The 54,485-nt window shown below is 72.3% G+C and carries 47 protein-coding genes and 1 pseudogene (1 of these 48 only partly in view); 30 read left to right on the forward strand and 18 right to left on the reverse strand.

Annotation, left to right across the window (positions count from 1 at the left end; genetic code table 11):
• A protein-coding gene (gene folP / locus ACFYY6_RS30205) for a dihydropteroate synthase (protein ID WP_351518825.1) crosses the window boundary here: on the reverse strand, positions 1 to 552 show its 5' portion. Its footprint begins 306 nt before the window's first position; only the first 552 of its 858 coding nucleotides appear in the window; its start codon is at positions 550 to 552; its stop codon lies off the left edge, out of view.
• A 32-nt stretch (positions 553 to 584) separates the two neighbouring features.
• The gene (locus ACFYY6_RS30210; protein ID WP_351518827.1) at positions 585 to 2,426 is read right to left on the reverse strand and encodes a phosphatidylglycerol lysyltransferase domain-containing protein; all 1,842 of its coding nucleotides are present in this window, start codon (positions 2,424 to 2,426) and stop codon (positions 585 to 587) included.
• 147 nt (positions 2,427 to 2,573) lie between these two features.
• On the opposite strand from ACFYY6_RS30210, the gene ACFYY6_RS30215 reads away from it, so the two are divergent.
• Positions 2,574 to 3,695: an alpha/beta hydrolase gene (locus ACFYY6_RS30215; protein ID WP_388651401.1), complete on the forward strand. Its 1,122-nt coding sequence runs from the start codon at positions 2,574 to 2,576 to the stop codon at positions 3,693 to 3,695.
• 43 nt (positions 3,696 to 3,738) lie between these two features.
• On the opposite strand, the gene ACFYY6_RS30220 is transcribed toward ACFYY6_RS30215, so the two are convergent.
• The gene (locus ACFYY6_RS30220; protein ID WP_389196584.1) at positions 3,739 to 5,088 is read right to left on the reverse strand and encodes an ABC transporter ATP-binding protein; all 1,350 of its coding nucleotides are present in this window, start codon (positions 5,086 to 5,088) and stop codon (positions 3,739 to 3,741) included.
• Between the two features lie 241 nt (positions 5,089 to 5,329).
• Between ACFYY6_RS30220 and ACFYY6_RS30225 the strand changes: the two genes are divergently transcribed.
• The 4 genes from ACFYY6_RS30225 (at position 5,330) to ACFYY6_RS30240 (ending at position 9,030) form a co-directional block, all read left to right on the forward strand.
• Entirely contained in the window at positions 5,330 to 6,034 is a 705-nt protein-coding gene (locus ACFYY6_RS30225) for an ABC transporter permease (protein ID WP_073789616.1), read from the forward strand.
• Between the two features lie 2 nt (positions 6,035 to 6,036).
• The gene (locus tag ACFYY6_RS30230) at positions 6,037 to 6,714 is read left to right on the forward strand and encodes an ABC transporter permease (RefSeq protein ID WP_351518832.1); all 678 of its coding nucleotides are present in this window, start codon (positions 6,037 to 6,039) and stop codon (positions 6,712 to 6,714) included.
• Between the two features lie 187 nt (positions 6,715 to 6,901).
• On the forward strand, positions 6,902 to 7,885 hold the full coding sequence (locus ACFYY6_RS30235; protein WP_389196586.1) for an ABC transporter substrate-binding protein: 984 nt from the start codon (positions 6,902 to 6,904) through the stop codon (positions 7,883 to 7,885).
• A 131-nt stretch (positions 7,886 to 8,016) separates the two neighbouring features.
• Positions 8,017 to 9,030 (forward strand): hypothetical protein, encoded by a 1,014-nt coding sequence (locus ACFYY6_RS30240; RefSeq protein ID WP_351518835.1) that lies wholly within the window; start codon positions 8,017 to 8,019, stop codon positions 9,028 to 9,030.
• A gap of 192 nt (positions 9,031 to 9,222) precedes the next feature.
• On the opposite strand, the gene ACFYY6_RS30245 is transcribed toward ACFYY6_RS30240, so the two are convergent.
• Together ACFYY6_RS30245 and ACFYY6_RS30250 are read right to left on the reverse strand one after the other, a co-directional pair.
• Entirely contained in the window at positions 9,223 to 10,365 is a 1,143-nt protein-coding gene (locus ACFYY6_RS30245; RefSeq protein WP_351518837.1) for an NADH-quinone oxidoreductase subunit D, read from the reverse strand.
• A 334-nt stretch (positions 10,366 to 10,699) separates the two neighbouring features.
• Positions 10,700 to 11,767, reverse strand: a complete 1,068-nt coding sequence (locus ACFYY6_RS30250) for an SAM-dependent methyltransferase (RefSeq protein ID WP_389196602.1) — start codon at positions 11,765 to 11,767, stop codon at positions 10,700 to 10,702.
• Positions 11,768 to 11,990: 223 nt separating this feature from the next.
• Between ACFYY6_RS30250 and ACFYY6_RS30255 the strand changes: the two genes are divergently transcribed.
• Together ACFYY6_RS30255 and ACFYY6_RS30260 are read left to right on the forward strand one after the other, a co-directional pair.
• Positions 11,991 to 13,190 (forward strand): sensor histidine kinase, encoded by a 1,200-nt coding sequence (locus ACFYY6_RS30255; RefSeq protein ID WP_351518839.1) that lies wholly within the window; start codon positions 11,991 to 11,993, stop codon positions 13,188 to 13,190.
• A 318-nt stretch (positions 13,191 to 13,508) separates the two neighbouring features.
• Positions 13,509 to 14,189: a response regulator transcription factor gene (locus ACFYY6_RS30260; protein WP_351518841.1), complete on the forward strand. Its 681-nt coding sequence runs from the start codon at positions 13,509 to 13,511 to the stop codon at positions 14,187 to 14,189.
• 47 nt (positions 14,190 to 14,236) lie between these two features.
• Here the strand turns inward: ACFYY6_RS30260 and ACFYY6_RS30265 are convergent, their stop codons facing one another.
• On the reverse strand, positions 14,237 to 15,337 hold the full coding sequence (locus ACFYY6_RS30265; protein WP_351518879.1) for a DUF5937 family protein: 1,101 nt from the start codon (positions 15,335 to 15,337) through the stop codon (positions 14,237 to 14,239).
• A 104-nt stretch (positions 15,338 to 15,441) separates the two neighbouring features.
• Between ACFYY6_RS30265 and ACFYY6_RS30270 the strand changes: the two genes are divergently transcribed.
• Positions 15,442 to 15,666 carry a hypothetical protein gene (locus tag ACFYY6_RS30270; RefSeq protein WP_386608412.1) on the forward strand — a complete coding sequence of 75 codons (225 nt, stop codon included), beginning with the start codon at positions 15,442 to 15,444 and terminating at the stop codon, positions 15,664 to 15,666.
• Between the two features lie 248 nt (positions 15,667 to 15,914).
• Here the strand turns inward: ACFYY6_RS30270 and ACFYY6_RS30275 are convergent, their stop codons facing one another.
• On the reverse strand, positions 15,915 to 17,141 hold the full coding sequence (locus tag ACFYY6_RS30275; RefSeq protein WP_351518880.1) for a beta-eliminating lyase-related protein: 1,227 nt from the start codon (positions 17,139 to 17,141) through the stop codon (positions 15,915 to 15,917).
• A gap of 374 nt (positions 17,142 to 17,515) precedes the next feature.
• Here ACFYY6_RS30275 and ACFYY6_RS30280 point away from each other — a divergent pair, with 374 nt between their 5' ends.
• The 10 genes from ACFYY6_RS30280 to ACFYY6_RS30325 all read left to right on the forward strand — a co-directional run bounded on the left by ACFYY6_RS30280 (position 17,516) and on the right by ACFYY6_RS30325 (position 26,320).
• A complete protein-coding gene (locus ACFYY6_RS30280; protein WP_351518844.1) occupies positions 17,516 to 18,463 on the forward strand; it encodes a DUF2520 domain-containing protein in 948 nt (315 codons plus the stop codon).
• 89 nt (positions 18,464 to 18,552) lie between these two features.
• On the forward strand, positions 18,553 to 19,587 hold the full coding sequence (panC, locus tag ACFYY6_RS30285; protein ID WP_389196604.1) for a pantoate--beta-alanine ligase: 1,035 nt from the start codon (positions 18,553 to 18,555) through the stop codon (positions 19,585 to 19,587).
• Complete coding sequence (locus ACFYY6_RS30290) at positions 19,584 to 21,596, forward strand: L-aspartate oxidase (RefSeq protein ID WP_389196588.1); 2,013 nt, start codon at positions 19,584 to 19,586, stop codon at positions 21,594 to 21,596. Before panC ends, ACFYY6_RS30290 begins: the two co-directional genes overlap by 4 nt.
• Entirely contained in the window at positions 21,593 to 22,660 is a 1,068-nt protein-coding gene (gene nadC, locus ACFYY6_RS30295) for a carboxylating nicotinate-nucleotide diphosphorylase (protein WP_386608409.1), read from the forward strand. Before ACFYY6_RS30290 ends, nadC begins: the two co-directional genes overlap by 4 nt.
• On the forward strand, positions 22,660 to 23,457 hold the full coding sequence (locus tag ACFYY6_RS30300; RefSeq protein WP_351518848.1) for a type III pantothenate kinase: 798 nt from the start codon (positions 22,660 to 22,662) through the stop codon (positions 23,455 to 23,457). The genes nadC and ACFYY6_RS30300 overlap by 1 nt, the downstream gene beginning before the upstream one ends.
• Positions 23,458 to 23,595: 138 nt before the next feature.
• Positions 23,596 to 24,186: a hypothetical protein gene (locus ACFYY6_RS30305; RefSeq protein ID WP_360110764.1), complete on the forward strand. Its 591-nt coding sequence runs from the start codon at positions 23,596 to 23,598 to the stop codon at positions 24,184 to 24,186.
• 84 nt (positions 24,187 to 24,270) lie between these two features.
• Complete coding sequence (locus tag ACFYY6_RS30310) at positions 24,271 to 24,447, forward strand: hypothetical protein (RefSeq protein ID WP_386608408.1); 177 nt, start codon at positions 24,271 to 24,273, stop codon at positions 24,445 to 24,447.
• A 193-nt stretch (positions 24,448 to 24,640) separates the two neighbouring features.
• On the forward strand, positions 24,641 to 25,273 hold the full coding sequence (locus tag ACFYY6_RS30315; protein WP_389196606.1) for a BlaI/MecI/CopY family transcriptional regulator: 633 nt from the start codon (positions 24,641 to 24,643) through the stop codon (positions 25,271 to 25,273).
• Between the two features lie 9 nt (positions 25,274 to 25,282).
• Complete coding sequence (locus ACFYY6_RS30320) at positions 25,283 to 25,840, forward strand: amino-acid N-acetyltransferase (RefSeq protein ID WP_073789637.1); 558 nt, start codon at positions 25,283 to 25,285, stop codon at positions 25,838 to 25,840.
• Between the two features lie 144 nt (positions 25,841 to 25,984).
• Positions 25,985 to 26,320 (forward strand): Lsr2 family protein, encoded by a 336-nt coding sequence (locus ACFYY6_RS30325; RefSeq protein WP_073789639.1) that lies wholly within the window; start codon positions 25,985 to 25,987, stop codon positions 26,318 to 26,320.
• Here ACFYY6_RS30325 and ACFYY6_RS30330 read toward each other — a convergent pair.
• Complete coding sequence (locus tag ACFYY6_RS30330; RefSeq protein WP_351518852.1) at positions 26,299 to 26,907, reverse strand: SCO3374 family protein; 609 nt, start codon at positions 26,905 to 26,907, stop codon at positions 26,299 to 26,301. The genes ACFYY6_RS30325 and ACFYY6_RS30330 overlap by 22 nt on opposite strands.
• Positions 26,908 to 27,368: 461 nt before the next feature.
• Here ACFYY6_RS30330 and ACFYY6_RS30335 point away from each other — a divergent pair, with 461 nt between their 5' ends.
• Positions 27,369 to 29,897 (forward strand): ATP-dependent Clp protease ATP-binding subunit, encoded by a 2,529-nt coding sequence (locus ACFYY6_RS30335; RefSeq protein ID WP_351518854.1) that lies wholly within the window; start codon positions 27,369 to 27,371, stop codon positions 29,895 to 29,897.
• Between the two features lie 586 nt (positions 29,898 to 30,483).
• Positions 30,484 to 31,173 carry a M23 family metallopeptidase gene (locus tag ACFYY6_RS30340; RefSeq protein WP_351632560.1) on the forward strand — a complete coding sequence of 230 codons (690 nt, stop codon included), beginning with the start codon at positions 30,484 to 30,486 and terminating at the stop codon, positions 31,171 to 31,173.
• Between the two features lie 164 nt (positions 31,174 to 31,337).
• Here the strand turns inward: ACFYY6_RS30340 and cseC are convergent, their stop codons facing one another.
• The 6 genes from cseC to ACFYY6_RS30370 all read right to left on the reverse strand — a co-directional run bounded on the left by cseC (position 31,338) and on the right by ACFYY6_RS30370 (position 36,789).
• A complete protein-coding gene (gene cseC / locus ACFYY6_RS30345; protein WP_386608462.1) occupies positions 31,338 to 32,828 on the reverse strand; it encodes a two-component system sensor histidine kinase CseC in 1,491 nt (496 codons plus the stop codon).
• Positions 32,717 to 33,421 carry a two-component system response regulator CseB gene (cseB, locus tag ACFYY6_RS30350; RefSeq protein WP_389196592.1) on the reverse strand — a complete coding sequence of 235 codons (705 nt, stop codon included), beginning with the start codon at positions 33,419 to 33,421 and terminating at the stop codon, positions 32,717 to 32,719. Before cseB ends, cseC begins: the two co-directional genes overlap by 112 nt.
• 11 nt (positions 33,422 to 33,432) lie before the next feature.
• Positions 33,433 to 34,176, reverse strand: a complete 744-nt coding sequence (locus ACFYY6_RS30355) for a hypothetical protein (protein ID WP_388651392.1) — start codon at positions 34,174 to 34,176, stop codon at positions 33,433 to 33,435.
• Entirely contained in the window at positions 34,164 to 34,802 is a 639-nt protein-coding gene (locus ACFYY6_RS30360) for a SigE family RNA polymerase sigma factor (RefSeq protein WP_351518858.1), read from the reverse strand. The genes ACFYY6_RS30355 and ACFYY6_RS30360 overlap by 13 nt, the downstream gene beginning before the upstream one ends.
• A 178-nt stretch (positions 34,803 to 34,980) precedes the next feature.
• The gene (locus tag ACFYY6_RS30365) at positions 34,981 to 35,883 is read right to left on the reverse strand and encodes an A/G-specific adenine glycosylase (protein WP_073789652.1); all 903 of its coding nucleotides are present in this window, start codon (positions 35,881 to 35,883) and stop codon (positions 34,981 to 34,983) included.
• Between the two features lie 249 nt (positions 35,884 to 36,132).
• Positions 36,133 to 36,789: a phosphatase PAP2 family protein gene (locus tag ACFYY6_RS30370; protein ID WP_351518859.1), complete on the reverse strand. Its 657-nt coding sequence runs from the start codon at positions 36,787 to 36,789 to the stop codon at positions 36,133 to 36,135.
• Positions 36,790 to 37,030: 241 nt separating this feature from the next.
• On the opposite strand from ACFYY6_RS30370, the gene ACFYY6_RS30375 reads away from it, so the two are divergent.
• The gene (locus ACFYY6_RS30375) at positions 37,031 to 37,834 is read left to right on the forward strand and encodes a hypothetical protein (protein ID WP_351518887.1); all 804 of its coding nucleotides are present in this window, start codon (positions 37,031 to 37,033) and stop codon (positions 37,832 to 37,834) included.
• Between the two features lie 175 nt (positions 37,835 to 38,009).
• Here ACFYY6_RS30375 and disA read toward each other — a convergent pair whose 3' ends face one another.
• Both disA and radA read right to left on the reverse strand, forming a co-directional pair.
• On the reverse strand, positions 38,010 to 39,134 hold the full coding sequence (disA, locus tag ACFYY6_RS30380) for a DNA integrity scanning diadenylate cyclase DisA (protein ID WP_389196594.1): 1,125 nt from the start codon (positions 39,132 to 39,134) through the stop codon (positions 38,010 to 38,012).
• Positions 39,135 to 39,214: 80 nt separating this feature from the next.
• Positions 39,215 to 40,627 (reverse strand): DNA repair protein RadA, encoded by a 1,413-nt coding sequence (radA, locus tag ACFYY6_RS30385; protein WP_351518861.1) that lies wholly within the window; start codon positions 40,625 to 40,627, stop codon positions 39,215 to 39,217.
• Positions 40,628 to 40,931: 304 nt separating this feature from the next.
• Here radA and ACFYY6_RS30390 point away from each other — a divergent pair, with 304 nt between their 5' ends.
• Positions 40,932 to 42,869, forward strand: a complete 1,938-nt coding sequence (locus ACFYY6_RS30390; RefSeq protein ID WP_389196596.1) for a hypothetical protein — start codon at positions 40,932 to 40,934, stop codon at positions 42,867 to 42,869.
• Between the two features lie 150 nt (positions 42,870 to 43,019).
• Here ACFYY6_RS30390 and ACFYY6_RS30395 read toward each other — a convergent pair whose 3' ends face one another.
• Positions 43,020 to 43,913, reverse strand: a complete 894-nt coding sequence (locus tag ACFYY6_RS30395) for a hypothetical protein (protein WP_389196598.1) — start codon at positions 43,911 to 43,913, stop codon at positions 43,020 to 43,022.
• A 40-nt stretch (positions 43,914 to 43,953) separates the two neighbouring features.
• Here ACFYY6_RS30395 and ACFYY6_RS30400 point away from each other — a divergent pair, with 40 nt between their 5' ends.
• From ACFYY6_RS30400 to ilvD, 3 genes are all read left to right on the forward strand, one after another.
• Positions 43,954 to 45,003, forward strand: a complete 1,050-nt coding sequence (locus tag ACFYY6_RS30400; protein WP_351518865.1) for a Ppx/GppA phosphatase family protein — start codon at positions 43,954 to 43,956, stop codon at positions 45,001 to 45,003.
• A gap of 248 nt (positions 45,004 to 45,251) precedes the next feature.
• The gene (locus ACFYY6_RS30405) at positions 45,252 to 46,085 is read left to right on the forward strand and encodes a sugar phosphate isomerase/epimerase (protein WP_073789661.1); all 834 of its coding nucleotides are present in this window, start codon (positions 45,252 to 45,254) and stop codon (positions 46,083 to 46,085) included.
• Positions 46,086 to 46,197: 112 nt separating this feature from the next.
• Positions 46,198 to 48,048 carry a dihydroxy-acid dehydratase gene (gene ilvD / locus ACFYY6_RS30410; RefSeq protein ID WP_389196608.1) on the forward strand — a complete coding sequence of 617 codons (1,851 nt, stop codon included), beginning with the start codon at positions 46,198 to 46,200 and terminating at the stop codon, positions 48,046 to 48,048.
• Positions 48,049 to 48,117: 69 nt separating this feature from the next.
• Here the strand turns inward: ilvD and ACFYY6_RS30415 are convergent, their stop codons facing one another.
• Positions 48,118 to 50,442 carry a PQQ-binding-like beta-propeller repeat protein gene (locus ACFYY6_RS30415; RefSeq protein ID WP_389196600.1) on the reverse strand — a complete coding sequence of 775 codons (2,325 nt, stop codon included), beginning with the start codon at positions 50,440 to 50,442 and terminating at the stop codon, positions 48,118 to 48,120.
• Between the two features lie 151 nt (positions 50,443 to 50,593).
• Here ACFYY6_RS30415 and ACFYY6_RS30420 point away from each other — a divergent pair, with 151 nt between their 5' ends.
• From ACFYY6_RS30420 to ACFYY6_RS30440, 5 genes and pseudogenes are all read left to right on the forward strand, one after another.
• A complete protein-coding gene (locus tag ACFYY6_RS30420) occupies positions 50,594 to 50,923 on the forward strand; it encodes an SH3 domain-containing protein (protein WP_351518871.1) in 330 nt (109 codons plus the stop codon).
• Between the two features lie 120 nt (positions 50,924 to 51,043).
• Complete coding sequence (locus tag ACFYY6_RS30425) at positions 51,044 to 51,616, forward strand: hypothetical protein (protein ID WP_351518873.1); 573 nt, start codon at positions 51,044 to 51,046, stop codon at positions 51,614 to 51,616.
• A 213-nt stretch (positions 51,617 to 51,829) separates the two neighbouring features.
• Positions 51,830 to 52,660 (forward strand): class I SAM-dependent methyltransferase, encoded by an 831-nt coding sequence (locus tag ACFYY6_RS30430; protein WP_351518874.1) that lies wholly within the window; start codon positions 51,830 to 51,832, stop codon positions 52,658 to 52,660.
• A gap of 112 nt (positions 52,661 to 52,772) precedes the next feature.
• On the forward strand, positions 52,773 to 53,582 hold the full coding sequence (gene proC / locus ACFYY6_RS30435; protein WP_073789669.1) for a pyrroline-5-carboxylate reductase: 810 nt from the start codon (positions 52,773 to 52,775) through the stop codon (positions 53,580 to 53,582).
• A 43-nt stretch (positions 53,583 to 53,625) separates the two neighbouring features.
• Positions 53,626 to 54,020 (forward strand): annotated as a pseudogene (locus ACFYY6_RS30440) (helix-turn-helix domain-containing protein); the annotation flags it as partial.
• Positions 54,021 to 54,485 lie beyond the last annotated feature (465 nt).

Raw genomic sequence — 54,485 nt, forward strand, 5'->3', positions numbered from 1 at the left:
TTCCGGGGCGACGCCGCCGGCGACCACGGCGTCCATCCGTTCCCGCAGCTCCCGGACGACCTCGGCGACGATGTCCTGGTACACCGCGCGGCTGTTCATCGACTCGCTGAAACCGCGCCAGTGCATGACGACGAACGGCACTCCGGCATCGGCGACGACCCCGACCATGGCCGGGTCGGCGAGGCCGCCGCTCACGTCGTTGACCAGGGCGGCCCCGGCCGCGACGGCCTCCTCGGCGACCCCGGCCCGCATGGTGTCCACGGAGACCGTGACGCCCTCGGCGGCCAGGCCCCGGACCACCGGGACCACGCGCCGCAGCTCCTCCGACGCGTCCACCCGGCTGGCACCGGGCCGGGTCGACTCGCCGCCGACGTCGATCAGATCGGCGCCCTGCGCGACCAGGTCGAGACCGTGTTTGATCGCGGCCGTGGTGTCGAACCAGCGGCCCCCGTCGGAGAAGGAGTCCGGGGTCACATTGACGACACCCATGACCGCACAGCGGTCCCACTCCGGCAGGCCCTGGACCGTGCCTCGTCCACGCAACGTACTCATGCGACCAGCGTAGGCCCCGTACGGTGTGCCGGTTACGCGGCGCGGGCGTGCTGCTCGCGGTCCGTGGCCGGAGTGTGGGCGCAGGGGCGGGGCTGGGAGCTGGGGAACCGGCGGGCGAACGGGCGGGGCAGGGCGAGGTTCACGAAGCCCTCCGCCCGCATGGCGGCCAGGGAGATCCGGGGCAGGTCCCGGGCGGTGCGGTAGACCACGAAGCGGGGCTCCCAGCGGGGCCGGAACTTGGCGTTGAACTTGTACAGCGACTCGATCTGGAACCAGCGCGAGAGGAAGATCAGCAGCCCGCGCCAGAGCCGCAGCACCGGTCCCGCGCCCAGCTTCTCGCCGCGGGCGAGAGCGGAGCGGAACATGGCGAAGTTCAGCGAGACCCGTCCGACGGACAGCCGGGGAGCGGCCTGGAGGGCGGCGACGATCAGCAGCTCGTTCATGCCGGGATCGGCGGAGCGGTCGCGGCGCATGAGATCGAGGGACATGCCGTCGTGGCCCCACGGGACGAAGTGGAGCACGGCCTTCAGGTCGCCGTAGGGGGACTCGGCACCCGGTTCGTCGGCCTTGTGGGCGGTGGCGATGACGCAGTCCCCGTCGGCCGGGTCGCCGATCCGGCCGAGCGCCATGGAGAAGCCGCGCTCGGTGTCGGTGCCCCGCCAGTCGTCGGCCGCCCGGCGGATGCGGGCCAGTTCGTCCTCGCCGATGTCGCGTGCGCGCCGGACCCGGGTCTCGTAGCCGAGGCGTTCAATGCGCTTCACCATCTGGCGCACGTTGCGCATCGGGCGCCCGGCGAGCGAGAAATCCGCGACGTCCACCACCGCCTCGTCGCCGAGTTCCAGCGCGTCGAGCCCGGTCTCGCGGGTCCAGACCTCGCCGCCGGTCTCGCTGCAGCCCATCACGGCGGGGGTCCAGGAGTGGGCCCTGGCCTCGTCCATGAAGCGTTCGATGGCGCCGGGCCATGCCTCCACGTCGCCGATCGGGTCGCCGCTCGCCAGCATCACCCCGGACACGACCCGATAGCAGACGGCCGCCTTGCCGCTCGGGGAGAAGACGACGGCCTTGTCGCGGCGGAGCGCGAAGTGGCCGAGCGAGTCCCGGCCGCCGTGCTTCTCCAGCAGGGCGCGCAGCCGGGCCTCGTCGTCCCCGGTGAGGCGCGCGGCGGGGTGTTCGGGACGGAAGGCCAGGTAGATGGTGGTGACGGCGGTCAGCAGGCCGAGGGCGCCGAGCGAGTACCCCACGGTCCAGGAGGTGTCCCCGCCGTAGTCCACGGGGCCCTCCACACCGAACAGCCCGTACAGCACGTGCTGGAGCCGGTCGGCGATACTGGGGCTGCCCACGATCCGCCGGGGATGGGAGCTGACGATGACGAGGCCCAGGCCCATCGAACCCGCACCGAGCACCACGAAGTTGGCCAGTGCCCACCAGCGGCTCCTCGGGTCGGGGAGCGCGGAGAACTCGCCGCGGTGACGGACCAGCAGCGCGCAGAGGGCCAGCGAGACGAGCATGCCGGTGATCGAGTGCCGGTAGAGGAACTGCGCCAGCGCCCCGGCCGGCAGCAGGACGACGGCAGCCCGCCAGGCCCGCCGCTTGCGCCGTTTGAGCCCGTGGGCGAGGAGCAGCAACAGGACGCCCGCGCTCAGGGAGAGAGCGGCGGCGAACGGTCCGAACGCGCCCGGCAGCACCTCGGCGAGCGCATGCATCCGGCTGTGCCGGAAGCGCGGGAAGACGCCCGCGGCGACGTCGATCAGGCCGACGACGGTGCAGGCGGTACCGATCAGCGTCGGGACGGTCTCGGGGCGCGGGCCCCGTACGAACTTGCGTACGGGACTCGGAACCGATCCTGATTTATCCCCATCTAGCGTGACAGACATCGCTTCCCGTGGCTCCGCGAGAGATTCCTGAGTTTCCTGAGTCCTTCGTCCGAGGGCTTTCGGACGATGTGCGAACTGTAGGACGAGGCTTCCGCGCTGAGGGTTTATCCGCGCACCGGAAATTTCCAGACAAGAAAGCTCACCCCCATGGGTCTTACCAGCACGACGCTTCTGGTCGCGGCCATCGCGCTGGGCGTGGTCTCCTTCGCCGCCACGGTCTGGTTCTGGCCGCGGCTGGCCCGGCGTGGCGTCTCCGTGGTGTTCGGGCGGGTCGGGCTGTTGCTCGTGACCCAGGTGATGCTGTTCGTCTCGGTCGCCCTGGCGGCCAACAAGTCGTTCCTCTTCTACGGTTCCTGGGCGGATCTGTTCGGCCAGGAACAGGAACAGGGCGTGGTCACGGACCACGCGGACGGGGCATCGGCCTCCAGGAACATCGTCCGGGTCGGGACGCAGCACTCGGGGGTCCCGGGCGCGCCGCGCCCCGCCGTGTCCGGGCGGATAGACAAGGTCGTGATCGCGGGCCGGAAGTCGGGGATAGAGAGCTCGGCGTACGTGTACCTCCCGCCGGAGTACTTCCGGCCCGAGTTCGCCCGCCGGAAGTTCCCCGCGGTCGTCGTCCTGACGGGTTATCCGGGCGTGTCGGAGAACCTCCTCAAGGGTCTGCGGTATCCCCAGACGGCACACGCGCGGGTGAAGGCCGGGCGCGCGCAGCCGATGATCCTGGTGATGCTGCGGCCCACGGTGGCGCCGCCGAGGGACACCGAATGCGTGGACATCAAGGACGGGCCGCAGACGGAGACATTCTTCGCCGAGGACCTGCCGCGGGTGATCTCGGAGGCGTACCGGGTCGGCACCCGGGCCCGCAACTGGGGCATCATGGGCAACTCGACCGGGGGTTACTGCGCGCTGAAGATCGGTCTCCACCACGCGGACCGGTTCGCCGCGAGCGCGGGACTCTCCGCGTACTACAAGGCGGCCGAGGACCCGACGACCGGCGATCTCTTCCATGGCGACCAGCGGGCACGCGACCGGGCGAACCTGATGTGGAGTCTGGACCACCTGCCGCAGCCCGACGCGTCCTTCCTGGTCACGACCTCCAGGCAGGGCGAGGGGAACTACCGGTCCACGCAGAAGTTCATCGCGAAGGTGAAGGCGCCCGCCCAGGTCTCGTCGATCGTGCTCGACAGCGGCGGGCACAACTTCAACACCTGGCGGCGGGAGATCCCCCCGGCCCTGGACTGGATGAGCAGCCGGCTCAGCGAGAACTGAGCTGCCCGGCCGCCCAGGGGCGCCGGCCGGCCACGAGGAAGCCCTACCGCCCGCCGGGGAGGCCCTGTCGGTCGTCGGGGGAGCCCGCCCGGCCGCCGGGGCCCAGCGGCCCGGCCAGGCTCTCCACGGACTCGACGGCCACCTCGGCGCGCGGCACGTCCTGGGCGTCGGCGTCGATGGAGCGACGCAGCGCCTCGTGGAGCCGTGCCGGGGTGAGCACGCCGAGGAACCGGCCGTTCGCCTCCTCGTCGATGACGGCGATCCAGCCCGCGTCGTGCTGGAGCATGGTGGCGAACGCCTGCTTGAGCGGGGCGCCGACCGGAAGCCACGCCTCCATCCGCCGGGCGTGGGCGCGGACCGTGCCGCCGGAGGCGGCCGGGGAAGCGGGCGCGGAGGCGGGGCCGGCTCCCGAACCGGCAGCGGACCGGGGCGCGGGGGCGGCTTTCGAGCCGGCGGACCGGGGCACGGGCCCGGCGGCGTGCGCGGTGGCGGGAGGGCCGGCCGGGATCCAGCCGTGCAGATTGTCCTCGCCGTCCAGGACGACCGCCCAGCGCGCCCCCTCGGCCCGGAGCCGTTCGGTCGCCCGCTCCAGGGAGTCGTCGAGATGGACGACGGGAGGCTGGTCGAGGTCACCCGCCTCGATGGGGGTCACGGAGAGCCGCTTGAGACCGCGGTCGGCGCCGACGAAGTCCGCGACATAGGGGGTGGCGGGCGCGCCGAGCACGGTCGCCGGGGAGTCGAACTGCTCGATGGTGCCCTGCCCGTAGACGGCGATCCGGTCGCCGAGCCGGACGGCTTCCTCGATGTCGTGCGTGACGAACAGCACGGTTTTGCGGACCTGTGCCTGGAGTTTCAGGAATTCGCTCTGCAGCCGTTCCCGTACGACCGGGTCGACCGCGCCGAAAGGCTCGTCCATCAGCAGCACCGGCGGGTCCGCGGCCAGCGCCCTCGCCACTCCCACGCGTTGGCGCTGACCGCCGGAGAGCTGTTCCGGATAGCGGTCGCCATAAACGGACGGGTCAAGTCCGACGAGGTCGAGGAGTTCCGCCGCGCGTGCGCGTGCCTTTGCCCGTTTCCAGCCCAGGAGATGAGGGACCGTCATGGTGTTTTCCAGGATCGTACGGTGCGGGAACAGGCCCACCTGCTGGATCACGTACCCGATACGACGGCGCAGCCGGACGGGGTCGATGGCGGATATGTCGTCACCGTCGAGGAATATCCGGCCCTCGGTCGGTTCGATCAGCCGGTTCACCATCTTCATGGTGGTCGTCTTGCCACAGCCCGACGGTCCGACGAGCGTGACCAGTTCACCCTCGGCGACCTCGAAGGAAAGGTCGTCGACGGCGGTGGTGCCGTCCGCGTACCGCTTGGTGACGTGCTCGAAACGGATCATGGTTCCCCATTGTCGCGGGTGTTGTGTGGAGGTCATGTTGCTGGAATACGACGGTCTCGGCGAGTGTCAGTGGTCGGGGATAGGGTCTCGGAACACCGGCGCTTCGGTGCGCCGAGTGCTTTGATGCTCCGGGTGCGTCGGTACTTCGGGCACTTCGGTGCTTCGGCGTACGGGACGGCCCGGCGTCGTACGCGGTATCCCGGCATTTCGGCGCGAGGCGGCAAAAGGGAGGTGGGGGCGGATGGCTGCCGTACAGAACTGCATGGTGACGAATGACTGGATCTGCGGGGAGTATCTCCGTTCCCGCAGCGAGGAACTGACGGACGCGACGGTCCAGCACATCTGGATCACGGCGGTATCGGTGCTGATCGGGCTGCTCGTGGCCTTTCCGCTGGCGCTGCTCGCCCGCCGCGGCCCTCGCTTCGCCGGTCCGGTCCTCGGCCTGACGACGGTGCTCTACACCGTGCCCTCGCTGGCCATGTTCTCGCTGCTGCTGCCGTTCTTCGGGCTGTCCGCCGCGCTGGTGGTCACCGGCCTGGTGCTGTATTCGCTGACCATCCTCGTGCGGAACATCCTGGCGGGTCTCGAAGCCGTTCCGCAGGAGGCCAGGGAAGCCGCAAAGGGCATGGGATACGGGCCGGTCCGGCTGCTCTGGGAGGTCGAACTCCCGCTCGCGATGCCCGCGGTGATGGCAGGCGTGCGGATCGCCACGGTCTCGACGATCGCCCTGACGACGGTCGGGTCGATCATCGGCAGGGGCGGTCTCGGCAATCTGATCGCGGATGCCCTGCCCAGCTTCTTCAAGGCGCAGGTGCTCACCGCCTCGGTCCTGTGCGTGCTGCTCGCGGTCGTCGCCGATCTGCTGCTGCTGGGGCTCCAGCGCCTGCTGACCCCCTGGACCCGAATACGCGCCACTCCCTCACGCACCACGGCGAAGGCGGTCTGACCATGGGCGTTCTCGGTCAGGCGTGGACCTGGCTCACCACCGGGGCGAACTGGACGGGGGAGAACGGGGCGGCCCACCGGCTCGTCGAGCACCTCTGGGTCAGCGGGGTCGCGCTCGCCGCCGCCTGCGCGATCGCGCTGCCGGTCGCGCTGTACCTGGGCCACATCGGGAAGGGGGGTGCGCCGGCCGTCAACCTCTCCAACGTGGGGCGGGCGGTCCCGGTCTTCGCGGTGCTGGCCCTCTTCATGGTCTCGCCGCTGCGCAACGCCGGGTACGTGCCGACGATCGTCGCGCTGGTGCTGTTCGCCGTGCCGCCGCTGCTCACCAACGCCTACGTCGGGATGGCGGAGGTGGACCGTTCGGTGACCGAGGCGGCGCGGGGCATGGGGATGTCCGGCGGGCAGTTGTTCGTACGGGTCGAGCTCCCGCTGGCCTACCCGATGATCATGACCGGGCTGCGCTCGGCGGCGGTGCAGGTGGTCGCCACGGCGACGATCGCGGCGATGGTCGGCCAGGGCGGTCTCGGCCGGATCATCACGGCCGGCTTCAACACGTACGACACTCCGCAGGTCGTCGCGGGGGCGGTGCTGGTCGCGTCGCTCGCCCTGCTGGTGGAGGCGGTGCTGGTGGTGCTCGGACGGGTGCTCTCGCCGCTGCGCCGCCGCCGCGGGACGGCATGAGGGCCCGCATGAGACCCGGCACGAGGGCCGGCACAAGAGGCCCGCACGAGAGCCGGCGCCGAGGGGCCCCTCGCCCGTGCCCGGAGCGGGGGAGGGCGCGCCCCGCCCGCCGAGGCGTGCCCCGCACCCGAACAGTCCTGACCCATTTCGTACTCGAACAGCCCTGGCGCTGTGGACGGAGAACACCATGAGCAAGACCTCGCGCATAGCCGGCGCGGTCATCGGCATGGTCGCGCTGGCGGGCTCGCTCGCCGCGTGCGGCGGCGACAGCCTGGAGAAGAACAAGGGCGGCTCGGCGTCCTCCGGCGGATCCGGCGGCGGCGAGAAGGGCCCGCTCGTCATCGGCGCGGCCTCCTTCACCGAGTCCAAGGTGCTCGCGGAGCTCTACGCGCAGATCCTGGGCGACGCCGGATACCGCACCTCGGTCACCACCGTGGCCAACCGGGAACTCTACGAACCTTCCCTGGAGAAGGGCGAGATCGACGTCGTTCCCGAATATGCCGCGACGATCGCGGAATTCCTCAACGCCAAGGCGAACGGCGCGAAGGAGGCCACGAAGAAGCCGGTGGCCTCGGGCGACGCCGCCGCCACGGTCGCGGCGTTGGAGAAGCTCGCCGCCCCGCGCGGACTGAAGGTGCTCCCGGCAGGCGCGGCCGTCGACCAGAACGCCTTCGCGGTGACCGAGGAATTCGCGGCCGAACACAAGCTCAAGTCGCTTTCGGATCTCGGCAGATCGAAGGTCGCGGTGAAGATCGCCGCAGGTGACGAGTGCGAGGTGCGGCCGTTCTGCGCGCCGGGTCTGAAAAAGACGTACGGCATCAATGTCACCGGCATCGACCCCAAGGGAGTCGGCACGCCGCAGTCCAAGCAGGCGGTCAAGGACGGCAAGGACCAACTGGTCCTCACGACCACCACGGACGCGGTGCTCGACAGCTACGGCCTGGTGTTCCTGGAGGACGACAAGAAGCTCCAGAACGCCGACAACGTACTGCCGGTCGTCAATGCGAAGGACGCGGGTTCGCAGGACGTCGCCGACGCGCTCGGCAAGATCACCAAGGCGCTGACCACCGAGGACCTCGCGGAACTGAACCGCAAGGTCGACGCGGAGCGCGCAAAGCCCGCCGATGTGGCCAAGGACTATCTGCGGTCGAAGGGCCTCATCGGGAAGTAGCGGCCGGAAGCAGGGAGAGGTGGAGAAGCAAGGCGGGATTCGGGACGTGAAGGGGGCCGTCAGGTAACCGGCCGGGAACAGATTGCCGGGCAGTCCCCCAAGTTCCTCCTACGCACGGTAAATTTCAGGCCATGCCACGTGGACGTCATCGCCATTCGACACCGCTGCACAGAATCCTTCCGCCCTCGGCCGTCGCCGGGGTCTCGGTCCTCTGCGCCGCGGGCGCCTGGCTGCTCGCCGAACCCCTGGTCCTGCGCGGTCTGGTGGCCGCCACGGCGGCCGCCGCGGTGACCGGCGCGTATCTGATGCGCAGTTGGGACCGGGAGGCCGGCCGTCGGGTCGCGGAGCTCAAGCGTGCCCGCGCCGGTGACGAGTGGCGGGCCGAGGAACGCGTGGCCGAGCTGGAGTCCGACCTGGAGGAGGCGCGCGAGCTGCGCACCCGTCTGGAGACGAAGCTGCGGCGCAAGCGGGTGGAGCTGGCCCATCTGCGCGGGGAGCACGCCGCGCTGTTGCGCCGGTACGCCAACGCCGAGACGGGACGCGCCAGCGCGCTGGAGGGCCGCAGGCGGCTCGCGCTCGAAGCCGCGGCTCCCAGGGAGCTGCCGGCCGCGCGCAGCACCCCGACCCCGGCCGCCTATCTGCGTGCCGCACAGGCGCTGGAGGACCTGCCGCGCAACAGGGCGCTCCAGGAGGCCCGGCGCAACGCCGAGGAGGCCCGGAAGCGGGACCTCGCCGAGCGGGACCCGAAGACGGAGGAGCGGCCGGGCAGGCACACGGCGGCCGAGGACGACGCCTCCCCGGCGCGGCAGCCGCGTCCGACGACCGGGCTTCCCGCGTCCCGGCCGTCCGCCGCGCTGCTCCCGGCGCGTCCGGTGCCGGCCGCCAGCACGGTCGCCCCGGGGGCGGCGCCCCGCCGCCAGCAGGTGCCACAGGGCAGCTTCGACTTCTTCGGCACGCAGAAGACGCGCACCGCGATCGAGTCCGTGCAGAACGAGGACCTCGCGGACGTGGTGGGCGAGGAGGCGCTGGCCGCCCACCGCACGGGCACGGCGGAGAACGGTGCCGTCGGCAAGGTCATCGACCTGACCGCGCACGACGAGACGGAGCAGATGGACATGGTGGAGCTGCGCACCGCGATCTCGTAGCCGCGCGCTCGCGCCGTTCTCCCGGGCCGCCCGTCGTTCGCGTACGGGCGGCCCGGACCGTTGTTCGCGTACGGGCGGCCCGGACCGTTGTTCCGTGTGTTCGCGCGAGGGCGGCCCGATCGTTGTCCGCGAAACAGCGCGAGGGCGGTCCGGACCGTGTTCGTACGGACGGCCGGGGGCGTCAGCCGTCGGCTACTTGTCGATGTCTCCGACGACGAAGAAGAGCGAGCCCAGGATCGCCACCATGTCGGCGACCAGGGTGCCCGGCAGCAGCTCGCCGAGCACCTGGATGTTGTTGTACGAGGCGGCGCGGAGCTTCAGCCGGTACGGGGTCTTCTCGCCCTTGGACACCAGGTAGTAGCCGTTGATGCCGAGCGGGTTCTCGGTCCAGGCGTAGGTGTGGCCCTCGGGGGCCTTCAGCACCTTGGGCAGGCGCTGGTTGATCGGGCCGGGCGCCAGGCCGGCCATCCGGTCCAGGCAGGCGTCCGCCAGGTCCAGGGAGTTGTGCGTCTGTTCCAGCAGGCACTCGAAGCGGGCCAGGCAGTCGCCCTCGGTGCGCGTGACGACCTTGAGGGTGTCGCCCAGTTCCCCGTACGCGAGGTACGGCTCGTCGCGCCGCAGGTCGAAGTCGACGCCGGAGGCGCGGGCGATCGGCCCGGACACCCCGTACGCGTGCACGGTCGTGGCGGGCAGCACCCCGACTCCCCGGGTGCGGCCCCTGAAGATCTCGTTGCCGAGCACCAGGTCGTCGTACACGTCCATCCGGGCCCGGACCGCCGCGACGGCGTCCCTGGCACGGCCGAGCCAGCCCGCGGGGAGGTCCTCCTTGAGCCCGCCGACCCGGTTGAACATGTAGTGCATCCGGCCGCCGGAGACCTCCTCCATCACGGCCTGGAGCTCCTCGCGCTCGCGGAACGCGTGGAACACCGGGGTGATCCCGCCGAGTTCGAGCGGGTACGAGCCGAGGAACATCAGATGGTTCAGGATCCGGTTCAGCTCGGCGAGCAGGGTGCGCGTCCAGACCGCCCGCTCCGGGACCTCCATGCCGAGCATCCGTTCCACGGCCATGACGACGCCCAGTTCGTTGGAGAACGCCGACAGCCAGTCGTGGCGGTTGGCGAGCATCACGATCTGCCGGTAGTCGCGGGCCTCGAACAGCTTCTCCGCGCCGCGGTGCATGTAGCCGATGACCGGTTCGGCGTGCTGGACGCGTTCGCCGTCGAGGACGATGCGCAGTCGGAGCACGCCGTGCGTGGAGGGGTGCTGAGGGCCGATGTTGAGCACCATGTCGGTGCTCTCCGCCGCGCCGCCGATGCCGACCGTCGTCTCCGTCATGCAGCCAGTATTCCTGAACGGTGAGGTGACGGGGCGGTGAGGTGACGGGGTGGTGAGGTGGCGAGGTGACGGGGCGGTGAGGTGACGGGGTGGTGAGGTGGCGAGGTGACGGGGCGGCGAGGTGACGGGGCGGCGAGGTGACGAGGTGACGGGGTGAGTGCGGGCCGCAGGGGACGGCACGGGGGGCACGGGACGCGGGGGCGCAGGTCACCGGACACGGGTCACGGACACGGTCACGGGCCCGGGGCGCCCGTGCGCGTACGGGGGCGCGTACGGGCGCGGGGCGCGGTTTCCGCGGCGCCGCCCGGCGCGTGCGTGCCCCGGGCGCCAGCCGTCATACGCGTCGCATCAGCCATCCGAAGTCGCCCAGACCGCCCCGGGCCGTCAGCTCCGCCGCCTCGCCCGCCGAGGCCAGGGCCCGTACGTACCCGGCCGGATCGGCCGACGCCAGGGACAGGGGCGGGCGGGCGCCGTCGACGCCGAGCCGGTGCAGCGCCTCGCGCTGCGTCAGCACCTCCGATGCCGGCCCGGACGCCCTGACGTGCCCGGCGCCGGTTGCCGCACCGGTCCCGGGGACGGCCCCGGCGTCCACCGCCGCCGCGCACGCGTCCAGCGCCACATGCGAGGTGAGGTCGCAGCTGCCGTCCGGCACCGGCCGTACCTCGCGGCCCGACCGGAAGCCGGTGAGCGTGCCGAAGGGCGGTCGCGTCCCGCGCGCGTGGGCGTAGTCCACGGCCACCGCGAGCCCGCCGCCGAGCGTGGACACCGCCCGCGCCCACGCCTCGTCGCGCGGGCGCCCGATCTCCGCCCGGCGGCAGCCCGGCCCGGCCGACGGCCACCAGCGGCGCAGCCACTCCGCGTCGGGCCCGGTCACCGGCTCGCCCAGCCGCTCCTCGCCGTCCGAGGCCCGGACCAGGACGTACCGGTCGACACCGTCCGCGTCCGTCTCCGCGACGTCGGTCGGCACGTTGTCCAGCCACTCGTTGGCGAACAGCAGGCCGTGGACCCCCGACGGCGGTTCCGCGCACCACTCGATCCGGGCATCGAGACCGTCCGGGCGGGCGGCGACCTCCACCGCGTACGCCCGTACGACGAGCCCGTCGGCGTCCTCGGCCGGCAGCGCCGCCAGCACCCCCGTCAGCAGTTCGCCGCGCCCCGCCCCGAGGTCCACCAGGTCGACCTCGTCGGTGCCCAGGTCGCGGGCCGTCCGTACCAGCAGCCGGGCGACGGCGGAGGCGAACAGCGGGGACGCGTGGACGGAGGTACGGAAGTGACCGGCCGGCCCCTCGGGCCTCCGGTAGAACCCCCCGTCCCCGTACAGAGCGGTCTGCGCCGCCTCACGCCACCCACGCCACTCGTCCGTCGCGCCTGCCGCGTCCGTCGTGCCCGTCACGTCCGCCATGTCCGCCGCGCCCATCCCGACCGTCACGTTCTCCGTGTTCGCCATGTCCGCCGTGCCCATCCCGACCGTCACGTTCTCCGTGTCCGCCCATGCCTGCCGTGCCCGTCCCGCCCGTCCCGACCGTCACGATTTCCAAGTCTCCACCTTGGGGAGTACGGTCCCGCAGGTCGGATCGGCCCTTCGGCTGACCCGGGCACCTTCCGCCTTCCCTACGCTGGATCACGTGCAGCGCCTCTACGCCTTCCTCCGCAGACACCCGACGGGCGTCGACACCTTCTGGGCTGTCTTCCTCCTCGGGCTCTCCGGACTGTCGGCGGCGACAGTGGAGAGCGGCGGGGGACTGCTGGCCGCCGTGCTGATCGCCACCGGCCTGAGCACCGTCGTCGCGCTGCGCCGACGCGCCCCGGAGAAGATGCTGCTGCTGGCCATCGCGATGGGCGTGGCGCAAGTGCTGACCGGGGTCGTGCCGGGCCCCGCCAACTTCGCGATGCTGGTGATCGTGTTCACCGTGGCGACGGTGGGGGAGCGCTGGGCCTCGCGGCTCGCGCTGGTGTGCAGCCTGGGCGCGGCGGGGCTCGCCCAGCTGCGCTGGCCCGCGGAGACGGGGCAGACCGGCTGGTTCCAGCAGGTCTTCGTCGCCATCGTGATGACCGTGCCGTTCGTGCTGGCCTGGGTGCTCGGCGACTCGATGCGGACCCGGCGCGCCTACTTCAATCAGCTGGAGGAGCGGGCGGCCCGGCTGGAGCGGGAGCGCGAGGCGCAGTCGAAGGTCGCGGTGGCCGCCGAGCGGGCCCGTATCGCCCGCGAACTCCACGACGTCGTCGCGCACAACGTGTCGGTGATGGTGGTGCAGGCCGACGGGGCGGCGTACGTCATGGACGCGGCGCCCGACCAGGCCAAGCAGGCCCTGGAGACCATCTCCAGCACCGGCAGGCAGGCCCTCGCCGAGATGCGGCGGCTGCTCGGGGTGCTGCGGACCGGGGACGCGGAGGAGAGCGGGGAGTACGTCCCGCAGCCCGACGTCGGCCAGATCGAGGACCTGGTCGAACAGGTGCGGCAGACCGGTCTGACCGTCGACTTCAAGATCGAGGGAACGCCGCGCCCGCTGCCCAGCGGGGTCGAGCTGACCGCGTACCGCATCGTGCAGGAGGCGCTGACCAACACCCGCAAGCACGGCGGCCCGGATGCCGGGGCCAGCGTGCGGCTGGTCTACTTCGACGACGGGCTCGGGCTGCTGGTCGAGGACGACGGACGGGGCGCCTCGCACGAGATGTACGAGGACGGGGGCGCCGACGGCGCGGGCCACGGGATGATCGGGATGCGCGAGCGCGTCGGCATGGTCGGCGGAACGCTGGACGCCGGGCCGCGCCCGGGCGGCGGCTTCCGGATCAGCGCGCTGCTGCCGCTCAAACCGGCCCGCTGATGCTCCGGATCCGGACCGGGACGAGGATCGTGTGCGGGCACGCTCGGGGCCGGGGCCCCGAGGGGGTCCGCTGCCGGGTCGGGACGCGGGTCCGGATCGGGCCGGGGCCGAACCCGGGTCGGATCCGGATCGGGCCGGGACCGAAACAGGATCGGGTCCGGATCGGACCGGGGCCGAACCCGGATCGGATCCGAGCCCCAGCCGCCTGCCGGCACCGCCGGCCCACCAGACGTGCCGGACCCGGCCGCCGCGCCGGGGCCACCGGCCCACCCACACCTTCGCCCCGGATGATGCGGGACAGACAGGAGACAGACCCTCATGGCGATCCGCGTGATGCTCGTCGACGACCAGGTGCTGCTGCGCACCGGCTTCCGGATGGTGCTCGCCGCCCAGCCGGACATGGAGGTCGTGGCCGAGGCCGGTGACGGCGCCGAGGCGATCGACGTGCTGCGCTCCACCGCGGTCGACGTGGTGCTGATGGACGTCCGGATGCCGAGGCTGGACGGCGTGGAGGCCACCCGGCGCATCTGCGCGCAGCCGGGCGCGCCCAAGGTGCTCATCCTGACCACGTTCGACCTGGACGAGTACGCCTTCTCCGGGCTGAAGGCCGGGGCCAGCGGCTTCATGCTCAAGGACGTCCCGCCCGCCGAACTGCTGAGCGCCATCCGCGCCGTGCACAGCGGCGACGCCGTCGTCGCGCCGTCCACCACCCGCCGTCTGCTCGACCGCTTCTCGCCGATGCTGCCGGGTGGTACGAGCGAACCGAAGCACCAGGGCGTCGCCAAGCTCACCGAACGCGAGCGCGAGGTGATGCTGCTGGTCGCACAGGGACTGTCGAACGGCGAGATCGCGGCACGCCTGGTGCTCTCCGAGGCCACCGTGAAGACGCACGTGGGCCGCATCCTCACGAAGCTGAACCTGCGCGACCGGGTGCAGGTCGTCGTCCTCGCGTACGAGACGGGGCTGGTCCGGGCCGGCGGCGGGGCCGGGGCGGTCTGACCGACGGGGACGAGGGGGCGGCCGGTCCGGGCGTTCCGTCGGCCGGTTCAGCGCAGGATGCCCTCCAGGAAGTCGCTGCCGAGCCGGGCCACCGTGGTCAGGTCCAGCTGGTGCAGCACGTAACGGCCGCGCCGGCGGGTGGTGACCAGACCCGCCTTCTTCAGCACCGCGAGATGCCGGGAGACCTCGGGGGCCGTGATGCCGTGCGTGTCGGCGAGTTCGCCGGTCGTGTGCGCGGAACGGGCGAGGTGGCGGCACAGACGCATCCGCATGGGGTGGGCCAGCGCCTCCAGCCGTAGCTGGAGCAGCTCCACGGAGGCGGGGGAGGGCAGCTCGGGCTGGTGCACCGGGTAGTGGATCACCGGCCGCCAGCCCGGCGCGTGCAGCAGGTTGAGGTGCGGCCAGCCGAAGGTGGACGGGATGAGGGTGAGCCCGGGGCCGACGGCGCTGGTCCGGCCGTCGGACAGCTTGTCCGCGCTGATCAGGGTCGCCTCCTCGTCGAGGGCCAGTGCCGGGGACACCGCCTTCAACGCCTCGCCGAGCCCCTTGCGGCGCAGCAGGTCCGTCTTGTGCCGGGCGTCGGCGACCAGCTGGACCCGAACCCGCTGCCAGGTCTCGGCGAAGAACGCCTGGTCGCAGTCCTCGAAGAGACGCCGCACCCAGCGGCGCACGGGCGCGGGGTCGGCCAGCAGCTGCTGGGTGAACTCCACCTGGCGAGGTCCCCGCGCCGCCGCCATCTCCAGGGCACGGGCGTGCATCGTCGGGTTGCCGAGCGGAGAGGGCGCGCCGAGCCCGTACAGGCTGGTGCAGGTGAACTCCAGGGCGGCGGACACGAACCGTTCGTCGTCCAGCCGGTCGAGGGTGTCCAGGTCCTCGGCCAGGTTCGCGCCCGTCCTGCCGTCGCCGCCGCGCACCCCGGCGAACGCCATGAAGACGTCCGAGAACGTGTGGCGCCACAGGAAGTCCGCCTCGTGCAGGCGGTCGGCGAGATCGGGCTCCAGCGCGCTGGCCGTCGCCGTCGCCCAGCCGTGCAGACCCGGGTGGTGTCCGGGTTCGGAGAGGGCGTGCAGGGCCAGTCCCAGTTCCGCGAGGGGAGAGGTCCCGAAGACGATGCGGTCGGGGGCCAGGCCCTTGATGTCGATGTGCACGCTCACCCCTCCATGGTGCGGGGTGCGTGCGGAAGTCATTCGCCCGTTTGACGGCGGTCGTCAAATGACGGGCCGTGCGGGCGGCCCCGGCCCACGCTGTGGGGATGGACGCCATTCAACAGCAGATGTTCGACAGCTACCGCGCGATCGCGAGGGGCGAGACGCCGCCGCCGTCGCCGGGGCGGCACGACTGGGAGGTGCTGCGCGGGGCCCGCGACCGGCAACGGTTCGAGGCCGTGATCGCGGGCCGTCCGGTGGGCGGCCGTCGGCGGGCGCTGCTACGGGCCCTGCGCGCGATGTTCGCGCGGCGCCCCCGGCCGGTGCGCTGACCGGCCGGGGGCGGGGCGTGCGGTGGAGGGACGCTGCGAGGGCGCCGAGCCGTGTGCCACGAGGACCGCCCCGGTCCTGCGAGGGCCGCGTCTCCCACGAGGACCGCGCACTACGAGAACCCGCCCTGGTTCTACGGATCCTTCCTGGTTCTACGAGGGCCTCTTGGTCCTACGAGGCCCCTTCCGGCTCTATGCGAACCTTCCTGGTTCTACGGGGACCTCTTGGTCCTACGAGGCCCCTTCCGGTTCTACGAGGATCCTTCCGCGGGGTTCACCAGGGCCAGGAACGCGGCCACCGCCTCCCGGACGTCGGCCGCCGTCCACTCCAGTGCTTCCCGGCCCACCGAGACCTCGGTGAACGCCACCCCGGGCGGACCGGCGGGCGTGGAGTGCCAGCCGTGGAAGAGGGCCGTGCCCGTCTCCTCCGCCTGCCGCGTCGACGCCTCCGTCAGGGCGTTTGCCCCGTACGGCAGCCAGAGCTGGAACTGGTGCGTGTGCGGCGGCTCCGGATGCACCCGGAACCAGCCGACGCCGGCCGCCGTGAGGCCCTCGGCCAGCGCCTCGGCCACCACCTTCGCCTGCGCCACGTACGACGGGAGCAGGGGAAGCTCCCGGTCCAGGCCGATCAGCGCGGCGAGCGCCGCCGGGAACTGCTGGAAGAGCTGCCCGCCGTACCGGTGACGCCAGGCACGGGCCTCCTCGATCAGGGACTCCGGACCGGCCAGTGCGGCACCGGAGAGTCCGCCCAGGGTCTTGTAGAACGACACGTACACGCTGTCCGCGAGCGCCGCGATCTCCGGCAGCTCGCGCCCGAAATGGGGCGCGCACTCCCACAGCCGCGCGCCGTCGAAGTGCACCACCGCGTCGCGTTCGCGCGCCGCCGCCACCACTTCCTCCAGCTCCTCCCACGTGGGCAGGACGAAACCGGCGTCGCGCAACGGCAGCTCCAGCATCAGCGTGCCGAACGGCTCGGAGAGGTCACGGACCTCCTGTGCTGTGGGCTGGCGGGGCTCGGACGTCGGGTGGACGGTGCGCAGCCCGCTCACCGTCCCCAGCGCGCCGCGCTCGTGCACCTCCGGGTGGGCCATGGGGTGCAGCGCCACCGTGGAGTTGCCCGTCCGTCCGGCCCAGCAGCGCAGCGCGACCTGCTGCGCCATCGTCCCGGTCGGGAAGAACGCCGCCGCCTCCATGCCCAGCAGCTCCGCGACCCGCTCCTCCAGCTCGGCGACCACACCGTCGCCGTACATGTCCGCGGGTCGGTCGAGATCGGTGACGTCCCCGGCCCCCGCCACCAGCGCGGCCAGCCGTTCACCGACCGGGAGGTGCATGGGCGGGCGGCTCAGGGCCCGCTCGGCGCTGCGCCAGGCCCGCAGCCTGCGCAGTCGCCGCTCCTGTGCCGAGGGCTGCTCGTCGGCGCCCGCCGCCCCCGCCGTACCCTCCGCCGGGTCCGCCGTCCCCGCCGATCCCTCCGTCATGTCCGCCGCGTGTGCCGTGTCCGTCGCGTCCGTCGCGTCTGTCGCGTCTGTCGTAGGTGTCGCGTCCGCCGTTGCGTCCGTTGCGGTGCCCGCTGTATCCGTCATGGGGCGATCATCACGCAGTGACCGGCCCGGTCCCGCATGGTTTTCGCATGATGGTCGTGTGCGCGGGCCGCCCGGCCGGGCCCCGTGCGGTACTTCCCGCAGGTGGCTCCCACAGGTGGCTCCCACAGGTGGCTCCCGCAGGCCGCTCCCGCGGGCTGCGACAGTTCCCACAGGCTGTGGACGGCCGGGAGCCCGGACGCGACGCTGGCGTAGCATGCAGAGGAATCGTCCGGTACCCCCTGCGGACTGGAACGGAAGGCCACCGCCGAGTGAACGCAACACCTCCCAAGGAACCCCTCGACGCGAGGGACCGCCCCGCCCGACTCACGGTCGGCGTCGTGGGCGCGGGTCGCGTCGGCCCCGCCCTCGCCGCGTCGCTGAGCCTCGCCGGACATCGTCCCGTCGCCGTGTCGGGCGTCTCCGACGCCTCCGTGCGCCGGGCCGCCGAGCTGCTCCCCGACGTCCCGCTGGTGCCGCCCGCCGAGGTGCTGGCGCGTGCCGAGCTGGTGCTGCTCACCGTGCCCGACGACGCCCTGCCCGGCCTGGTCGAGGGACTGGCCGGGACCGGAGCGGTGCGGCCGGGTCAGCTGCTCGTCCACACCTCGGGGCGGTACGGGGCGAAGGTGCTGGACCCCGCCCTGCGGGCCGGGGCACTGCCGCTCGCCCTGCATCCGGTGATGACGTTCACCGGCACCTCCGTCGATGTCCAGCGGCTGGCCGGCTGCTCCTTCGGCGTGACCGCCCCGGAGGAGCTGCGACTCGCCGCGGAGGCGCTGGTCATCGAGATGGGCGGGGAGCCCGAGTGGATCGCGGAGGAGGCCCGCCCGCTCTACCACGCGGCGCTCGCCCTCGGCGCCAACCACCTGGTCACCCTGGTCGCCCAGTCGATGGAGCTGTTGCGTACGGCCGGGGTCGCCGCCCCCGACCGGATGCTCGGGCCGCTCCTCGGCGCCGCGCTCGACAACGCCCTGCGCTCCGGCGACGCGGCCCTGACCGGCCCGGTGGCCCGCGGTGACGCGGGCACGGTCGCCGCGCACATCGACGAGCTGCGCAGGCACGCGCCACAGGCCGTGGCCGGTTACATCGCGATGGCCCGGGCCACCGCCGACCGCGCCCTCGCCCACGGCATGCTCAAGCCGGAACCGGCCGAGAACCTCCTCGGCGTCCTGGCCGACGACGCCGGCACCACGGGCGGCAGCGGACCACGGGAGCCCTGATGACCACCACACCCGGCAGGCCCGGAACCGCTCCCGAGTCCGGAACCGACCCCGTACCCACCGCCCCCGACACGCCCCCCGCCACCGCCATGCCCACCACCGCCCGCACCCCCGCGTCCGCCCCGTCGGCCGCCCTTCTCCGTACGGCCGCCGAGCTCGCCGCGTTCGCGCCGCTCAAGGGCCCCCGGGCCGTCGTCATGACCATGGGCGCCCTGCACGAGGGCCACGCCACCCTGATCCGTACCGCGCGCGCGACGGCGGGTCCGGACGGCCAGGTCGTCGTCACCGTCTTCGTCAACCCGCTCCAGTTCGGCGAGGCGGCCGACCTGGAGCGCTACCCCCGCACCCTCGAAGCCGATCTCGCCGTGGCGGGCGCGGCAGGCGCCGACGCCGTCTTCGCGCCGTCCGTCGACGAGGTCTACCCCGGCGGCGAACCACAGGTCCGCGTCTCGGCGGGTCCCATGGGCGAACGCCTCGAAGGCGCGTTCCGCCCCGGGCACTTCGACGGCATGCTCACCGTCGTCGCCAAGCTCCTCCATCTCACCCGCCCCGACCTCGCGTTCTACGGTCAGAAGGACGCCCAGCAGCTGGCGCTGATCCGCCGCATGGTGCGCGACCTGAACTTCCCGGTGGAGATCGTCGGCGTGCCGACCGTCCGTGAGCCGGACGGCCTCGCGCTCTCCAGCCGCAACCGCTTCCTGGACATCGAGGAGCGGCGCACCGCCCTCGCCCTGTCCCGGGCCCTGTTCGCGGCGCGGGACCGGCTCGCCGCCCAGCAGGCGCTGCACGCCCGAGCGCAGACCACCGCGGCCACCACCGGCCGGGCCGCCGCGCTCACCGCGCTCGGCGAGGCCCGCGCCGCCGCCGACACCCAGGCGGTGGCCCTGGCCCGCCCCGTGGACGGGCCCGCGGCGGTACGGGCCGCGGCGCGGCTGGTCCTCGACGACGCCGCGGCCGAGCAGCCGCCGCTGGTCCTGGACTATCTCGCGCTCGTGGACCCGTCCGACTTCACCGAGATCCCCGACGACCGCACCACCGGCGACGCGATCCTCGCGGTCGCCGCGAAGGTCGGCGCCACCCGCCTCATCGACAACATCCCGCTGACCTTCGGAGCCACCCCGTGACCGGAATACGCCACCACGCGACCGGAATACGGCTGACCGCCCCCGCCCCCGGCTGGTCCATCGACGCCGATGTCGTGGTGGTCGGTTCGGGCGTGGCCGGTCTCACCGCCGCGCTGCGCTGCGCCGCCGCGGGCCTCGCCACCGTCGTCGTCACCAAGGCCCGCCTCGACGACGGCTCCACCCGCTGGGCGCAGGGCGGCATCGCCGCGGCCCTCGGCGAGGGCGACACCCCGGAGCAGCACCTGGACGACACCCTGGTCGCGGGCGCGGGCCTGTGCGACGAGGACGCGGTACGGACCCTGGTGACCGAGGGGCCCGACGCCGTACGCAGGCTCATCGGGGCCGGCGCCCGCTTCGACACCACGGACGGCGGCGAGATCGCGCTGACCCGGGAGGGCGGCCACCACCGCAGCCGCATCGCCCACGCGGGCGGCGACGCGACGGGCGCCGAGATCTCCCGGGCCCTGGTCGCGGCGGTCCGCGAGGCCGCCCTGCGCACCATCGAGAACGCCCTCGTCCTGGACCTGCTGACGGATGCCGACGGCCGTACCGCGGGCGTCACCCTGCACGTCATGGGCGAGGGCCGGCACGACGGCGTCGGCGCGGTGCGTGCCCCCGCCGTGGTGCTCGCCACCGGCGGCATGGGCCAGGTCTTCTCCGCCACCACCAACCCGGCCGTCTCCACCGGGGACGGCGTGGCCCTGGCGCTGCGGGCGGGGGCGGAGGTCTCCGACCTCGAATTCGTCCAGTTCCACCCCACGGTCCTCTACCTCGGCGCCGACTCCGAGGGCCAGCAACCCCTGGTGTCGGAAGCGGTACGGGGCGAGGGCGCCCATCTCGTCGACGCGTCCGGTGCGCGTTTCATGGTGGGGCAGCACGAACTGGCGGAGCTGGCCCCGCGCGACATCGTCGCCAAGGCCATCACGCGCCGGATGGAGCTGCACGGCACCGAGCACATGTATCTCGACGCCCGCCACTTCGGGGCCGACATGTGGGAACGGCGCTTCCCCACGATCCTGGCCGCCTGCCGCGCCCACGGCATCGACCCGGTCACCGAGCCCATCCCGGTCGCGCCCGCCGCGCACTACGCCTCCGGCGGCGTGCGTACCGACCTGCGCGGGCGCACGACCGTACCCGGCCTGTACGCCTGTGGCGAGGTCGCCTGCACCGGCGTGCACGGCGCGAACCGGCTGGCGTCCAACTCCCTCCTGGAGGGCCTCGTCTTCGCCGAACGCATCGCGACGGACATCGTCGAGCGGGCGAACGACGCCGAGCACGTGCGCGATGCCGAGCAGACCAACGACACCGCGCAGACCAACGGCGTTGCGCAGACCGGCAGCACGGCGCGGGCGGACGACGCCGGGCCTGCCGCCGAAGGGACCACCCCCCGGACCCCTGTCGCGGCCGACCGGCCCCTCGCCGCAGCCGCGGACCCGGCCGCCCTCCCCGCCCCGTCCCCGCTGCTCGACCCCGAGCAGCGCGGCACCGTCCAGCGGATCATGACCCGGGGCGCCGGAGTCCTTCGTTCCGCCGAGAGCCTGGCCGCCGCCGCCGACGCGCTCGAAGCCCTGCACGACGGCGCCGTCCGAGCCGCGGCCCCGGACGGCGCACGGGACGCCGACGCACCGGACGCCGACGCACCGGGCGCCGACGCACCGGACGCCGACCGTCCCAAGCCCGCCGAGCCCGGCGTCGAGGCATGGGAGGCCACCAACCTGCTGCTCGTCTCGCGCGTCCTGGTCGCCGCCGCCCGCCGCCGTGAGGAGACCCGCGGCTGCCACTGGCGCGAGGACCGGCCCGAGCGCGACGACGAGAACTGGCGCCGCCACCTCGTCGTCCGGCTCACCTCGGAGCGCCGGCTCGTCCTCCGTCGGACGGAGACTGCGGCATTCGGGCCCGTAAGCCCTGCGCAGGCGCCAGACTGCGCAGCAGCATCCCCGATCCCCCCGACGACCACCCCGACGACTGATCCACCCCCCGCCGACGTGACCGAGGAGTCGCAACCGTGAGCACGCCCGAAGAGAATCCGCGCCCCACCCCCGTGGACGTACCGCTGATCCAGATCGGTGCGCCCGCGCCCGCCGCGGGCGGCGGCTGCGGTGACGGCTGCGGCTGCGGTGCCGACGGGGCCCACGACACCGACGGATGGGAGTGCGGCCTCGACCCCGACCTCGCCCGGCTCCTCGCCGACGCGGGCCTGGACCCGGTCCAGGTCGAGGACGTCGCGCACGTCGCCCTCGCGGAGGACCTCGACGGCGGGGTCGACGTCACCACCGTCGCCACGGTCGCCGAGGACGCCGTGGCCACCGGCGACTTCACCGCCCGCGAGGCCGGCGTCGTGGCCGGTCTGCGCATCGCCGAGGCGGTCCTGTCGATCGTCTGTGCCGACGAGTTCACGGTCGAGCGGCACGTCGAGGACGGTGACCGGGTCGCCCCCGGCCAGAAGCTGCTGACCGTCACCACCCGCACCCGTGACCTGCTGACCGGTGAGCGCAGCGCACTCAACCTGCTGTGCCGGCTCTCCGGCATCGCGACCGCCACCCGCGCCTGGGCCGACGTCCTGGAGGGGACGAAGGCCAAGGTCCGCGACACCCGCAAGACCACTCCGGGCCTGCGTGCCATGGAGAAGTACGCGGTGCGCTGCGGCGGCGGCGTCAACCACCGCATGTCCCTGTCGGACGCGGCGCTGGTCAAGGACAACCACGTCATCGCGGCGGGCGGGGTGGCCGAGGCGTTCAAGCGGGTACGGGACGAGTTCCCGGACGTGCCGATCGAGGTCGAGGTCGACACTCTCCAGCAGGTCCGGGAGGTCCTCGACGCGGGGGCCGACCTGATCCTGCTGGACAACTTCACGCCGCTCCAGACCGCCGAGGCCGTCGCCCTGGTCGGCGGACGCGCGGTCCTGGAGTCGTCCGGGCGCCTCTCCCTCGACACCGCGCGCGCCTACGCGGAGGCGGGCGTCGACTACCTGGCCGTCGGCGCGCTCACCCACTCCTCGCCGATCCTCGACATCGGCCTCGACTTCCGCGACACCGTCGACACCGACAACGACACCGACGGGACCGACGCCTGATGCTGCTCACCATCGACGTCGGCAACACCCACACCGTCCTCGGCCTGTTCGACGGCGAGGAGATCGTCGAGCACTGGCGGATCTCCACCGACGCCCGCCGCACCGCCGACGAACTCGCGGTCCTGCTCCAGGGCCTGATGGGCGCCCACCCCCTGCTCGGCGAGGAGCTGGGCGACGGCATCGAGGGCATCGCGATCTGCTCCACCGTCCCCGCCGTCCTGCACGAGCTGCGCGAGGTGACTCGCCGCTACTACGGCGACGTTCCCGCGGTTCTCGTGGAGCCGGGCATCAAGACCGGGGTGCCGATCCTCATGGACAACCCGAAGGAGGTCGGCACGGACCGCATCATCAACGCGGCCGCCGCCGCCGACCTGTACGGCGGTCCCGCGATCGTCGTCGACTTCGGCACGGCCACCACCTTCGACGCAGTCTCCGCACGCGGCGAGTACGCCGGTGGCGTCATCGCTCCCGGCATCGAGATCTCGGTCGAGGCGCTCGGCGTCAAGGGCGCCCAGCTCCGCAAGATCGAGCTGGCCAGGCCGCGCAGCGTGATCGGCAAGAACACGGTCGAGGCGATGCAGGCGGGGATCGTCTACGGCTTCGCCGGCCAGGTCGACGGTGTCGTCGCCCGGATGAAGAAGGAGCTGGCGGACGACCCCGACGACGTCACGGTCATCGCGACGGGCGGCCTTGCTCCGATGGTGTTGGGGGAGTCCTCCGTCATCGACGAGCACGAGCCGTGGCTGACCCTCATCGGTCTGCGGCTGGTGTACGAGCGGAACATCTCCCGGATGTAGCGGGCACTGGGCTCACCTGCGGGAACGGCGTGGCGGAACGGAGGCCGCCGCCGCGCCGCCGACGCCCAGTTAAGAGGATTTTGTCCATTTAGCACGTATTGTCGCGCCATGCCCACGCCCTACGGATCACGCGGCGGTATGGCGTTCGGCGCGGACGAGCTGCGTGTGCTCCGACGCGCGCTCGCCGTCGCCCTGCACCCCGCCCCCCTGCCCGAAGAGGATGTCCAGGACTGCCTGCGGCTGGCGGGCGCGGTCGACGAGGCGGTGGGCGAGGCGGGACGGCTGCGCGCGTTCCTCCTCGCCGACCTCGCCCGCTACCGCGACGCCCTCCCCGGCTCCGCCAGCGGTTACCTGGAACTCCTCCAGGACGCCCTCGCGGGCGGGTACGACCCCTGCCCCGACGATCTCGCCGCGCTGCGCGCCCTGCGGCACCGGCCGACGGCGGCCGCGCTCCTGGAGCGCTGCCAGGTGCTCGCGGAACGGTCGGTACGGGCCCGGCTCGCCGGGCGCGCCGTGCCCGCGGCGGCCCCCGCGCCCCGCAGTCGTCTCCTCGCCCTGCCCGGCGGCCGGACCGGCGACGCCGAGCCCGAACGGCCCAGGACCCCGGAGAAGCCGCCCCGGCCCGCCCCGCCGTCCGAGCGTCCGGCGGCACCCAAGCCCTCCGAGGTGTTCCCGCCGCGCCGCCGCCCGGCCCCGCCGTCGCCGCCGAGGCAGCGAGCCGTCGGGTAGTCGCCCCATGCGGGACCGGACGGCCGTCCCGCCACCCGGAGGGTGCGCGTGGACGTCCGCACCGGCCTCGCTACTCTGGAAGCCATGGACTACGTATCGGCGCTCGTGCCCCCCGTGGTGATGGCAGTCTTCTTCATCGGCATCGTCGTGACGATCATCAAGAGCCAGGGCGGCCCCAATAAGGCCAAGGAGGACGCGGTCGTGGACGCGGCGATGAGCCGCTCCGATTCGGTCCAGCAGGTCCGGAGCGGCGGCGCCTGAGCGCTCCCGGTCCGGTACTCCGTACCCGGCACACTCCCGCGTCCGGCGGCACGCCTTCGGCGGTATGCGAAAGGGCGCACGGCTCGTCATGGCCGTGCGCCCTTTCGCGTCGCATGAATAACCGTGCATTTCGGACAATTGGCACTAAAATGCCATTGTGCCCCGCCCATTGGGAGAACTGGAAGACGCCGTGATGACACGGGTCTGGCAGTGGAACCGTCCGGTCACCGTGCGAGAAGTCCTGGAGGACCTCCAACGGGAACGCTCCATCGCCTACACCACCGTCATGACGGTAATGGACAATCTCCATCAGAAGGGCTGGGTGCGCAGGGAAGTCGACGGCCGCGCATATCGATATACGGCGGTCTCCACCCGCGCCGCCTACTCGGCCGCACTGATGAACGAAGCATGGTCGCGCAGCGACAACCCGGCGGCCGCACTTGTCGCCTTCTTCGGCATGATGTCGGCCGAACAGCGCGAGGCGCTCCGGGACGCCATGCGGATTGTTCGCCCGGGTCTGCCGGACACCCCGCCGCCCCCGGAGCGCGAAGTGCCGGACGAGCGGGCCGAAATCCCGTCCGAAGTTCCGGTACGGCCTCCGCCGGGCGAGCCGGCGGGCGAACCGACGGGTGGACCGGCGAACGCACCCGCGGGTGGGGACGAGAGCCGGGCGGCCGGGGAACCGGCCGCGGACCGGCCCGCGCGACAGCCCGCCGACCGGGCCGTACGACGAGCCGGAGACCGGGCCGGACAACAGGGCGGACAACAGCCCGCAGAGGGGTCCGAAGTTCCGGCCGATGACGCCGGGCCCGCCTCCGGGCGATAGCGTCGGGGTATGTCCTCAGAGCTTCCGCATAGCGATTTCCGTACCGCACCGTCGGTTATAAAGACGGCCGTCACCGTCCGGCGTGCCAGGACCAGTGATGTGCCATCGGTCCGCCGTCTCCTCGACGGGTACGTACGTGAAGGCATCCTGCTCGACAAAGCGACGGTGACGCTTTACGAGGACATCCAGGAGTTCTGGATCGCGGAACGCGACGAGGACGCTCGTGTCATCGGATGCGGCGCACTGCACGTGATGTGGGAAGACCTGGCCGAAGTGCGTACTCTCGCGGTCGATCACGGCATCAGGGGCGCCGGAGTCGGGCATCAAGTACTGGACAAGTTGTTGCAGACCGCCCGTTGGCTGGGCGTACGCAGGGTTTTCTGTCTGACCTTCGAAGTCGACTTCTTCGCGAAGCACGGCTTCGTCGAGATCGGGGAGACGCCGGTCGACGGAGATGTCTACAGCGAGCTGCTGCGTTCCTATGACGAGGGTGTCGCGGAGTTCCTGGGTCTCGAACGAGTGAAGCCGAACACCTTGGGCAACAGCCGGATGCTTCTGCACCTGTGACGGTCACAAGAAGCCGTGGCCCTATGTCCGAATCGCGCATGTTTCCCGGCTTCTCGCGATCCTGAACCTCTGCCGAGGGTTTGTGTTTTCCGGAGAAAAGCGGTTTCCTTTCCGCGTACTGCATTTTCGATGAAAGGAAATCCGGTGGCACAGAAGGTTCAGGTCCTTCTTGTCGATGACCTCGACGGCGGCGAGGCGGACGAGACGGTCACGTTCGCTCTCGACGGCAAGACGTACGAGATCGACCTCACCACGAGCAACGCGGACAAGCTCCGCGGCCTTCTCGAGCCGTACACCAAGAGTGGCCGGCGCACGGGCGGTCGGGCGACGTCCGGTCGTGGCAGGGGTCGCGCCGTAGCCGGCGGCAACAAGGACACCGCGGAGATCCGCAAGTGGGCGCGCGAGAACGGTCACAACGTGAACGACCGCGGCCGCGTCCCCGCCGAGATCCGTGAGGCTTACGAGAAGGCCAACAGCTGAGCTGTCGACCCATCGGTCGACCGCCCCGCTCGGGCACGCATCAACCTGGCCCGGTGGCACTCGGTTGCCACCGCGTCCACGAGCCGCACGAGATCGGGAGCATCCCCACCCCTGCTCCCGAGGCCCGCGAGGTCCGGGAGCCCCGGCCCTCCTTCGCGCGGCAGTCCGGGGGGCCGCAACCACACCGCGGCCCCTGGCCGGTCCGCCGCCCCACCGGGCGGTGCCGGCGCCTCGATCCGACCGCCCCTGCCGACGGCGGTCAGCGAGAGGGTGACCCCGCCCCACTCCAGCCAGTCGAGCAGCCCGGGCAGCTCCTCCGCGCTCCCCGCCGCCACCAGCAGGCTCGTCCGGGAGTCGGTCGACGCCACCGGCCCGGTGCGGCCCACCCGCCGGAGCACCGCGCGCCCCACGACAGCGGGCACTTCGAGGACATCGAAGAGGAGACCGGTCGGCAGCCGCACCGGCGCGACGCCCTCGGTCGTCCAGCCGAGCTCGCGCTCGTACCACCGCGCCCAGCGCGCGCCCTCGTCGTGCCCTTCCCCTCCGCCGTCGCGGGACGGCGGGGAAGGCGGGGAGGTGTTGGCCATGCCGGAGGAACGTCCGGCAGCCCTCCGGAGTTACGCGCTGTTCGCGGCCTGTTGCGCAGTGTGTCGGAAATGGGGGTGTCGGACGGGTCAGGCGGCGCAAAGATGTTCGCCCGTAGCGGAGGGAACCGCCGCGCGTCGCATGGACTGTCTGTAATTGCGGGTATGACATCCCTGGTGGGGAGGGGCGACACGCGGGCCCGGACATCTCCCGTTCGCCAACGGCGTACTGGCGAAAGGCGTATCTGTCTGGCCTGCGGGAACATCGTCTCGCACCATCGGGTTGGAGCAGATGTCGGCGTTCGGGCGACGGGGAGGCGGCAACTCCGTCCTCGCGGGAGCGGGGGCGATCCGGCCGGTGTCGGCAGTTGGAATGAGCGGTCCCCGCTTGCGGGACTAAGCTGCGGAAGGACAGGGAGGGGACCGACCCCTTACTGCCTGACCGCTCTGAGGAGCGATTAACGATGTTCGAGAGGTTCACCGACCGCGCGCGGCGGGTTGTCGTCCTGGCTCAGGAAGAAGCCCGGATGCTCAACCACAACTACATCGGCACCGAGCACATTCTCCTGGGCCTGATCCACGAGGGTGAGGGTGTCGCCGCTAAGGCCCTGGAGAGCCTCGGGATCTCGCTCGAGGCGGTCCGCCAGCAGGTGGAGGAGATCATCGGCCAGGGCCAGCAGGCCCCGTCCGGGCACATCCCCTTCACGCCCCGGGCCAAGAAGGTCCTGGAGCTGTCGCTCCGCGAGGCCCTCCAGCTCGGCCACAACTACATCGGCACCGAGCACATCCTGCTCGGTCTGATCCGCGAGGGCGAGGGCGTCGCCGCCCAGGTCCTCGTGAAGCTCGGAGCCGACCTGAACCGGGTGCGGCAGCAGGTCATCCAGCTGCTCTCCGGTTACTCCGGCAGCAAGGAGGCGGCCACCGCGGGCGGACCCGCGGAAGGCACCCCTTCCACGTCCCTGGTGCTCGACCAGTTCGGCCGGAATCTCACCCAGGCCGCCCGGGAGTCCAAGCTCGACCCGGTCATCGGGCGCGAGAAGGAGATCGAGCGGGTCATGCAGGTGCTGTCCCGCCGCACCAAGAACAACCCCGTGCTCATCGGCGAGCCCGGCGTCGGCAAGACGGCGGTCGTCGAGGGACTGGCGCAGGCCATCGTCAAGGGCGAGGTGCCCGAAACCCTCAAGGACAAGCACCTCTACACCCTGGACCTCGGCGCCCTGGTCGCCGGCTCCCGCTACCGCGGTGACTTCGAGGAGCGCCTGAAGAAGGTCCTCAAGGAGATCCGCACCCGCGGCGACATCATCCTGTTCATCGACGAGCTCCACACCCTGGTGGGTGCGGGTGCCGCCGAGGGCGCGATCGACGCCGCCAGCATCCTCAAGCCGATGCTGGCCCGCGGCGAGCTGCAGACCATCGGTGCCACGACGCTGGACGAGTACCGCAAGCACCTGGAGAAGGACGCCGCGCTGGAGCGCCGCTTCCAGCCCATCCAGGTCGCCGAGCCGTCGCTGCCGCACGCGATCGAGATCCTCAAGGGTCTGCGCGACCGCTACGAGGCCCATCATCGCGTCTCCATCACGGACGAGGCACTGGTCCAGGCCGCGACCCTGGCCGACCGGTACATCTCGGACCGCTTCCTGCCGGACAAGGCGATCGACCTGATCGACGAGGCCGGTTCCCGGATGCGCATCCGCCGGATGACCGCGCCGCCGGACCTCCGCGAGTTCGACGAGAAGATCGCGGGCGTCCGCCGCGACAAGGAGTCCGCGATCGACTCGCAGGACTTCGAGAAGGCCGCGTCCCTGCGCGACAAGGAGAAGCAGCTCCTCGCCGCGAAGAACAAGCGCGAGAAGGAATGGAAGGCCGGCGACATGGACGTCGTGGCCGAGGTCGACGGCGAGCTGATCGCCGAGGTCCTGGCCACCGCGACCGGCATTCCCGTCTTCAAGCTGACGGAGGAGGAGTCCTCGCGCCTGCTGCGCATGGAGGACGAGCTCCACAAGCGCGTCATCGGTCAGAAGGACGCCATCAAGGCCCTTTCGCAGGCGATCCGCCGTACGCGAGCCGGTCTGAAGGACCCGAAGCGTCCCGGTGGTTCGTTCATCTTCGCCGGCCCGTCCGGTGTCGGTAAGACCGAGCTCTCCAAGACGCTCGCCGAATTCCTCTTCGGCGACGAGGACGCGCTGATCGCTCTCGACATGTCGGAGTTCAGCGAGAAGCACACGGTTTCCCGCCTCTTCGGTTCTCCCCCCGGTTACGTGGGTTACGAAGAGGGTGGCCAGCTCACCGAGAAGGTGCGCCGCAAGCCGTTCTCCGTCGTTCTCTTCGACGAGGTCGAGAAGGCCCACCCCGATATCTTCAATTCCCTGCTCCAGATTCTGGAGGACGGTCGTCTGACCGACTCCCAGGGTCGGGTCGTGGACTTCAAGAACACGGTCATCATCATGACGACCAACCTCGGGACCCGGGACATCTCCAAGGGCTTCAACCTGGGATTCGCCGCCCAGGGCGACGTCAAGACCGGCTACGAGCGGATGAAGAACAAGGTCAACGAAGAGCTCAAGCAGCACTTCCGCCCCGAGTTCCTCAACCGTGTCGACGACACGGTCGTCTTCCACCAGCTCAGCGAGGAAGACATCATCCAGATCGTCGACCTGATGATCGCCAAGGTGGACGAGCGCCTGAAGGACCGCGACATGGGCATCGAGCTGAGCTCGGAGGCCAAGTCGCTCCTGGCGAAGAAGGGCTACGACCCCGTGATGGGCGCCCGGCCGCTGCGCCGGACGATCCAGCGCGAGATCGAGGACGTCCTCTCCGAGAAGATCCTCTTCGGCGAGCTGCGCCCCGGCCACATCGTGGTCGTCGGCACCGAGGGCGAGGGCGAGGAGAAGAAGTTCACCTTCCGCGGCGAGGAGAAGTCGGCGCTGCCCGACGTTCCGCCGATCGAGCAGGCGGCGGGCGGCGCGGGTCCGAACCTGTCGAAGGACGCGTGACCGGACGCGTGAGAACGCCGTGAAGGCGCGATCGGACGACTGAACGACCGAAGGGGCTGCCCCGGACCGTTTCCAACGGTCCGGGGCAGCCCCTTTTCCATGTCTTCGGTCGGGTGTCTCCGTGCGTCCGGTCCGGCGTCGCGCGCATCGGTGGGGTGTCGCGTGCGGCGGTCGGACGCGGGGCCGGAGGCCCCGGATCGGACGTCTTACGGGTCTGTCGGCGGTGACAAGGCACACAGCCGTTTCGGGACTACTACGGCCGCTAGGAGAGAACGCCGTGGTCGCGGCGGCGGCGTGCGCCCCCGCGCGGGAGGGGTGTGGGAAACCGGCGCGAAAAAAGCAGGGATCAGTATGTTTAGTCCGTTTATGGAGGGTTTGAGCTGCGGCGGGATCCACTCCGAGTGGAGGTGTCGACGGGGCGGGATTCGACGGTGAGCGGGGTGGATTCCGGGGCCCTCGCGAGCTCTCGGCTACGGCTTTTGTTCGTAGATGGGGGGTTTGAGCACCGGCAAGGGTGCGGGTTACCAAGGAACGGCCAGCCCGGCCGAAAGCGTCGGGTCCCGTCATCCCCGGAGGATTTCCGCATATGTCGAAGCGCGTTCCGTTCCAGCACTCCCGCCGCCCGTCCCTGTCCCGTGTCCGTGGCGCCGTGGTGGCAGCCGGGCTGGGAACGACGATGGCGCTCGGTGCGAGTGCTGCGTTCGCGGCCGGCACGATGGGCTCCCCCGAAGTCGCGAACCTGATCGACGGCACCGCCGCCCACTCGGTCGCCAAGCAGGCGGCCGTGCAGGGCAAGGCGGCCAAGGCCGCCGAGGCCGAGCGCGTGGCGGTCGTCGAGGCGGCCGCGAAGAAGGCGGCCTCCTGGGAGAAGCCGGTGAGCCATTACGAGCTGAGCGCGAGCTTCGGCAACGACGGCAGCCGCTGGGCCCACAAGCACTCCGGCCAGGACTTCGCCGTTCCGGTCGGCACGAAGGTCACGGCCGCGCACAGCGGCGTCGTCGTGAAGGCCGGCCCGAACGGCGGCGGCGACGGCCCCGCGTACGGCAACGCCGTCGTGATCAAGCACGGCAACGGTACGTACTCGCAGTACGCGCACCTCTCGCAGATCGACGTGTACGCCGGCCAGAAGGTGACGACCGGCGAGCGGATCGCGCTCTCCGGCAACACCGGCAACTCCAGCGGCCCGCACCTGCACTTCGAGATCCGCCACACCGCCGACTACGGCTCCGCGGTCAACCCGGTCTCGTTCCTGCACCAGAAGGGCGTCGGGGTCTGACCCGACCTCCGTCGGGCCCGCAACCGGGCCTCACGGGTCACGCGTCCGGGCCTCATGAGGTCGCGAATCCGGACACGTGGCGGATACACCTCGCGCGGCGGGCTCCCGGGGCACATGCCTTGGGAGCCCGCCGCGTCGTGGTCCGGCCGCGTCGTGGTCCGGTCTCAGGCGCCGGACCGGGATCTGCCCGCCGTACCGCTCCCCGCCGCGTCGTCGTCCGCCGCGCGCTGCTCGGACAGGCGCAGGACCGGGAAGCTGCCGGTGTTCGTCGGCGCGTGCTCGGGCAGCCACAGGACGGCGATCGCCCCGCCCGTCACCCCCGCCGCCCCCTCCGGGGCGGCGTTGCGGAAGGTCAGCCGGGCCCCGAGGACCCTCGCCTGACCCGCCGCGATGGTCAGGCCGAGACCGTGTCCGTGTCCTGCCCGGTCGCTGCTTCCGGTACGGAACCGGCTCGGGCCCTCGCGCAGCAGGGCCGCGGGGAACCCGGGGCCGTGGTCACGGATCCGTACCACTCGGCCCTCGACCGTGACCTCCACCGGCGTGGCACCGTGCTTCGCGGCGTTCCCCAGCAGATTGCCGAGGATGCGTTCCAGGCGGCGTGGATCGGTGCTCACCCATGACTCGTGGACGACCCGCACCCGTACGTCCGGGTCCAGCAGCGCGATACGTCGGCTGACGAACTCGCCCAGCGCGATCTCCTGGAGCTCGGCCCGCTCCGAGGCGCTGTCCAGCCGGGCCACCTCCAGCACGTCCTCGACCAGGGTGCGCAGCGCCTGCGCCCGGTCCCGTACCAGCTCGGTGGGGCGGCCGGGCGGCAGCAGCTCGGCCGCCGTCAGCAGACCGGTCACCGGCGTCCGCAGTTCGTGCGCGATGTCCGCGGTGACCCGGCGTTCCGCCTCGATCCGCTCGTTCAACGCGTCGGTCAGCGCGTCCACCGCGCGGGCCAGCTCGTCGGTCTCGTCCAGGACGACTCCGCCGACGGCCTCCCGCACCCGTACGTCCGTGTTGCCCTGGGCGACCGTGCCCGCCGCCGCGGCGGCCTTGCGCAGCCGACGCGACAGCTGCCCGCCGATCAGCACGCCCAGCGCACAGCTGCCGAGCACCACCGACACCGAGCCGATGATCAGTGCCCGGTCGAGATCACCCATGATCTTGGCGCTGCGGCCGGTGAAACGGGTGTGCAGCGAGAGCACGTCGTCTTGGCCGACCGGGACCGCCGCCCACACGTCGGGCACCCCGTTTTGCAGTATCTCGACATGCGTGGCCCGGCGGTTCTTCCTGACCTCCGCGCGCAGGCTGCCCGGCATCAGCGGGTCGTTGAGCTTGGCGCCGAAACGGGTGTCGGCCTTGTGCGTCTTCTTCGCCTCGTACAGCAGCTGCGCGTACGTCAGCCGTGTCAGCTGCACCTCGCGCGCGTTCTCCAGCATCGAGACCCGGGCGGCGTTGTGGACGACGAAGCTGAGCGCCACCGCGGTCAGCGCGCCGACCGCGGCGATCGCGATGCTGATCTTCCAGCGGACGCTCGTCCGCAGCGCCGGCCGCCTCATGGCCTGAGTTTGTAGCCGAACCCGCGGACCGTCTCGATCCGGTCCTGGCCGATCTTGGTGCGCAGCCGCTGCACATGGACGTCCACGACCCGGGTGTCCCCGCCCCAGCCGTAGTCCCAGACGCGCTCCAGGAGCTTGTCGCGGGAGAGCACCGTGCCGGGCGCGGCGGAGAACTCCAGCAGCAGCCGCATCTCGGTCGGGGTCAGCGCCACCGGCTCGCCGCCCCGGAGGACCTCCATGCCCTCGGTGTCGACCTCCAGGTCGCCGAAGACATGCACCCCGCCGACGGGCGGGGACTCCGGTTCGCCGCCGCCCGGCTGCCCGCCCGAGGCGTGGCCGAAGCGTCGCAGCACGGCACGGATCCGGGCGACCAGGACCGCCCCGTCGAAGGGTTTGGTGACGTAGTCGTCGGCCCCGGCCTCCAGACCGAGCACCACGTCGATCGAGTCCGCGCGGGCCGACAGCATGATCACGGGGACCGTCGACTCGTCGCGGATGCGGCGGCAGAGGCTGACGCCGTCCAGGCCCGGCACCATCACGTCGAGCAGCGCGATGTCGGGGCGGTCGGCCCGGAACGCGTCGAGGCCCGACAGGCCGTCGGGCATCGCGGTGACCGTGAAGCCGTCACGCTCCAGCGCGAGCTGGGTGGCCTCGCGGATGACGTCGTCGTCCTCGACGAACAGGACGTGGGTCTCGGCCATCGAAACTGCTCTCAGTTCCCCGCCGGCTCGGCGGATTCCGGAAGTCCGGCCGTTCCGCTGCCGACGGCTCGGTTGAAGTCGTTGTGCACGCGGTCGTGCTCGTCGAACCGGTCGCCCGCCCAGCGGTAGGTGATCACATCCTCGCCCGAGGGGTACGCGACCGCGTCCTTCTTCCCGTACACCTGGGCCGTCACCACCAGATCGCCGCGGTCGATAGTGCCGTACACGGCGGGCTGCTCCATCGCGAACACGTTCCGGTAGAGGCCGCCGGACTCCCTGCGGTACACGTACGTGCCGACGCCCACCGAATCGGCGCAGGTCATCACGTTCACCACGACATCGGTGGAGGATCCGCCGGTCAGCGTTCCGTACGAGGTGTCCACCGGGTACTCGGAGCCTGCGCAGGGCTTCAGATCGGCCCTGACCCGCTCGCTGACCTTGGGGTCCTTTTTGATCAGCGTCACGGGGTCCACCCGGTAGGTGGGCTTCGCCGTGGACGCGCCGGGGCTCGGTGTGACCTGGGCGACCGGCTGGGTGCCCGCCGGGCCCTCGTCCCGGGTTCCGGCGCCGCCGCTGGAGCAGCCGGCCGCGAGCAGGGCGAGAGCGGTGAACCCGACCAGGGTCGTGGCGCCCGCCGTCCAGCCGATCCCGGCGGTCCTCCCGGTCCCCGCCGCGCGACTGCCTGGGGAACGGCCGCGGCGGCGGTCACCGCCACCGCGGTTTCCGCCGTCGTCACCGGCTGTCAGGCCGCGCACCGCTCCCGCCCCCGTTCGTCCATACGCCTGCCCGTCCGCTCCCGTACCCGGGTGCGCACCGCGGCACCGGGGACCGGACCGCGGTCGGCCGTCGGCGTCGGCCGCTCCTCGGCGAGCAGGGCCTCCCTGCTCGCCGCCTCGCGGCTCTCCAGCTCCTGGCGCAGGCGTGCCAGCGCACGGTGCAGCGTGCTCTTCACCGTACCGGCCGACATGCCGAGTGCGGCAGCCGTCTCCTCGGTACTCATCTGCTCCCAGTGTCGCAGTACGACGACGCTGCGCTGCTTGGGAGCCAGGACGCCCAGCACGTCCATCAGCAGGGCGCGGTCGGCCCGCTGCTCGGTTCCGTCCTCGACGCTCGCGTCGGGCAGCTGTTCGGTGGGAACCTCGTCCAGCTTGCGGGCCCGCCACCACTCGGTACGGGTATTGATCATGACCCGGCGCAGGTAGGCGTCGGCGAGGGACTTGTCGGCGATGCCGTCCCAGCGGCCGAACGTACGGGCCAGGGCGGTCTGCAGCAGGTCCTGCGCGTCCACCGGGTCGGGGACCAGCCGGCGTGCGCTGCGCAGCAGTGCGTCCTGCCGGGTGCGCACGTACTCCTCGAACCCGAGTACCTCGCCCTGTGCCATTCCAACCGCCTCCGTCCCCGTGGAGCCCCGTTCGACCGCCGTCGCCCATCGATCGGTCGGGGCGACGTCGACGACGTTACGGAGCCGTTGTCACGAGGTTGTGCGGAGCAGCCATAGGCCGACGCACGGCTGTCCATCGGTTGTGTAACAGCGGGACCTGCGAGGGCGGGGCGGGGGCTCAGCTCAGCGGCAGCCGGTAGAGGCCGCCGGCCAGCGGTTCGACCAGGCCGTCCGAGACCAGGCCGTCCAGGGCACGGGCGCGTTGCACCGGTTCGTCCCAGACCGCGTCCAGCGCCGACTGCGGCACCGGTGTCACGGCCTCGCGCAGCACGGCCAGCAGCCGTCCGCGCACCTGCCGGTCCGTCCCGGCGTACGTCTGACCGCGGCGCGGGGGCCCCTGGTGCGCGGGCTTCCCGGCCAGCCGCCAGGCGCACTGCGAGGCGATCGGGCAGCGCGTGCAGTCCTCGTTCTTGGCGGTGCAGACGAGGGCGCCGAGTTCCATCGTCGCGGCTGCCCAGCGGGCGGCGCGCTCGTCCTCCTCGGGGAGCAGCGCGCGGGCCAGCTTGCGCTCGGCGGCGGTGGTCGCGTTCGGCGGGTACTGGATGCCGGTCGCGGCCCGGGCGAACACCCGGCGGACATTCGTGTCGAGTACTGCGTGACGCTGTCCGTACGCGAACGAGGCCACGGCCGCCGCGGTGTACTCGCCGATGCCGGGCAGCGCGAGCAGCTGGGCGTGCTCGCTCGGTACGTCGCCGCCGTGCCGTTCCGTTATGGCCTGGGCGGCGCCGTGCAGGCGCAGGGCCCGGCGCGGGTAGCCGAGTCGGCCCCAGGCGCGGACCGCCTCGCCGGGCGGCTCGGCGGCCAGGTCGGCCGGGCGCGGCCAGCGGGTCATCCACTGCTCGTACACGGGGAGGACCCGGTTCACGGGGGTCTGCTGCAGCATGAACTCGCTCACCATCACACCCCAGGCGCCCGCTTCGGGACGGCGCCAGGGCAGATCGCGGGCGTGCTGTTCGAACCACCCGATGACGGGAGTGTGGAGGGAGGCGGGGGACGTCTGTGTCGCAGTCATGGCAGTCATCGCACGGACGATCCTGGCACGGAAGAACGGACGATGGTTCCGCGCACGGTGGTGTCGCTCCTCCTGGGGGCCCTTGGGGTGATAATGCCACCCGTCTTGTCCCTCCGGTGTCCGGCAACCGGCCCAAAGGGGTGCTGGGGAGGGCCCGGCACCCGGGCCCGCCCCGGCGTCCTCGTCGGGGAGGGCCGGCTGAGTCGTCCCGGTCGGTCCGGCGTCCCGGCCCTCCCCGCGACCGGTCCGTCCGGGTCGTCAGCGTCGCCCGGCGCGCCGCCGCCCCCGGCCGCTGCGCGGCAGGGCGCCCGTGCCCGGACCGGAGACCAGGGAGGCCATCGGTGCCCCGCTGCCCCGCACGGTCAGGGCGAGCGACTGCGTCGGGCGGCGCAGCAGGAGGATCACCGCCGCCGACACCAGCGCGCCCATGACCAGCCCGACCGCCACGTCGTGCGGATAGTGCACCCCGACGAAGACCCGGGAGAAGGCCATCAGCAGGGCCATCGGCACGGTGAGCCAGGCCAGCAGGGGCCGGCACATCGCCACGGCGACGGCCGCGGCACCCGCGATCGCGGAGTGGTTGCTGGGGAACGACCAGTCGCCCACCGGCGGACACGGCACCAATGAGGCCGCCGCTCCGGCCACCGCGCGGCACGGGCGTTCCTCGGTCACCACCGACTTCAGCGCCTCGCTGGCCACGTAGCCGAACGCCGTCGCGACGGGCGCGAGCACCGCCAGCGCGAGGGCGCGCTCGTCGGCGCGGCGGGCCCGCCACCACCCGGTGATGAAGAGGACGCCGAAGACCAGGAGACCGAACTCCGTCCATGCCTCGGCCAGATGTTGCACCCATGACGGCATGTCATGAGCGAAGTCGGTGACGTCCCGGTAGAGCGGGGCAGTGGCTGAACTATCCATGTGACAGAGGGTAGTCAACCGAACGGAGTGGTCTGCCCGGTGCTCCCTGGACGGGGAACGAGGGCGGGGAGGAAGGGGACGAAGGGCATGGAGGAAGAGGGCGAGGAGAGGGGCGAGAAGGGGGCGAGAAGGGGACGAGAAGGGGACGAACCGAGATGATGATCCGTAAAACTTCGTGGTCCGGCGGCGGGTGGGGCGGGAGTTGGTCCGGATCTCTCGTACAGTTTGCGGCGTGGGATCTTTGCGTAATCCGATCGGGCCGCTTCCCTCCTCCATCTACTGGCGCCGGAGGGCCGTGGCGCTGGCGCTCGTCGCGCTGCTCGTCCTGCTGATCGTATGGGCCGTCACCTCCAACGGCAGCAAGGGGAACACGGACGACTCGCGGTCCGGCGGGTCGTCTCCCGTCCGGTCGATCACCCCGGGGCCCACCCCGTCGGGCCCGGCGATCACCCAACGGCCGGGCGGACGCGACGAGTCGGACGACTCGGACGGCGGCGGTACCGGCACGGGCTCCCAGGGCGGCGCGGGCGGTGCCGACACCGGCGGTACGGGTGCCGGCAGTGGTCCGGGCGCCGGGACCGAGGGCGTCGGGGGCGACAGTGGCGCGACGGCCGCCCAGCAGCTTCCCGCGAACTCCCCGCTCCCCGCCTGCACGCCGGGCGCACTCCAGTTGAGCCTGAACACCGAGATCAGCTACGCCCCCGACGAGAAGCCGAAGTTCCGGCTGGTCGCCAGGAACACCTCGTCCGCCGACTGCAAGGCCGACTTCGGACCGAAGAACACAGTGCTCACCATCACCGAGGCGGGGGGCGACGACAGTCAGGTGTGGTCCTCCAAGGACTGCCCGCGAGCCTCGGGAAGCGTGCTGCTGAGGATCCCGGCGGGCGCGACCGTCGTCCACACCGTGGAGTGGGACCGCAAGGAGAGCGACGCGCACTGCGCGACGAAGCCCGCGCGCTCCGCGCACCCCGGTACGTACCTGGTCGAGGCGAAGGCGCCGGGCGAGCCGGTGCAGCGGGCCTCGTTCGTTCTCGCGAAGGACTGAGCGGGCCAACGAGGCGCTGAGGCGCGGCCGGATCGCTCTCGGCCGCGCCGGGCACCTCCGGTTGTGCGCACCGGATCGCTCTCCCGGGTGCCGGACCGCTCCGGACCACGTCGGCCGCTCTGCCGCCCACCGGGCCGCTCCCGGTCGCGCCGGACCCTTCTCGGGCGTACCGTTCTCAGACGTACCGTTCGAGGATCGACGACTCGGCCAGCCGTGAAAGCCCCTCGCGCACGCTGCGCGCCCGGGCCTCGCCGACCCCGTCGACCGTCTGGAGGTCGTCCACACTGGCGGCGAGCAGCTTCTGCAGGCCGCCGAAGTGCTCCACCAGCCGGTCGATGATCGCGCCGGGCAGCCGCGGCACCTTCGCCAGCAGCCGGAATCCGCGCGGCGATACCGCGGAGTCGAGCGTCTCCGGAGAACCGCTGTAGCCCAGCGCCCGTGCCACCACGGGAAGTTCGAGCAGTTCGGTGTGGGTGAGCCCGTCGAGCTCGGTCAGCGCCTCGGTGACCGTACGGGACCGCTTCGCGGTCGGCTCCGGCACGTAGTCGCGCACGACCAGCTCGCGCTCCGGCTCCACGCCCGCGATCAACTCGTCGAGCTGGAGCGAGAGGAGCCGGCCGTCGGTGCCCAGCTCCACCACGTACTCCGCGATCTCGGCGGCGATCAGGCGGACCATCTCCAGCCGCTGCGCCACGGCCGCCACGTCCCGGACCGTCACCAGGTCCTCGATCTCCAGCGCCGACAGCGTGCCCGCGACCTCGTCGAGGCGGAGCTTGTACCGCTCCAGGGTGGCGAGCGCCTGGTTGGCCCGGGAGAGGATCGCGGCGGACTCCTCCAGGACCCGGCGCTCCCCGTTCACGTACAGCGCGATCAGGCGCATCGACTGAGAGACCGAGACGACCGGGAAGTTGCACTGCTTGGAGACCCGGTCGGCCGTGCGGTGGCGGGTGCCGGTCTCCTCCGTGGGAATGGAGGCGTCCGGGACCAGCTGCACGCCGGCGCGCAGGATCTTGGTCATGTCCTTGTCGAGGATGAGCGCCCCGTCGAGCTTCGCCAGCTCGCGCAGGCGCGTCGCGGTGAACTCCACGTCCAGCACGAACCCGCCGGTGCACATCGACTCGACGGTCTTGTCCATGCCGAGCACGACCAGTCCGCCGGTGTTCCCGCGGAGGATGCGTTCCAGGCCGTCGCGCAGCGCCATTCCGGGCGCGACGGCGGACAACGAGGCGCGCATCAGCGCCTCGCCACCGGTGCTTTGGCCGGACTTTCCGGGCGATGTTGCCCGGTCGCTGGCTGCCACTGCACTCCTCCGGTCGCGGGTTGGCGGTGCCCTTGTGTTCCTCAAACCGTTCGTACGGACGGGCGAGACCAGGGCAAAGTCTACCGGCGCGCGTTCTCCTCCTGGGGGGCCTGTGCGCGAGACCGGCGCGGGAGGACTCTCAGGGCATCACCCATATCGGCGACTTCTATGACCTTCATGCCGGCCGGAACCCTTCCCGGATCGGTCGGAACCAGGGCGTGCGTGAAGCCCAGACGGTGTGCCTCGGCGAGCCTGCGCTGGACCCCCGTGACCCGTCTGACCTCGCCCGCGAGGCCCACTTCGCCGATCGCCACGAGGTTCTTGGGAAGGGGGGTGTCGCTCGCCGCGCTGGCCAGCGCCAGCGCGACCGCGAGGTCCGCGGCGGGTTCGGAGAGCTTCACGCCGCCGACCGTCGCGCTGTAGATGTCCCGCTTGCCGAGCGCGCTGATCCGGCCGCGCTGCTCCAGCACCGCCAGCATCATCGAGACCCGGGACGTCTCCAGTCCGGAGGTGGTGCGCCGGGGCGACGGGATCTGCGAGTCGACCGTCAGCGCCTGGACCTCGGCGACGAGCGGGCGCTTGCCCTCCAGGGTGACGGTCAGGCAGGTGCCGGGCACGGGCTCGTCGCGGCGGGTGAGGAACAGGCCGGAGGGGTCGGCGAGGCCGGTGATGCCCTCGTCGTGCAGCTCGAAGCAGCCGACCTCGTCGGTCGCGCCGTATCTGTTCTTGACGCCCCGCACGAGCCGCAGCCGGGCATGGCGGTCGCCCTCGAAGGACAGCACCACGTCGACGAGGTGCTCCAGCAGCCGCGGCCCCGCGATCGCCCCCTCCTTGGTCACGTGGCCGACCAGGAGCGTCGCCATGCCGCGCTCCTTGGACGCCCGGATGAGCGCCCCGGCGACCTCCCTCACCTGCGCCATGCCGCCCGGTGCCCCGTCGATCTCGGGGGAGGCGACGGTCTGCACCGAGTCGAGGATGAGGAGCGAGGGCTTGACGGCGTCCAGATGGCCGAGGACCGCCGACAGGTCCGTCTCGGCGGCGAGGAACAGATGGTCGTTGATCGCCCGGATCCGGTCGGCGCGCAGGCGCACCTGGCTCGCCGACTCCTCGGCCGTGACGTACAGCGTGCGGTGGTGCTCGCTCGACGCCTTGGCGGCCACGTCCAGCAGCAGCGTCGACTTCCCGACGCCCGGCTCGCCCGCGAGCAGCACGACGGCCCCCGGGACGAGGCCGCCGCCGAGCACCCGGTCCAGCTCGCCGACACCGGTCGACCGGGCGGTGGCCTGCCGGCTGTCGACCTGGCCGATGGGCAGCGCGGCGCTGCTGACCCGCCCGGCCGCGGTGGTCCGCACGGCGGGGGTGCCGCCGAACTCCTCGACCGTCCCCCAGGCGTGGCATTCGGGGCAGCGGCCGAGCCACTTGGCGGTGGTCCAGCCGCACTCGGTGCAGCGGTAGGACGGCCGGTCTTTCGCGGTCTTCGTACGGGCAGCCATGACGCAACCGTATAGGCGGGGTACGACAGTGCCGTCGGGCACCGTTCGGGAACGGCGGTGAGCGCGGGCGTGCGCCCATCTGTGCCGCTGCCACATCCGGCGGAATGTCGGATTCCGGTGCGTCGGATCGGGGCCGGATCGCGGCTGGATCGATACCGGAACACGGCCGGATCGGGGCGGAAAGGAGGTGGATCAGGGTTGAATCCTGAATTCCTGTCCCCTTTTGAGCGATACGTTCACCCGTAAGGGTTAAATGTGCTGAAGGGGCGCCAAAGGCGTGCTGTCCGCTGCCTACGGTCACCGGATGACGAGCAGCAGGCTGGAGCCCCCCACGCACACCACCGGCGCACACCGGTCGCGACATCGTGCGCCCCACTCCTCGACGCAGCCTGTGCCGCAGCGGCTCCCGGTGCGCTGCGAGCCGCATCTCGACGGCCTGTTCACCTACTGCCTCTCCGTGCTCTGCGACCACGACGCCGCCACGGAGGCGCTCGGCGGTGTGCTGGCGATCGCGGAACGCCAGGAGGGGCGGTGCCCCGAGGGGGAGGAGGAACGTAAATCCTGGCTGTACGCGCTGGCCAGGTGGATGTGCCTGCGCATGCTCACCGAGCGGAAGCAGGGCCGCCGGGGGCATCACCACCGGCTGGGGAAGTCGTCCGCGAGGCAGTCGGCCGAGCAGGAGGCCAAACGCGGACGGGAGGGGAGGCGGGAGGCGAAGCGGGCGGCCGGCCCCCCGGGCAAGCAGCCGGACGGCCCGACCGCCCAAGGGGCGCGCGCCGGGCGCCGTACGCCCCCCGCCGTCGTCACGACGGTCCCCGCCTCCGCCCCCGACGCCGCATCCCGCTTCGACCTCGACCCCGCTCGCACCCCCTTCGTGCCGGGTGGTGCGCCGACGGTCCGGGAGCGCGCCGCCGAATCCGAGGCCGCCGCCGAGGCACACCGTCGCGAACTCGCCCAGCTGGCCTGGCCCGAGGCGGCGGGGACCACGCCCGAGCAGCGCGAGGCGCTCGAACTCGCCGTGCGCCACCGCCTCGGCCCGCGCGCCGTCGCCTCCGTGCTGGGGCTCGAACCGACGGCCGCCCGCGAACTCCTGGCCGCCGCCGCGTGCGAGGTGGAGCGCACCCGCGCCGCCCTCGCCGTCGTCGAGTCCGGCAACTGCCCCACCGTCGCGCGGCTCACCGGGGGTCATCGCGTCCTGCTCTCGGCGACCCTGCGCCGGGAACTCGTCCGGCACGTCGACGACTGCCCCCGTTGCCGCCGGGCCGCCGAGCGGGTCGGTGCCGACGGCCCCTGGCCGGGCGCGGACGTCGCCCAGGCCACCGCGCTGCCGGTCGTGCCCGCGCCGCGGCCCTCCGCGTACGTGGCGATGGTCCACGCCCGGCGGAACCGGTCCGGCGGGCCCCGGTTCGACCGGGCGGGCTTCCCCCTTCACCCGAAGGACCACGCCGCGCGCCGGGACCGGCTGCGGGCCAGGGTCGTGACGACGACGGTGGTGGCCACGGTCGTCGCCGCCCCGGTGATCGCGCTGTGGACCGCCTACCGCAGTGCCCCGCTGACCGGCGAGGGGCACGAGGGCTCCTCGGTCGCGGCGACCGAAGCGGACCTCCGCCACGAGTTCGACGACCCGCGCGACCACTACGAGAACGCGGGGAACGCCCGGCCCGGTCCCGGTTCCGGCGCGGGCCGCGCGGCGGACGTCTCGGCCGAGGTGATCGGCGCGGGCCGGGTGCCCGGTGCGGCCGACGGGCTCACCGTCGAGGCCCGTTCGTACGGGGCCACCACCCTGATCCGCCTGACCGCCGCGGGCGGCGCCCCGGTCGCCTGGTCGGCCCGCGCGGACGTGCCGTGGCTGCGCCTCAGCAACTCCTCGGGCACGCTCGCCGCGGGCGAGAGCGTCACCGTACGGGTCCTGGTGGACCGCTCGCGCGAACCCGCCGGACGGTGGAGCGCGCGCGTCGCCCTCGTTCCCTCGGGCTCCGTCGTGGCCATCCGGGGGAACGGTGCGACGGTGCCGTCGCCCGGGGGTCCGGCCCGCCCGGGTGTGCCCGGCCCCGGCCCGTCCGTACCCCCGTGGCAGCCCACATCCTCGCCGGAGCCCACGCGGCCGACCGACCCGACTCCCACGCCGACCGACCCCGCGCCGTCACCGACGGAACCGGCACCCACCGATCCAGAGCCGACCCCGGAGCCGACCGGTACGGCGCCGTCCATCGAACCGGACGGCTCCGCACGGAGGCGCTGAGGACGGAGCGGGACGGTCCCGGGCGGGCCGGGACGAACCCCGCCCCGGCCGGCCCCAGCTGTTCCCCCGCCCCGGCCGGCCCTCAGCCGTTCCTCCGCCCCGGCCGCCTCTCCGGTCCCGTCCGGGCCCGTCCGGCCCCTCTCGTCCCGCTCAGGCCCGATCGGCCGGGTGATCCGCCGGGTCCGCCGGGTGCGGGGCCATCGGCAGCAGCGAGGCCATCCGCTCCTCGCACAGCTCCACGAGCCGCTCGTAGCCCTCCTTGCCCATCAGCTCGGTCAGCTCCGGGCGGTACGAGACGTACACCGGCTTCCCGGCGCCGTGCGCCGATGTCGCCGAGGTGCACCACCAGTGCAGGTCGTGACCGCCCGGCCCCCAGCCCCGGCGGTCGTACTCACCGATGGACACCTGGAGCACGCGCGTGTCGTCGGGCCGGTCGATCCACTCGTACGTGCGCCGGATCGGCAGCTGCCAGCAGACGTCCGGCTTGGTCTCCAGGGGCTCCCGGCCCTCCCGCAGCGCCAGGATGTGCAGCGAGCAGCCCGCGCCCGCGGCGAAGCCCGGACGGTTCTGGAAGATGCACGAACCCTTCCAGCGCCGCGTCTGGCGTTCCCCGTCGTCGTCGACCTGGACCCAGCCCGTCGCCGTGCCGACGTCGTGGAACTGCCACAGCTCGGGGGTCAGCCGCTCGACGTGGCCCGCCACGCGCTCCTCGTCCTCCTCGTCGGAGAAGTGCGCGCCCAGCGTGCAGCACCCGTCGTCCGCGCGGCCCGCCTGGATGCCCTGGCAACCACTGCCGAAGACGCAGGTCCACCTGGAGGTCAGCCAGGTCAGGTCGCAGCGGAAGACCTGCTCGTCGTCGGCGGGGTCGGGAAACTCGACCCAGGCGCGGGCGAAGTCGAGTCCGACCTCGTCCCCGGACCGGCCCGGCCCGTCCACTTCCTGCCGCCGCATCTCCTGCTTCGATTCCTGCCGCTCCGTGTCCTGCTTCTTCGCGTTCTTGCTCTTCGCGTTTTTGTCCGGCTTCGCCTTTTTCGTCTTTGGCACGCGCCAAGGGTAAGTCCGCGCTGCCGGTAGCGTTCCTGGTATGAGACTCGGAGTCCTCGACGTGGGTTCGAACACAGTGCATCTTTTGGTGGTGGACGCGCACCCCGGCGCCCGCCCGCTGCCGGCGCACTCGCACAAGGCGGAGCTACGCCTGGCCGAACTCCTCGACGACGACGGGGCGATCGGCCCCAGGGGCGTGGACCGGCTGGTGGCCACGATCACCGACGCCCTCCAGGCCGCCGAGGACAAGGGGTGCGAGGACGTCCTGCCGTTCGCCACGTCCGCGGTGCGGGAGGCGAGCAATGCGGACCGGGTGCTGGCCCGGGTGCGGGAGGAGACGGGCGTCGACCTCGCCGTGCTCAGCGGATCGGAGGAGGCGCGGCTCACCTTCCTCGCCGTGCGCCGCTGGTTCGGCTGGTCGGCGGGACGGCTGCTGGTCCTGGACATCGGGGGCGGCTCGCTGGAGGTCGCGTTCGGCGTCGACGAGGAACCGGACGCGGCGGTGTCGCTGCCGCTCGGGGCGGGCCGGCTGACCGCCGGATGGCTGCCGGGCGATCCGCCGGACCCGGCGGCCGTGAAGGCCCTGCGCCGCCACGTACGGGCCGGCATCGCCCGGAGCGTGGGGGAGTTCAACCGGCTCGGGCGTCCGGACCACGTCGTGGCCACGTCCAAGACCTTCAAGCAGCTCGCCAGGATCGCGGGCGCCGCACGCTCCACCGACGGCCTGTACATCCAGCGGGGGCTCACCCGCAAGGCGCTGGAGGAGTGGGTGCCGCGACTCGCGGAGATGACCGTCGAACAGCGCGTCACGCTGCCCGGGGTCTCCGAGGGCCGGGCCCGGCAGCTGCTCGCCGGGGCACTGGTGGCGGAGGGGGCCATGGACCTGTTCGGCGTCGACGAGCTGGAGATCTGCCCGTGGGCGCTGCGCGAGGGCGTCATCCTGCGCCGACTGGACCATCTGCCGGCGGAACGGGCCGCGCTGGGCCGGACCGGGGGCGAGTCGCGCCGGGGGACGAGCCCGGCGGGGAGCGGCGAGCCCGGACTCCGGCTGATCCCGTCCGAGGGCGATCCGGGTTCGGAGGCCGGGTAGGCGGCCCGCCCCGGACCGGGAGCCGAGCGGGCCGGTCCGGACCGGTGGCCGGCGGCTGGTACCGGGTCCGGGGCGGGCGAGGGGCCCGGGTGCCGGGCCCGTCGGCTCTGTCGGCCCTGGCGGCCGCGTGGGCCGCGTGGCGGCCGGGTGGGCCGAGCGGCCGGGTGGGCCGCACCGCTTCCCATGGACCTCGTCACTTTCCGCCGAGAGCTCTCGGCGGCGCGTACCCGTGCCCGTACGCTGTCCCAGTGGCAGAACCAGTGGTGCGCGTCCCCGATGCGAAGGTCGCCCTGTCCACCGCCTCCGTCTACCCGGAGTCGACGGCGACGGCCTTCGAGATCGCCGGGCGTCTCGGTTACGACGGTGTCGAGGTCATGGTGTGGACCGACCCCGTCAGCCAGGACATCGAGGCATTGCGGCGGCTCTCGGACCACCACGGGGTACCGATCCTCGCCGTCCACGCGCCCTGTCTGCTGATCACGCAGCGCGTCTGGTCCACCGATCCGTGGGTGAAGCTCCAGCGCGCCCGCGCCGCGGCGGAGAGGCTGGGGGCGACGACCGTCGTCGTCCACCCCCCGTTCCGCTGGCAGCGCGGATACGCGCGTGACTTCGTCACCGGGATCTGGCGCATGGCGGACGAGACCGATGTCCGGTTCGCCGTCGAGAACATGTACCCGTGGCGGTACCGGGACCGCGAGATGCTCGCGTACGCCCCCGACTGGAACGTCACCAACGACGACTACCGCCACTTCACCGTGGACCTCTCGCACACCGCGACGGCCCGCACGGACGGCATGGCCATGGTCGAACGAATGGGCGACCGGCTCGCCCATGTCCATCTCGCCGACGGCAAGGGCTCCAACAAGGACGAGCACCTGGTGCCCGGACGCGGCGACCAGCCCTGCGCCGAACTCCTGGAGCGTCTGGCCCGCAACGGCTTCGGCGGCCACGTCGTCATCGAGGTCAACACCCGCCGCGCGATGTCCTCCGCCGAACGCGAGGCCGACCTGGCGGAGGCGCTCGCCTTCACCCGGCTCCACCTGGCGTCCTCCTCGACCGAGGTGCCGCGCCACCGCCCGTGAACCGGTCCGGGCACTGAGCATCCCGTCCCGCATACCGGACAGAGTGTCCAGATCTTGGAGCCGTGGGCGTAGGCTCGGAAACAGTCTTTTCATGTCGAAGGAGCGAGAGACGATGCCCCAGCTGAGGTCCCGCACTGTCACCCATGGCCGCAACATGGCGGGCGCCCGCGCCCTTATGCGGGCCTCGGGCGTAGCGAGCGAGGACATCGGCAAGCCGATCATCGCGGTCGCCAACTCCTTCACCGAGTTCGTCCCCGGCCACACCCACCTGGCCCCGGTCGGCCGGATCGTCTCCGAGGCCATCCGCGCCGCGGGTGCCGTGCCGCGGGAGTTCAACACGATCGCGGTCGACGACGGCATCGCGATGGGACACGGCGGAATGCTGTACAGCCTCCCCTCCCGCGACCTGATCGCCGACTCCGTCGAGTACATGGTCGAGGCGCACTGCGCGGACGCACTGATCTGCATCTCCAACTGCGACAAGATCACCCCCGGCATGCTGATGGCCGCGATGCGTCTCAACATCCCGACGGTCTTCGTGTCCGGCGGCCCGATGGAGGCCGGCAAGGCCACCCTCGTCGACGGCACGGTCCGCAAGCTCGACCTGATCAACGCGATCAGCGACGCCGTGAACGAGAACGTCTCGGACGAGGACATCCTCCGCATCGAGGAGAACGCCTGCCCCACCTGCGGCAGCTGTTCCGGCATGTTCACCGCCAACTCGATGAACTGCCTGACCGAGGCCCTCGGCCTCTCCCTCCCCGGCAACGGCTCCGTCCTCGCCACGCACACCGCCCGCAGGGCGCTGTACGAGGAGGCCGGCCGCACGGTCGTCGAGATCACCAAGCGCCACTACGAGCAGGACGACGCGTCGGTCCTGCCCCGCTCCATCGGCACCCGTGCCGCGTTCGAGAACGCCATGGCGCTCGACATCGCCATGGGCGGCTCCACCAACACGATCCTGCACCTGCTCGCCGCCGCCCAGGAGGCCGAGCTGGACTACGACCTGACCGACATCGACGCGGTCTCGCGCCGGGTCCCGTGCCTCTCGAAGGTCGCGCCCAACGTCGCCCCCGGCGGCACGTACTACATGGAGGACGTGCACCGGGCGGGCGGCATCCCCGCGATCCTCGGCGAACTGCACCGCGGCGGCCTGCTCAACGAGGACGTGCACGCGGTCCACTCCGACTCCCTCGCCCAGTGGCTGAAGGACTGGGACGTCCGCGGCGGCTCCCCGTCCCCCGAGGCCGTCGAGCTGTGGCACGCGGCCCCCGGATGCGTCCGTTCCGCGACCGCCTTCTCGCAGTCCGAGCGCTGGGAGACCCTCGACCTGGACGCGGTCGGCGGCTGCATCCGCGACCTGGCGCACGCGTACTCCGAGGACGGCGGCCTCGCGGTCCTCAAGGGGAACCTCGCCGTGGACGGCTGCGTCGTGAAGACGGCGGGCGTCGACGAGTCGATCTGGACCTTCGAGGGCCCGGCCGTCGTCTGCGAATCGCAGGAGGAGGCCGTCGACAAGATCCTCCGCAAGGAAATCAAGGAGGGCGACGTCGTCGTCATCCGCTACGAGGGCCCGCGCGGCGGCCCCGGCATGCAGGAGATGCTCTACCCGACGTCCTTCCTCAAGGGCCGCGGCCTCGGCAAGAGCTGCGCCCTGGTGACCGACGGCCGCTTCTCCGGCGGCACGTCGGGCCTGTCCATCGGGCACGCGTCGCCGGAGGCCGCGTCCGGCGGCACGATCGCGTTCGTCGAGGACGGCGACCGGATCCGGATCGACATCCCGAACCGGTCGATCGAGCTCCTCGTCCCCGAGGCCGAGCTGGCCGTCCGCCGCGAGGCGCTGAACGGCGCGTACACGCCGAAGAACCGGGACCGCAAGGTCAGCGCCGCGCTGCGGGCCTACGCGGCGATGGCGACCAGCGCGGACCGGGGCGCGGTGCGCGACGTGTCCATGCTCGGCTGACCCGGCACCGTACGCGTAGCCACGCCCGCGTGTACGCACACGCGCGCAGGGCTCCCGAGGACCCCGCTCTCACCAGTGAGCGGGGTCCTCGCCGTCGACGGCGAACACGGACCCGTCCGGCGCGGTACCGAACACCGCACGGCCCACGGCGACGGGCGCGGGCAGCTCCGACGCGTACGTGAGCGTGCCGTTCCGCAGCCGGGGCCCCGTCTGCCCCAGCAGCTTCCCGTGCTCGGTGTCCACGGCGAGCAGTCGCCCGTCGGCCGCCGAGAAGTACAGCCGGTCCGGCCGACCGCTCCCGTCCCCGGCGGCGAGGACGGGCGCCGACGTCCGCCCCGCCGCGGTCTCCAGCTGCCAGCGAATCGTTCCGCCACCGTCCGGACGCAGATCGACGGCGACCAGGGTTCCGCCCCGGGCCAGCAGATAGGCGGTGTCCCCGCCCACCACGGCCTCCGGTTCGTTCATCCGGAACGGCAGTTCCACCCGCGTGACGCGCCGCCGCTCCGGGTCGTAGCGGACGAGCCCGACCGTCTGGGCGTCCTCGTTCATCGTCGTCAGGACGAGCGCACCGTCCGCGGTCCCCACCGGAGTGAGCATGCCGTCCAGCCGGCGCTGCCACGCCGCGCGCCCCGATTTCGCGTCGACGGCGGTGACGAGCGTGGTCGCCCCGTCGGCCGAGTGCTCGAAGGCGTAGGCCAGCCCCGGCCCGCCGTCGTAGAGCGCATAGTCGGGCCGCTGGTGGCCCGGGACGGCGCGCCGCCAGCGGGAGACGCCGGTCGCGGAGTCGAGTGCCTCGGTCGTGCCGTCCTCGGCGGTCAGCAGCAGGGTGTCGCCCGCGGCGAAGGGGACGCCGAGGTACGGGGAGAGGTCCGCCTCCCAGACCCGCTCGCCCTTCGCGGGGTCGTACGCGCGTACCTTCCGGCCCGGCACCGCCGTGTGCACCAGACCGCCGGAGACCGACACCACGGAGGCTGCCGGGCCGGTTCCGGAGGAGCGACGGGACCACAGCACCCGGCCGTCCCCGGGGTCCAGCCGGGCGACCGCGACGCCGGCCGCGGCGCAGTACAGCGCGGCGGCCGGGCCGGACGTCCCCTCGGCGGCCTTCCCTGCGTCTCCGGCGGCTCCGGTGTGCTCCGCGTTCTCCCCGTTCTCCGCGGCTCCCGTGCGCTGTGCCGCGTACGCGTGGCAGACCGGGGTGGAACCACCCGTGGCCGGGAGCGAGGTCCGCCACGGCGCGGACACGGAGACCGCCGCCTTCGCCCGGCCACCGGCCCCGCCCGAGCCGCCCGTCGCGGCGTACGCCCACACCCCACCGGCGCCGAGGGCGACCAGCGTGGCGGCGACCACCGGCCACCGCCACCGCCTGCCGCCGCCGACGGTCGCGTCGGAGTCCCGCCCGGCCGTACGCGCACTCACATGCGTGTCGGCCTCCGTGCCCGCCCCGGCGTCGCCGGCCTTGGCCCACGCGCCCACGCCCGCGGCCCCGGCGCTCTCCCGCGCCGCCGCCGCCTCTTTCGGAGGGCGTTCCGTACGACGCCGCTGTGTCGGCACGAACGCGGCGGCCTCGTACGAGGGAGGACGCAGCTCCGTCATGACCTCGTCCGGAGTGGGCCGCTGCGCGGGGTCCTTCGCCAGGCACCGGGCGATCAACGGGGCCAGGTCCCCGGGCACCCCCGCAAGATCGGCCTCGTCGTGCACCACCTGGTAGGCCACGATGTAGGGGCTGTCGGAGTCGAAGGGCCCCCGGCCGGTCGCCGCGTGGACGAGCACGGACCCCAGCGCGAACACGTCGGCGGCGGGCCCGACCTCGCGCGGCCGCTGGAACTGCTCGGGCGCCATGTACGGCGGCGAGCCGATCAGCTTGCCCGTCTCGGTGCGCAGATCGCTGTCGTACGGGCGGGAGATCCCGAAGTCGATGACCTTGGGCCCGGAGTCGGAGAGCAGGACATTGCTCGGCTTGAGGTCGCGGTGGATCACCCCGGCCCGGTGGATGTCGCGCAGCGCCTCGGCCAGCCCCGCCGTCAGCCTGCGCAGTTCGGCGGGGGCCATCGGACCGTTCCGCTTCACCTGGTCCGAGAGCGTGGGGCCGGGCACGTACAACGTGGCCATCCAGGGCCGTGCGGCATCCGGATCGGCATCGACGACCGGTGCGGTGAACGCCCCGCTGACCCGCCGTGCCGCCCCGACCTCCTGCCGGAAGCGCGCCCTGAACTCGGGATCCGCGGAGTAGTGCTCGTGCACCACCTTGACCGCGAGCTGAAGTCCCGAGGCGGAGCGCGCCAGGTGCACCACGCCCATGCCGCCCGCGCCGAGACGTGCTTCAAGGCGGTACTGGCCGGCGTACTCCGGATGTTCCGCTTCCGGATCCGTACCGGCATCTCGCAGCGGCGGCATCGCCCACCCCCGTGTGTTCGTCCGCGAGCGCGACGCACGGAGCCTAGTCGATGGTGCGTGCGAAGACGGTGGGGGCTTGTAGCCTGCGCGTCGTACACGTCGTACACATCGATTCTCGACGGGGGAGGGCCGCACGGCCATGGAAGAGCACATGGAAGAACACACCGGGACGAGCACGGACGCCGTGGCGGAGGGCGCGGCCGAGGACGTGGCGACGCTCGCGGGCGACGACGTCCCCCGCTACCCGATCGCACCCGGGTACCGCGTCAACGTCCGCAGGGGGCCGGGCACCCAGTACGGCATCGTCCGGACGCTCCCGTACGGAATGAAGGTCCCGGTCTACTGCCAGAAGGTGGGGGAGCGCGTCACCGGCCCGTACGGCACCTCGAACATCTGGGACAACATCGCCAACGGCCAATTCGTGTCGGACGCCTACGTGCGCACGGGCAGCGACGGCTACATCGCCCCCCGCTGCGACTGACCACCGACCGCTGACGGCGAGCACGGACACGACGGCGGCAACGGCCTGGCCGGGACGGGAAGGCCCTGGGAACACCCCGGGGACGGCCGGGGCGGGAACGGCCCGGGGATAATCGATTCCGTGAGCGACAACAGCGAAGCCCCCGGCGCCGACGCCGCCGCCAGGTCCGGCGGCGCCGAGCAGCCCCGTTCCACGGCGTCAACCGCGCCCGGCCCGCAGCCCGAGCCCCTGCCCTTCTTCGGTACGACCTGGGTCGACCACGACGGGGGCTACGGGCTGCGCCGCGTCGGGGCGGCGGTCGGCTCGCTCGCCGCCACGGCCGCCGCCTGCTTCGTGCTCCGCTTCGCCTACCAGGGGCTGGAGATCGCCGACGTCGGCAACGTCGTCGGCGTTCTGGTGATCGTGATGTTCGCGATCTGCAGCGCCATCGCCTTCCGCAAGACCTGGGAGGGATTCGGCCGACGGCCCGCCGACCCGGCGCGCGAGGCGAGCCTGCGCGGACTGAAGACGATCGGCTTCACCGGCTCACTGCTCGCCTACTTCCTCCGTACGTTCATGGAGGCGCCGGGCGAGCGGCTGCGCCGCACGGAGTACGAGGAGGCCCTGGCCCGCTACGCGAAGCGCCGCTCGGCCCGTACCGGAAACCCGGCCGTCCGCAAGGGCGCCAAGGGCAAGCGCCCGAAGCGGAGGTAGCCCGCTCACGGACTCGGTCCCGGTACAGGAACGGACCGGCCCGGCCGGGAAACAGACCGGCGCCGGCACAGGAACGGGCCCGCACGGAGTCGGACCGGCCCCGGCACGGAGTCGGACCGGCCCCGGCACGGAGTCGGACCGGCCCCGGCACGGAGTCGGACCGGCCCCGGCAAAAACCCGGCGGGCGAAGCCAGGATGGACCAGGATTCCCCCATGCCGTCTTCCGACACCGCACGCACCCCCGCAGACAGGTCCGCAGGTGCAGCCGGGGGCACTCCGGCAGGCGCCGCCGAGGACTCCGCCCCGTCCCGCGCGCTCTCCTTCGACCGGGCCGCCGCCCGGTACGCCGCGGCCCGCCCCGGATATCCGCCCGCCCTCTTCGACGCCGTCGAGGAACTGGCCGGGCGTCCCCTGCGCGGAGCCCGCACGATCGACGTGGGCGCGGGCACCGGCATCGCCACCCGGCTGCTCCTCGACCGGGGCGCCCAGGTCCTCGCCGTCGAACCGGGCCCCGGTATGGCGGGCCAACTGCACCGGACGCTCCCGCGCGTCCCGGTCGTGCGCGGCGACGGCAACCGCCTGCCTCTCGCCACGGCCTGCGCCGACCTGATCACGTACGCCCAGTCCTGGCACTGGACGGACCCGGGCCTGTCCGCCGCCGAGGCCCTGCGCGTTCTGCGTCCCGGCGGCGCGCTCGCCCTCTGGTGGAACGTCTCCGACCGCTCCGTCCCGTGGATCGCCGAGCAGGATGTCCGCCTGCGCCGCTTCTTCGGCGCGGACAGGAGCGCCCACGGTTCGCCGGACCACTCCCCGCGCCTGCTTCCCGAGTTCGGCCAGGTGCACCGCTCGGTGCCCTGGGCCCGGACGGTCTCCCTCGACACCCACCTCGCCAACCTCGGTACCCACTCCGCCTTCCTCGTTCTCGGCGACGAGGCCGCGCGGCGGTTCCTCCGCGAGGAGCGCGAGCGGCTGTCGGAGCTCTTCCCGGACGGCACGGTCGAGGAGAGCTACGTGGTCGAGCTGGTCGTGGCGATCCGCCAGTAGCGACTCCTCTCCACGGTGCGAGGATGACGCCAGCACCACCACGACCACCGACCACCGCGCACCGACGAACGAACGCGACGAGATCGCGAGCACAGCCCGGAGGGTGAACCACATGACCCAGACAGTCGCCGTCCTCGGCACCGGCAAGATCGGAGAGGCCCTCCTCAGCGGCATGATCCGGGCGGGCTGGCGTCCGGCGGACCTGCTGGTCACCACCCGCCGCTCCGAACGCGCCCGGGAACTGCACGACCGCTACGGCGTCGACTCCGTCGGCAACGCCGAGGCGGCCAAGCGCGCCGACATCCTCATCCTCGCGGTGAAGCCCCAGGACATGGGCCGGCTGCTCGACGAACTGGCCGCGCACGTCACCGCCGACCGCCTGGTCATCAGCGCCGCCGCAGGCATCACCACCGCGTTCATCGAGGACCGCCTCGCCGCGAACACCCCCGTCGTCCGCGTCATGCCGAACACCCCCGTCCTCGTCGACGAGGGCATGTCCGTCATCTCCGCGGGCAGCCACGCCACCACCGAACACCTCGCCGCCGCCGAGGCGATCTTCGGCGGTGTCGGCAAGACCCTGCGCGTGCCGGAGTCCCAGCAGGACGCGGCCACCGCCCTCTCCGGCTCGGGCCCCGCGTACTTCTACTTCCTCGTCGAGGCGATGACCGACGCCGGAATCCTGCTGGGCCTGCCCCGCGCCCAGGCCCACGAACTGATCGTCCAGGCCGCCATCGGCGCTGCCGTGATGCTCCGCGACAGCGGCGAGCACCCGGTCAAGCTCCGCGAGGCCGTCACCAGCCCGGCCGGCACCACCATCAGCGCCATCCGCGAGCTGGAGAACCACGGCGTCCGCGCCGCGCTCATCGCCGCCCTCGAAGCCGCCCGCGACCGCAGCCGCGAACTCGCCTCGGGCAACGGCTGAACCCGGGTCAGCCGATGGCCGACGGGTGTCCGGCCGCCTCGATGAGCACCCCACGCCCCGCGCCGACCGGGACGCCGGCACCCTCGCCCCGGTGCGGGACCACGCCTTGGCCCACCCGGCCGAACCCCGAACGGTCGCCACCCCGGCCGCCCGCGCCGGCATGTCCCCGCGGCTCCTTCGCCCGTCACTTCCAGGGCCACCACGGGCACCAGCCCGCTCCGCTGGCTGATCACCCAACGCGCAGCCGCCACCCGGAAGCCGCTGGAACAGACGGACCCGCCCCTGCCCGAGGGAACCCTCTGCTCCGGATTCGGCAGTGAGATCACCATGCGCCAGCACTTCGCGACCCACCTCTCCACCAGCCCCCGTGACTACCGCCGGGCCTTCCTCCGCACCCTTGACCAGCCGGAGGTTGACACGGCTCGCCCACATCCGTAAGGTGCTCCGAGTTGTCCGACGCGAGCGCCGACCCGGTCGGTCCCCGGACAGCCATTCCGCAGTATCCACTTTCGGCCGACGACGCCTGTTGTCATGCCGATTGTGTGTATGTGTGAAATGAGGAATCCGCGTTCCGAGGAACGCGACCCCGATTAGCGTCGAGGCCTGTGATTCCGCTAAAGTCTCGCTCGCCGGAAGGGCCCGACGGCCCTGAACGCAAATCCCGCTGACTGGGAATCAGGCCCGAAAGGATCTGATAGAGTCGGAACCGCCGAAAGGGAAAAGCGCGAAAGCGTGGGACCCGGAAGGCGAACCCGCTTCGACCGGGAATCGGACACGAAAGAGTCTGATAGAGTCGGAAACGCAAGACCGAAGGGAAAGCCCGGAGGAAAGCCTGGACCGGAAGGTCGGGGTGAGTACAAAGGAAGCGTCCGTTCCTTGAGAACTCAACAGCGTGCCAAAAGT

It is taken from the genome of Streptomyces sp. NPDC001750 (genome assembly GCF_042892615.1).
In the GTDB taxonomy this organism is placed as follows: Bacteria; Actinomycetota; Actinomycetes; order Streptomycetales; family Streptomycetaceae; genus Streptomyces.

Excerpts from the sequence above, each read along its gene's own strand:
- ACFYY6_RS30390 (WP_389196596.1), top strand. The coding sequence starts at position 40,932 with ATGACGAGCAGCAGGCTGGAGCCCCCCACGCACACCACCGGCGCACAC.
- ACFYY6_RS30330 (WP_351518852.1), bottom strand. The coding sequence starts at position 26,907 with ATGGCCAACACCTCCCCGCCTTCCCCGCCGTCCCGCGACGGCGGAGGG.
- ACFYY6_RS30320 (WP_073789637.1), top strand. The coding sequence starts at position 25,283 with ATGTCCTCAGAGCTTCCGCATAGCGATTTCCGTACCGCACCGTCGGTT.
- ACFYY6_RS30260 (WP_351518841.1), top strand. The coding sequence starts at position 13,509 with ATGGCGATCCGCGTGATGCTCGTCGACGACCAGGTGCTGCTGCGCACC.
- ACFYY6_RS30240 (WP_351518835.1), top strand. The coding sequence starts at position 8,017 with ATGCCACGTGGACGTCATCGCCATTCGACACCGCTGCACAGAATCCTT.
- ACFYY6_RS30270 (WP_386608412.1), top strand. The coding sequence starts at position 15,442 with ATGGACGCCATTCAACAGCAGATGTTCGACAGCTACCGCGCGATCGCG.
- ACFYY6_RS30305 (WP_360110764.1), top strand. The coding sequence starts at position 23,596 with ATGGCGTTCGGCGCGGACGAGCTGCGTGTGCTCCGACGCGCGCTCGCC.
- ACFYY6_RS30365 (WP_073789652.1), bottom strand. The coding sequence starts at position 35,883 with ATGACTGCCATGACTGCGACACAGACGTCCCCCGCCTCCCTCCACACT.
- ACFYY6_RS30220 (WP_389196584.1), bottom strand. The coding sequence starts at position 5,088 with ATGATCCGTTTCGAGCACGTCACCAAGCGGTACGCGGACGGCACCACC.
- ACFYY6_RS30315 (WP_389196606.1), top strand. The coding sequence starts at position 24,641 with ATGACACGGGTCTGGCAGTGGAACCGTCCGGTCACCGTGCGAGAAGTC.
- ACFYY6_RS30300 (WP_351518848.1), top strand. The coding sequence starts at position 22,660 with ATGCTGCTCACCATCGACGTCGGCAACACCCACACCGTCCTCGGCCTG.
- ACFYY6_RS30420 (WP_351518871.1), top strand. The coding sequence starts at position 50,594 with ATGGAAGAACACACCGGGACGAGCACGGACGCCGTGGCGGAGGGCGCG.
- ACFYY6_RS30215 (WP_388651401.1), top strand. The coding sequence starts at position 2,574 with ATGGGTCTTACCAGCACGACGCTTCTGGTCGCGGCCATCGCGCTGGGC.
- ACFYY6_RS30225 (WP_073789616.1), top strand. The coding sequence starts at position 5,330 with ATGGCTGCCGTACAGAACTGCATGGTGACGAATGACTGGATCTGCGGG.
- ACFYY6_RS30230 (WP_351518832.1), top strand. The coding sequence starts at position 6,037 with ATGGGCGTTCTCGGTCAGGCGTGGACCTGGCTCACCACCGGGGCGAAC.
- ACFYY6_RS30210 (WP_351518827.1), bottom strand. The coding sequence starts at position 2,426 with ATGTCTGTCACGCTAGATGGGGATAAATCAGGATCGGTTCCGAGTCCC.
- ilvD (WP_389196608.1), top strand. The coding sequence starts at position 46,198 with ATGCCCCAGCTGAGGTCCCGCACTGTCACCCATGGCCGCAACATGGCG.
- ACFYY6_RS30340 (WP_351632560.1), top strand. The coding sequence starts at position 30,484 with ATGTCGAAGCGCGTTCCGTTCCAGCACTCCCGCCGCCCGTCCCTGTCC.
- ACFYY6_RS30335 (WP_351518854.1), top strand. The coding sequence starts at position 27,369 with ATGTTCGAGAGGTTCACCGACCGCGCGCGGCGGGTTGTCGTCCTGGCT.
- ACFYY6_RS30235 (WP_389196586.1), top strand. The coding sequence starts at position 6,902 with ATGAGCAAGACCTCGCGCATAGCCGGCGCGGTCATCGGCATGGTCGCG.
- ACFYY6_RS30245 (WP_351518837.1), bottom strand. The coding sequence starts at position 10,365 with ATGACGGAGACGACGGTCGGCATCGGCGGCGCGGCGGAGAGCACCGAC.
- radA (WP_351518861.1), bottom strand. The coding sequence starts at position 40,627 with ATGGCTGCCCGTACGAAGACCGCGAAAGACCGGCCGTCCTACCGCTGC.
- ACFYY6_RS30400 (WP_351518865.1), top strand. The coding sequence starts at position 43,954 with ATGAGACTCGGAGTCCTCGACGTGGGTTCGAACACAGTGCATCTTTTG.
- ACFYY6_RS30415 (WP_389196600.1), bottom strand. The coding sequence starts at position 50,442 with ATGCCGCCGCTGCGAGATGCCGGTACGGATCCGGAAGCGGAACATCCG.
- ACFYY6_RS30250 (WP_389196602.1), bottom strand. The coding sequence starts at position 11,767 with ATGGCGGACGTGACGGGCACGACGGACGCGGCAGGCGCGACGGACGAG.
- panC (WP_389196604.1), top strand. The coding sequence starts at position 18,553 with ATGCCCACCACCGCCCGCACCCCCGCGTCCGCCCCGTCGGCCGCCCTT.
- cseB (WP_389196592.1), bottom strand. The coding sequence starts at position 33,421 with ATGGCCGAGACCCACGTCCTGTTCGTCGAGGACGACGACGTCATCCGC.
- ACFYY6_RS30275 (WP_351518880.1), bottom strand. The coding sequence starts at position 17,141 with ATGACGGAGGGATCGGCGGGGACGGCGGACCCGGCGGAGGGTACGGCG.
- ACFYY6_RS30370 (WP_351518859.1), bottom strand. The coding sequence starts at position 36,789 with ATGGATAGTTCAGCCACTGCCCCGCTCTACCGGGACGTCACCGACTTC.
- ACFYY6_RS30430 (WP_351518874.1), top strand. The coding sequence starts at position 51,830 with ATGCCGTCTTCCGACACCGCACGCACCCCCGCAGACAGGTCCGCAGGT.
- ACFYY6_RS30310 (WP_386608408.1), top strand. The coding sequence starts at position 24,271 with ATGGACTACGTATCGGCGCTCGTGCCCCCCGTGGTGATGGCAGTCTTC.
- proC (WP_073789669.1), top strand. The coding sequence starts at position 52,773 with ATGACCCAGACAGTCGCCGTCCTCGGCACCGGCAAGATCGGAGAGGCC.
- ACFYY6_RS30360 (WP_351518858.1), bottom strand. The coding sequence starts at position 34,802 with ATGGCACAGGGCGAGGTACTCGGGTTCGAGGAGTACGTGCGCACCCGG.